Source organism: Arthrobacter melezitosi (assembly GCF_054511055.1).
On sequence record NZ_JBTNDJ010000016.1, the window covers coordinates 1 to 54656 of the forward strand.

The 54656-nt window shown below is 66.9% G+C and carries 62 protein-coding genes and 1 tRNA gene (1 of these 63 running past the window's edge); 35 read left to right on the forward strand and 28 right to left on the reverse strand.

All coding sequences use genetic code 11. From position 1 onward, the window contains the following. On the forward strand, nt 1-165 hold a 165-nt coding region (locus ACX80W_RS13955), incomplete at its 5' end, for an SDR family oxidoreductase (RefSeq protein WP_459284393.1). A 57-nt stretch (nt 166-222) separates the two neighbouring features. Here ACX80W_RS13955 and ACX80W_RS13960 read toward each other — a convergent pair. Further along, nucleotides 223-975, reverse strand: coding sequence for a ferritin-like domain-containing protein (locus tag ACX80W_RS13960; protein WP_459284269.1), 753 nt, complete (start codon nt 973-975; stop codon nt 223-225). A 129-nt stretch (nt 976-1104) separates the two neighbouring features. Between ACX80W_RS13960 and ACX80W_RS13965 the strand changes: the two genes are divergently transcribed. The 9 genes from ACX80W_RS13965 to ACX80W_RS14005 all read left to right on the forward strand — a co-directional run bounded on the left by ACX80W_RS13965 (nt 1105) and on the right by ACX80W_RS14005 (nt 6857). Next, nucleotides 1105-1737, forward strand: coding sequence for an HD domain-containing protein (locus tag ACX80W_RS13965; protein ID WP_459284271.1), 633 nt, complete (start codon nt 1105-1107; stop codon nt 1735-1737). Further along, nucleotides 1734-2219 carry a tetratricopeptide repeat protein gene (locus ACX80W_RS13970; RefSeq protein WP_459284273.1) on the forward strand — a complete coding sequence of 162 codons (486 nt, stop codon included), beginning with the start codon at nt 1734-1736 and terminating at the stop codon, nt 2217-2219. The genes ACX80W_RS13965 and ACX80W_RS13970 overlap by 4 nt, the downstream gene beginning before the upstream one ends. Nucleotides 2220-2350: 131 nt before the next feature. Further along, nucleotides 2351-3043, forward strand: coding sequence for an Rv2135c family putative phosphatase (locus ACX80W_RS13975; protein WP_459284274.1), 693 nt, complete (start codon nt 2351-2353; stop codon nt 3041-3043). A gap of 24 nt (nt 3044-3067) precedes the next feature. Next, nucleotides 3068-3619: an Rv2134c family protein gene (locus tag ACX80W_RS13980; protein ID WP_459284276.1), complete on the forward strand. Its 552-nt coding sequence runs from the start codon at nt 3068-3070 to the stop codon at nt 3617-3619. Further along, nucleotides 3619-4386 carry an Rv2133c family protein gene (locus tag ACX80W_RS13985; RefSeq protein ID WP_459284278.1) on the forward strand — a complete coding sequence of 256 codons (768 nt, stop codon included), beginning with the start codon at nt 3619-3621 and terminating at the stop codon, nt 4384-4386. The genes ACX80W_RS13980 and ACX80W_RS13985 overlap by 1 nt, the downstream gene beginning before the upstream one ends. 117 nt (nt 4387-4503) lie before the next feature. Further along, complete coding sequence (locus ACX80W_RS13990) at nt 4504-5031, forward strand: GNAT family N-acetyltransferase (RefSeq protein WP_459284279.1); 528 nt, start codon at nt 4504-4506, stop codon at nt 5029-5031. A 119-nt stretch (nt 5032-5150) separates the two neighbouring features. Beyond that, nucleotides 5151-5918 (forward strand): SDR family NAD(P)-dependent oxidoreductase, encoded by a 768-nt coding sequence (locus tag ACX80W_RS13995; protein WP_459284281.1) that lies wholly within the window; start codon nt 5151-5153, stop codon nt 5916-5918. A 443-nt stretch (nt 5919-6361) separates the two neighbouring features. Beyond that, entirely contained in the window at nt 6362-6490 is a 129-nt protein-coding gene (locus tag ACX80W_RS14000) for a hypothetical protein (RefSeq protein WP_459284283.1), read from the forward strand. Nucleotides 6491-6494: 4 nt separating this feature from the next. Continuing rightward, a complete protein-coding gene (locus tag ACX80W_RS14005) occupies nt 6495-6857 on the forward strand; it encodes a GNAT family N-acetyltransferase (protein WP_459284285.1) in 363 nt (120 codons plus the stop codon). A 30-nt stretch (nt 6858-6887) separates the two neighbouring features. Here the strand turns inward: ACX80W_RS14005 and ACX80W_RS14010 are convergent, their stop codons facing one another. Next, nucleotides 6888-7385 (reverse strand): hypothetical protein, encoded by a 498-nt coding sequence (locus ACX80W_RS14010; protein WP_459284287.1) that lies wholly within the window; start codon nt 7383-7385, stop codon nt 6888-6890. Between the two features lie 159 nt (nt 7386-7544). On the opposite strand from ACX80W_RS14010, the gene ACX80W_RS14015 reads away from it, so the two are divergent. Both ACX80W_RS14015 and rox read left to right on the forward strand, forming a co-directional pair. Beyond that, a complete protein-coding gene (locus ACX80W_RS14015; RefSeq protein WP_459284289.1) occupies nt 7545-7877 on the forward strand; it encodes a hypothetical protein in 333 nt (110 codons plus the stop codon). Between the two features lie 188 nt (nt 7878-8065). Continuing rightward, on the forward strand, nt 8066-9493 hold the full coding sequence (gene rox, locus ACX80W_RS14020; protein WP_459284291.1) for a rifampin monooxygenase: 1428 nt from the start codon (nt 8066-8068) through the stop codon (nt 9491-9493). A 92-nt stretch (nt 9494-9585) separates the two neighbouring features. Here rox and ACX80W_RS14025 read toward each other — a convergent pair whose 3' ends face one another. Further along, nucleotides 9586-10224 (reverse strand): LysE family translocator, encoded by a 639-nt coding sequence (locus ACX80W_RS14025; protein WP_459284293.1) that lies wholly within the window; start codon nt 10222-10224, stop codon nt 9586-9588. A gap of 185 nt (nt 10225-10409) precedes the next feature. Between ACX80W_RS14025 and ACX80W_RS14030 the strand changes: the two genes are divergently transcribed. Together ACX80W_RS14030 and ACX80W_RS14035 are read left to right on the forward strand one after the other, a co-directional pair. Then, the gene (locus ACX80W_RS14030; RefSeq protein WP_459284295.1) at nt 10410-10532 is read left to right on the forward strand and encodes an alpha/beta fold hydrolase; all 123 of its coding nucleotides are present in this window, start codon (nt 10410-10412) and stop codon (nt 10530-10532) included. Between the two features lie 123 nt (nt 10533-10655). Then, complete coding sequence (locus ACX80W_RS14035) at nt 10656-11312, forward strand: nucleoside/nucleotide kinase family protein (RefSeq protein WP_459284297.1); 657 nt, start codon at nt 10656-10658, stop codon at nt 11310-11312. 99 nt (nt 11313-11411) lie between these two features. Here ACX80W_RS14035 and ACX80W_RS14040 read toward each other — a convergent pair whose 3' ends face one another. The 4 genes from ACX80W_RS14040 to ACX80W_RS14055 form a co-directional block, all read right to left on the reverse strand. Then, on the reverse strand, nt 11412-11696 hold the full coding sequence (locus ACX80W_RS14040; RefSeq protein ID WP_459284299.1) for a putative antibiotic biosynthesis monooxygenase: 285 nt from the start codon (nt 11694-11696) through the stop codon (nt 11412-11414). Nucleotides 11697-11774: 78 nt separating this feature from the next. After that, the gene (locus ACX80W_RS14045) at nt 11775-12719 is read right to left on the reverse strand and encodes an NADP-dependent oxidoreductase (protein ID WP_459284301.1); all 945 of its coding nucleotides are present in this window, start codon (nt 12717-12719) and stop codon (nt 11775-11777) included. A gap of 244 nt (nt 12720-12963) precedes the next feature. Continuing rightward, the gene (locus tag ACX80W_RS14050; protein ID WP_459284303.1) at nt 12964-13518 is read right to left on the reverse strand and encodes a dihydrofolate reductase family protein; all 555 of its coding nucleotides are present in this window, start codon (nt 13516-13518) and stop codon (nt 12964-12966) included. A 107-nt stretch (nt 13519-13625) separates the two neighbouring features. Then, nucleotides 13626-14024 carry an MmcQ/YjbR family DNA-binding protein gene (locus tag ACX80W_RS14055; protein WP_459284305.1) on the reverse strand — a complete coding sequence of 133 codons (399 nt, stop codon included), beginning with the start codon at nt 14022-14024 and terminating at the stop codon, nt 13626-13628. A 102-nt stretch (nt 14025-14126) separates the two neighbouring features. Between ACX80W_RS14055 and ACX80W_RS14060 the strand changes: the two genes are divergently transcribed. The 4 genes from ACX80W_RS14060 (at nt 14127) to ACX80W_RS14075 (ending at nt 17531) form a co-directional block, all read left to right on the forward strand. Beyond that, nucleotides 14127-15410 (forward strand): class I SAM-dependent methyltransferase, encoded by a 1284-nt coding sequence (locus tag ACX80W_RS14060; RefSeq protein WP_459284307.1) that lies wholly within the window; start codon nt 14127-14129, stop codon nt 15408-15410. A 226-nt stretch (nt 15411-15636) separates the two neighbouring features. After that, nucleotides 15637-16377: an alpha/beta fold hydrolase gene (locus ACX80W_RS14065; protein WP_459284309.1), complete on the forward strand. Its 741-nt coding sequence runs from the start codon at nt 15637-15639 to the stop codon at nt 16375-16377. Between the two features lie 81 nt (nt 16378-16458). Further along, complete coding sequence (locus tag ACX80W_RS14070) at nt 16459-17151, forward strand: LmeA family phospholipid-binding protein (RefSeq protein WP_459284311.1); 693 nt, start codon at nt 16459-16461, stop codon at nt 17149-17151. A 191-nt stretch (nt 17152-17342) separates the two neighbouring features. Next, nucleotides 17343-17531, forward strand: coding sequence for a hypothetical protein (locus ACX80W_RS14075; protein ID WP_459284313.1), 189 nt, complete (start codon nt 17343-17345; stop codon nt 17529-17531). Between the two features lie 171 nt (nt 17532-17702). On the opposite strand, the gene ACX80W_RS14080 is transcribed toward ACX80W_RS14075, so the two are convergent. Beyond that, nucleotides 17703-18371, reverse strand: a complete 669-nt coding sequence (locus ACX80W_RS14080; protein WP_459284315.1) for a VOC family protein — start codon at nt 18369-18371, stop codon at nt 17703-17705. A gap of 404 nt (nt 18372-18775) precedes the next feature. Here ACX80W_RS14080 and ACX80W_RS14085 point away from each other — a divergent pair, with 404 nt between their 5' ends. Further along, nucleotides 18776-19378: a hypothetical protein gene (locus tag ACX80W_RS14085; RefSeq protein WP_459284317.1), complete on the forward strand. Its 603-nt coding sequence runs from the start codon at nt 18776-18778 to the stop codon at nt 19376-19378. 77 nt (nt 19379-19455) lie between these two features. Here ACX80W_RS14085 and ACX80W_RS14090 read toward each other — a convergent pair whose 3' ends face one another. Further along, entirely contained in the window at nt 19456-21000 is a 1545-nt protein-coding gene (locus tag ACX80W_RS14090; RefSeq protein ID WP_459284319.1) for a sulfatase-like hydrolase/transferase, read from the reverse strand. A gap of 282 nt (nt 21001-21282) precedes the next feature. Here ACX80W_RS14090 and ACX80W_RS14095 point away from each other — a divergent pair, with 282 nt between their 5' ends. From ACX80W_RS14095 to ACX80W_RS14115, 5 genes are all read left to right on the forward strand, one after another. Next, complete coding sequence (locus ACX80W_RS14095) at nt 21283-21756, forward strand: cupin domain-containing protein (RefSeq protein ID WP_459284321.1); 474 nt, start codon at nt 21283-21285, stop codon at nt 21754-21756. A 96-nt stretch (nt 21757-21852) separates the two neighbouring features. Next, nucleotides 21853-22296 carry a VOC family protein gene (locus ACX80W_RS14100; RefSeq protein WP_459284324.1) on the forward strand — a complete coding sequence of 148 codons (444 nt, stop codon included), beginning with the start codon at nt 21853-21855 and terminating at the stop codon, nt 22294-22296. A gap of 604 nt (nt 22297-22900) precedes the next feature. After that, nucleotides 22901-24211, forward strand: coding sequence for a glycosyltransferase family 2 protein (locus ACX80W_RS14105; protein WP_459284326.1), 1311 nt, complete (start codon nt 22901-22903; stop codon nt 24209-24211). 58 nt (nt 24212-24269) lie between these two features. Then, nucleotides 24270-24962 (forward strand): hypothetical protein, encoded by a 693-nt coding sequence (locus ACX80W_RS14110; RefSeq protein WP_459284328.1) that lies wholly within the window; start codon nt 24270-24272, stop codon nt 24960-24962. 5 nt (nt 24963-24967) lie between these two features. Beyond that, entirely contained in the window at nt 24968-25966 is a 999-nt protein-coding gene (locus tag ACX80W_RS14115) for an aminoglycoside phosphotransferase family protein (RefSeq protein ID WP_459284330.1), read from the forward strand. A gap of 31 nt (nt 25967-25997) precedes the next feature. Here the strand turns inward: ACX80W_RS14115 and ACX80W_RS14120 are convergent, their stop codons facing one another. The 4 genes from ACX80W_RS14120 to ACX80W_RS14135 all read right to left on the reverse strand — a co-directional run bounded on the left by ACX80W_RS14120 (nt 25998) and on the right by ACX80W_RS14135 (nt 30581). Continuing rightward, on the reverse strand, nt 25998-27452 hold the full coding sequence (locus tag ACX80W_RS14120) for a lipopolysaccharide biosynthesis protein (RefSeq protein ID WP_459284332.1): 1455 nt from the start codon (nt 27450-27452) through the stop codon (nt 25998-26000). A 117-nt stretch (nt 27453-27569) separates the two neighbouring features. Further along, a complete protein-coding gene (locus tag ACX80W_RS14125; protein WP_459284334.1) occupies nt 27570-28742 on the reverse strand; it encodes a glycosyltransferase in 1173 nt (390 codons plus the stop codon). Between the two features lie 116 nt (nt 28743-28858). After that, a complete protein-coding gene (gene ppk2 / locus ACX80W_RS14130; RefSeq protein ID WP_459284395.1) occupies nt 28859-29737 on the reverse strand; it encodes a polyphosphate kinase 2 in 879 nt (292 codons plus the stop codon). Between the two features lie 205 nt (nt 29738-29942). Beyond that, entirely contained in the window at nt 29943-30581 is a 639-nt protein-coding gene (locus ACX80W_RS14135; protein ID WP_459284336.1) for an HAD family hydrolase, read from the reverse strand. A 685-nt stretch (nt 30582-31266) separates the two neighbouring features. On the opposite strand from ACX80W_RS14135, the gene ACX80W_RS14140 reads away from it, so the two are divergent. The 3 genes from ACX80W_RS14140 (at nt 31267) to ACX80W_RS14150 (ending at nt 35428) form a co-directional block, all read left to right on the forward strand. Next, the gene (locus ACX80W_RS14140) at nt 31267-32391 is read left to right on the forward strand and encodes a sensor histidine kinase (RefSeq protein WP_459284338.1); all 1125 of its coding nucleotides are present in this window, start codon (nt 31267-31269) and stop codon (nt 32389-32391) included. Nucleotides 32392-32414: 23 nt separating this feature from the next. Then, nucleotides 32415-33029: a response regulator gene (locus tag ACX80W_RS14145; protein WP_459284340.1), complete on the forward strand. Its 615-nt coding sequence runs from the start codon at nt 32415-32417 to the stop codon at nt 33027-33029. 347 nt (nt 33030-33376) lie between these two features. Next, entirely contained in the window at nt 33377-35428 is a 2052-nt protein-coding gene (locus tag ACX80W_RS14150; protein WP_459284342.1) for a coiled-coil domain-containing protein, read from the forward strand. A 159-nt stretch (nt 35429-35587) separates the two neighbouring features. On the opposite strand, the gene nrdF is transcribed toward ACX80W_RS14150, so the two are convergent. From nrdF to nrdH, 4 genes are all read right to left on the reverse strand, one after another. Further along, nucleotides 35588-36562, reverse strand: a complete 975-nt coding sequence (gene nrdF, locus ACX80W_RS14155) for a class 1b ribonucleoside-diphosphate reductase subunit beta (protein ID WP_120168956.1) — start codon at nt 36560-36562, stop codon at nt 35588-35590. 143 nt (nt 36563-36705) lie between these two features. After that, nucleotides 36706-38871 carry a class 1b ribonucleoside-diphosphate reductase subunit alpha gene (gene nrdE, locus ACX80W_RS14160; RefSeq protein ID WP_459284344.1) on the reverse strand — a complete coding sequence of 722 codons (2166 nt, stop codon included), beginning with the start codon at nt 38869-38871 and terminating at the stop codon, nt 36706-36708. Continuing rightward, nucleotides 38868-39326 carry a class Ib ribonucleoside-diphosphate reductase assembly flavoprotein NrdI gene (gene nrdI, locus ACX80W_RS14165; protein ID WP_459284346.1) on the reverse strand — a complete coding sequence of 153 codons (459 nt, stop codon included), beginning with the start codon at nt 39324-39326 and terminating at the stop codon, nt 38868-38870. Before nrdI ends, nrdE begins: the two co-directional genes overlap by 4 nt. Nucleotides 39327-39369: 43 nt before the next feature. Next, complete coding sequence (gene nrdH / locus ACX80W_RS14170; protein WP_120168950.1) at nt 39370-39615, reverse strand: glutaredoxin-like protein NrdH; 246 nt, start codon at nt 39613-39615, stop codon at nt 39370-39372. A 510-nt stretch (nt 39616-40125) separates the two neighbouring features. On the opposite strand from nrdH, the gene ACX80W_RS14175 reads away from it, so the two are divergent. From ACX80W_RS14175 to ACX80W_RS14190, 4 genes are all read left to right on the forward strand, one after another. Then, nucleotides 40126-41052 carry a LysR family transcriptional regulator gene (locus ACX80W_RS14175; protein ID WP_459284348.1) on the forward strand — a complete coding sequence of 309 codons (927 nt, stop codon included), beginning with the start codon at nt 40126-40128 and terminating at the stop codon, nt 41050-41052. 154 nt (nt 41053-41206) lie between these two features. Further along, nucleotides 41207-42184: an SDR family oxidoreductase gene (locus ACX80W_RS14180; protein WP_459284350.1), complete on the forward strand. Its 978-nt coding sequence runs from the start codon at nt 41207-41209 to the stop codon at nt 42182-42184. 179 nt (nt 42185-42363) lie between these two features. Then, nucleotides 42364-42699 carry an ANTAR domain-containing protein gene (locus ACX80W_RS14185; protein ID WP_459284352.1) on the forward strand — a complete coding sequence of 112 codons (336 nt, stop codon included), beginning with the start codon at nt 42364-42366 and terminating at the stop codon, nt 42697-42699. Nucleotides 42700-42771: 72 nt separating this feature from the next. Continuing rightward, a complete protein-coding gene (locus tag ACX80W_RS14190) occupies nt 42772-43857 on the forward strand; it encodes an FUSC family protein (protein ID WP_459284354.1) in 1086 nt (361 codons plus the stop codon). Here ACX80W_RS14190 and ACX80W_RS14195 read toward each other — a convergent pair. Then, nucleotides 43854-45050, reverse strand: a complete 1197-nt coding sequence (locus ACX80W_RS14195; protein WP_459284356.1) for an App1 family protein phosphatidate phosphatase — start codon at nt 45048-45050, stop codon at nt 43854-43856. The two genes, ACX80W_RS14190 and ACX80W_RS14195, sit on opposite strands and share 4 nt — an antisense overlap. Nucleotides 45051-45178: 128 nt before the next feature. Between ACX80W_RS14195 and ACX80W_RS14200 the strand changes: the two genes are divergently transcribed. After that, nucleotides 45179-46702, forward strand: coding sequence for a CYTH and CHAD domain-containing protein (locus ACX80W_RS14200; RefSeq protein ID WP_459284358.1), 1524 nt, complete (start codon nt 45179-45181; stop codon nt 46700-46702). 3 nt (nt 46703-46705) lie between these two features. Here ACX80W_RS14200 and ACX80W_RS14205 read toward each other — a convergent pair whose 3' ends face one another. Beyond that, nucleotides 46706-47467, reverse strand: coding sequence for an NINE protein (locus tag ACX80W_RS14205; RefSeq protein WP_459284360.1), 762 nt, complete (start codon nt 47465-47467; stop codon nt 46706-46708). Between the two features lie 178 nt (nt 47468-47645). On the opposite strand from ACX80W_RS14205, the gene ACX80W_RS14210 reads away from it, so the two are divergent. Then, a complete protein-coding gene (locus ACX80W_RS14210) occupies nt 47646-48530 on the forward strand; it encodes a YsnF/AvaK domain-containing protein (RefSeq protein WP_459284362.1) in 885 nt (294 codons plus the stop codon). A gap of 67 nt (nt 48531-48597) precedes the next feature. Next, entirely contained in the window at nt 48598-49047 is a 450-nt protein-coding gene (locus ACX80W_RS14215; RefSeq protein ID WP_459284364.1) for a GNAT family N-acetyltransferase, read from the forward strand. 55 nt (nt 49048-49102) lie between these two features. On the opposite strand, the gene ACX80W_RS14220 is transcribed toward ACX80W_RS14215, so the two are convergent. After that, nucleotides 49103-49285 carry a PspC domain-containing protein gene (locus ACX80W_RS14220; protein ID WP_459284366.1) on the reverse strand — a complete coding sequence of 61 codons (183 nt, stop codon included), beginning with the start codon at nt 49283-49285 and terminating at the stop codon, nt 49103-49105. 132 nt (nt 49286-49417) lie between these two features. On the opposite strand from ACX80W_RS14220, the gene ACX80W_RS14225 reads away from it, so the two are divergent. Beyond that, nucleotides 49418-49678: a hypothetical protein gene (locus ACX80W_RS14225; RefSeq protein WP_459284368.1), complete on the forward strand. Its 261-nt coding sequence runs from the start codon at nt 49418-49420 to the stop codon at nt 49676-49678. Nucleotides 49679-49722: 44 nt separating this feature from the next. Here the strand turns inward: ACX80W_RS14225 and ACX80W_RS14230 are convergent, their stop codons facing one another. The 8 genes from ACX80W_RS14230 to ACX80W_RS14265 all read right to left on the reverse strand — a co-directional run. After that, nucleotides 49723-50460, reverse strand: coding sequence for a hypothetical protein (locus ACX80W_RS14230; RefSeq protein WP_459284370.1), 738 nt, complete (start codon nt 50458-50460; stop codon nt 49723-49725). A 233-nt stretch (nt 50461-50693) separates the two neighbouring features. Next, nucleotides 50694-50769: transfer RNA gene (locus ACX80W_RS14235), tRNA-Ala, on the reverse strand. 93 nt (nt 50770-50862) lie between these two features. Further along, nucleotides 50863-51543, reverse strand: coding sequence for a histidine phosphatase family protein (locus tag ACX80W_RS14240; protein WP_459284372.1), 681 nt, complete (start codon nt 51541-51543; stop codon nt 50863-50865). Then, nucleotides 51540-51962, reverse strand: coding sequence for a ribosome silencing factor (gene rsfS / locus ACX80W_RS14245; RefSeq protein WP_133404795.1), 423 nt, complete (start codon nt 51960-51962; stop codon nt 51540-51542). Before rsfS ends, ACX80W_RS14240 begins: the two co-directional genes overlap by 4 nt. An 18-nt stretch (nt 51963-51980) precedes the next feature. After that, entirely contained in the window at nt 51981-53123 is a 1143-nt protein-coding gene (locus tag ACX80W_RS14250; protein ID WP_459284375.1) for a hypothetical protein, read from the reverse strand. 166 nt (nt 53124-53289) lie between these two features. Beyond that, nucleotides 53290-53940, reverse strand: a complete 651-nt coding sequence (gene nadD, locus ACX80W_RS14255; RefSeq protein ID WP_459284397.1) for a nicotinate-nucleotide adenylyltransferase — start codon at nt 53938-53940, stop codon at nt 53290-53292. Between the two features lie 95 nt (nt 53941-54035). Then, complete coding sequence (locus tag ACX80W_RS14260) at nt 54036-54272, reverse strand: hypothetical protein (RefSeq protein WP_459284377.1); 237 nt, start codon at nt 54270-54272, stop codon at nt 54036-54038. Between the two features lie 103 nt (nt 54273-54375). Further along, nucleotides 54376-54656, reverse strand: partial view of a glutamate-5-semialdehyde dehydrogenase gene (locus ACX80W_RS14265; protein ID WP_459284379.1) — the final stretch only. Its footprint extends 1093 nt past the window's final position; the window shows 281 of its 1374 coding nt (coding positions 1094-1374); its start codon lies beyond the right edge, outside the window; its stop codon occupies nt 54376-54378.

Consider the following 54656-nt stretch of genomic DNA (forward strand, 5'->3'; position numbering starts at 1 on the left):
ATGAACGAGGACCTGCGCACCACCCTGGTGCCCCATCACCCCCTGGGGCGCCTCGGTACCCCCGCCGACATCGCCGGAGTCGTCTCCTTCCTCGTCTCCCCGGAAGGGCGCCGGATCACCGGGCAGCTTCTTTCTGCCGACGGGGGCTTCTCCGCCCGGTTCTGAACCGAGGCGTCCGCTTTCGGACGGCATCCCGGCGGCGCGGCACTCCCAACCGACCAATCAACGGACATCCGGAACGCCGCGGACTGCCCGCGGTGCGGGCCCGAGCAACGGCGCGTGAGGATGCACCAGAACGGATTGAGCTGCCGCCCGGAAGCTTCGCATCGCGCGTCCCCAGTAGGCCCGGCGCGACACACCGCATGCGCGCAAGGCAGCACCGTGGTCGATAACGAGCACGCTGGCAGCTCCTGCTGCAACCACACCCCAGACAACTCCCACGAGCGCCCGGACCGGCGCCGGAGTGTGGCGGAATCCCACCCGGAGCCGGTCAACCTGGAAACGGATATGGTCCCGTTCGTCCTCAGCAACGCGACCACCGACGGCGCGCAGAACCGGATCCGGAGCACGGTCGGCGAGAAGGAGGAAATATTCCATTGCGACACTCTCGGCGATGAGGAATAACCCAAGCTCGGTCCGCAGGCCCATCAGGCGGCGGAGTCGCGTGAATGCCGCATCACTCCAATGCGACTCAAGCGGCCGAGCATCCAGGCCCTTGAGCGCGCGCAGGAACAGGGCGGAGTGCTTCTGCTCCTCCCGCACAAGAAGTCCCAGTGCCTCCGTGTAGGTCGGATCGCCGGCCGCGGCCGCGAGGCTGAGAAGCCGAGCGCCGTCACCGCTCTCCCCGAGCTCGAACCGCTGAAGCGAGCGGACGAACGCGCGCCGGGTGCCTCCGCTCACCGTCGGGAACGCATCCCATTCGATACTGGCGTCCATCACGCGATGGCGCTCTGCGTTGGCCCGGAAATGTGCCACCCATTCACTAAACATTCCCAGCCAGTCCCCCGCCGTCGTTAGTCCCGCAGTTACCCATCTGTCGCCCGCACGCTATCACCCGGCCGGAAGTAACCGGATACCTGGACCTGATTCTTCAATGGGAAGGTTGTGTTCATCTGCGACGATAGCCAGATGCGCCTGCACGACTTCACCGCTCCGGATACCCAAGCTGCCCGTGCCGCTTTCGAATTGGCGGCTTCGCATCATTCTCCTGCGCTACTCAACCACGTGATCCGATCCTGGCTATGGGCAGAGGCATTTGCCCTGCTCGAGGCACGGCAGGATGTAGATCATGAGCTGCTGTATACCTCGGCCATGTTGCACGATATTGGGATCGTCCCTGCTTTCGACAACGTTGCGCTTTCCTACGAGGAAGCGGGTGGACACGTCGCGGTCGCGCTCACCGCTGGCGCCGGCTGGCCGCCTGACCGGCGACAGCGCGCACTTGAGGTGATCGTGCGGCACAACTGGCCGTCCGTGGATCCCGCAATGGATCGAGAGGGATACCTGCTCGAGGTCGCAACAGGCCTGGACATCAGTGGCTCCCGGGCGGACGCCCTGCCGCAAGACTTCATGCAAGAAGTTCTCGCCACCTATCCCCGCCTCACGCTCGCGGTTGAATTCACCGAGCGCGTGACGGACCAGGCCTTGCGGAAGCCCTCCACAGCAGCTCACCGGCTCGTCCATAGCGGGGTCGCCGCGAAGCTGGCGCACCATCCGCTGGAGCAAACCCAGAAATGACGATTGACGAGTGGGAATACCGAATCGCGGCCTTTTGGAGGGCCTTTGAGTCATCGCCCTCCGACGGGGACGAGGTCATTCAAGAACTGGACGGGCTTGCTCTCGCCTGTCCGGCCACCGACGGCCGCGCGCACTTTGAACGCGCATGCATCCGAGACTCCGCTGGACGAACCGAGGAGGCGGTCTCCTTCTACCAGGCAGGGCTTGCCGCCGGACTGGATCCCGTAAGACACACACGAACCCATGTACAAATGGCCAGCTCCCTCCGGGCCCTCGGACGGATCGACGACGCCTTGACCGTCCTCGCCCATGCCGACCCGCACGCGCTGGGCGGGGCGGCCAGCGCCGTTCGTGCGCTGGCCCTCCGGGACGCAGGGCGGAACGACGAAGCCCTCCGCGTCGCTCTCGAAGCCCTGATCCCGCACCTACCCCGCTATCAGCGTTCGATGGCGAACTACGCACGACGCCTGACCGAGACCTGACACCGAGGTGGGCCGATGGCTTCGAAGGGCACCTCACCCAAGTCATCCAACGCCAAGCTGAACTTCTCGGCCGACACATCCCTTTCAGTGTCGGTGAGCGCCGCCGTCGAACGAGTGGTTAGGCTGGGCGGATGGCGACAGTGATTCTCGTGCGGCACGGCCGCACCACAGCCAATGCCACCGGCCTGCTGGCCGGTCGCGCCGCCGGCGTCGGCCTGGACGAGGTCGGGCGCGACCAGGCGGCCCTGACCGGCGACCGGCTCGCGGCCGTGCCCGTCGTCGGGGTGGTGTCGAGCCCCCTCGAGCGGTGTCGGCAGACCGCCCAGTTCATCCTCGATCGCCAGCGCGGCACCCCGTACACCCCGGTCGATCCCGACCTTACCGAGTGCGACTACGGCCAGTGGCAGGGGCGAATGCTCAGCGATCTCGCCACCGAGCCGCTGTGGTCGCTTGTCCAGTTCCAACCATCCGCCGTCACCTTTCCCGGCGGCGAATCCATGGCCGCCATGCAGGCCCGGTCGGTGGCAGCGATCCGGCGCCACGATGCAGCATTCGAAGCTGAGCACGGGCCGGCAGCCGTGTGGGTGGCGGTGAGTCATGGAGACATCATCAAGTCGATCCTCGCCGACGCGCTCGGCATGCACCTCGACATGTTCCAGCGCATCGCCGTCGGGCCGGCCTCGGTGTCGATCGTGCGCTACGGCTCGAGTCGGCCGAGCGTCTACGCGACCAACACCGACGCCGGGGACCTGTCGTGGTTGGCGAACAGCGTCCCCACCGGCGATGCGCCGGTGGGTGGTGGTGCAGGGCACAAGGCGCCATGAACCCCAAGCGCCTAAAATGCTCCTATGCCTACAACTGTTCACGAGTTCTCCTGGCCTGACCGGGTCGTCATCGGCACCATCGGCCTTCCGGGGTCGCGAACGTTCTACCTGCAGGTACGCACGGGGAAGCAGATCGTGAGTATCGCCCTTGAAAAGCAGCAGTCGGCACAGCTCGCCGAGAAGATCGACGAGATCCTCGATCAGCTCATCACCCTTGAGGGCAACCCCTTCAGCGTTCCCACGGGCACGCCCATCGAACTTGTCGACAACGACCAACTGGAGGCCGTTGAGGAACAGTTCCGGACCGGCGCCATGAGCCTGGGGTGGGATCCAACGACGGCGCAGATCGTCATCGAGGCCTACCCTCTCGCCGATCTCGACGCCGATGACGACGACGAACCGCTCGATGACGACGACGAAGGCTCCGAAGTGCTGCGGGTTCGGATGCCGGTCGGCACCGCCCGCGCCTTCGCCAAGCGCACCCGTGAGGTCGTGGGTGCCGGGCGTCCGATCTGCACACTCTGCGGTTACCCCATCGACGCCGACGGGCATACCTGCACGGTTCCCGAGGCCTGATGCCGGCGCCCGACCTTGCGGCCGCCGAAATGACGCTCACCGGCCGCATCACGACGGCGTCGAACGCTACCTTCCTGGGAAGCATCGGCGGTGTGGCGGTCGTCTATAAGCCAATAGCGGGGGAAAGTCCGCTGTGGGATTTTCCCGACGGCACCCTGGCCCACCGGGAAGTGGCCGCCTACCTGGTCTCCGAGGTCCTCGGCTGGGACGTCGTACCCCACACCTGGCTGCGCGATGGTCCGCTCGGCGAAGGCATGGTGCAGCTCTGGCAGGAGCAGGATCCGGCCCAGAACGCCGTGGATCTGGTGGCGGCGGACGACGTGCCGGAGACCGGCTGGAAGCCCGTGCTCGAAGGACGGGACGAGAGCGGACGGAGGGTCACCCTCGTTCACGAAGACTCGCCGGCGCTGCGACGCATGGCCGTGTTCGACGTCGTCGTCAACAACGCCGACCGCAAGGGCGCCCACATCCTTGCCATGTCGGACGGCCGCCGGCACGGCGTGGACCATGGGCTCACCTTCCACAGAGACCACAAGCTGCGCACGGTGCTGTGGGGGTGGCTGGGAGACGCGCTCAGCGCCGAGGAACTCGACGGCATCGACCGTGTCATCGAAGCACTGCAGGGTGAGCTGGGCCGGGACCTGGCGGACCTGCTCAGCGCGGAAGAAATTGCTTTGCTCGCCGCGCGCTGCACCCGGTTGCGCTTGGCAGGGCGGTTCCCGGCTCCGAGCGGAGGGATGCCCGCGGTTCCCTGGCCCCTGTTCTAAGGGAATTGCGCGTGTGGGCCTCGCACGTTGTGTCCGGTGATGTTCATTCTGGTGAGGGTGCATTCATAGACACTCGGGTAGGACGAAAGCAGCGAGGTGATCTGCGAAAGTAGGGTCATGACTTCACGCATCCGACTTATCTCCTCTGGTGACGATGAAGCATTGACCCAGTTGCAGGTGCGCAACCGCGATTTCCTGGCACCATGGGACCCCGTTCGAAACGACGACTATTTCACTGTGGCCGGTCAGCGCGCCGACATCGAAGCAGCGCTCGCCCGTCATGAGCGTGGCGAGGCGATGCCGTGGGTTGTGCTGGACGACGACGGCACCATCGCGGGCCGGCTGACGCTCAGCGGCGTCGTTCGCGGTGCCCTCCAGTCGTGCAGCATAGGGTACTGGCTGGCGGAGGACCGGACAGGTAAGGGCCTAGCGACGCAGGCGGTCCGTGCAGCGGTCGCTTTCGCTTACGGGCGGCTGGGACTCCACCGCGTCCAAGCCGAAACATTGGTCGACAATGTCGCTTCTCAGAACGTCCTCGCCAGAACCGGCTTCGAACAATACGGTCTCGCTCCGAAATACCTGAAGATCGCAGGTACGTGGCGGGACCACCTCATGTACCAACGTCTGAACGACAGCGTGCCCTAAACGACGCCTGCGATGAGGCGGCCACGTGCGCAGGAGGGTTCCACTTTGCCACCGCGCCGCCGGCTTGGAGGCTCCCCGCGGCATAAACCGTGGTCGGCGCGTGTGGGTAAGCTCGTGCGATGGACCCGTCGACGTACCTGCGCGATCTGTTCGGCTTGAATGAGCGCGTAGCACTCGTGACAGGAGGAAGTTCCGGTATTGGCAAAGCGATCGCCCTGGCGCTCGGCGGTGCCGGGGCACATGTGCTCGTTGCGGCCCGGACCGCTGCGGCGATCGATTCCACGGTCCAGGAGGTACGCGCCGCCGGGGGCTCCGCTGACGGCATCGTCGCGGACCTCTCGACCCGCCAGGGGACGCACGCACTTGCCGATGCCGTCGGCGAAGTGGACATCCTGGTGAATTCGGCCGGTATCAACCTTCGCCCACCGATGCCCGACCTGGACGAGGCCACCTGGGACGCCACCATGCGGGTGAACCTCGAGGCGCCCTTCATCCTCGGCCAGCGCCTGGCCCCCGGCATGGCAGAACGCGACTTCGGCCGGGTCATTCACATCAGCTCCCAGCAGGCACACCGTCCGTTCGCCTCCAGTGGTGCCTACGGGGTGTCAAAGGCGGCAATCGAGGCCCTGGCCCGGTCGCAGTCCGAGGCATGGGCGCCCTTTGGTGTCACCGCGAACGTGTTGGTGCCGGGTTTCGTGCAGACCCCCCTAAATCATCGCCTCAGTTCAGACCCGGCGACCGTCCAGGCACTGGCCGCACGCACGCTCATCGGACGCAACGGCGTCCCGGAGGACTTCGCCGGAGCAGCCGTCTTCCTGGCCAGCACCGCATCGGGCTACGTCGTCGGACAGCTCCTCACCGTCGATGGCGGATTCTCCGTCCATTAGATTCGTCCGGTGAACCATGTCTCGGTACAGCCACAAAACCGTGCTGCCTCGGCTCAGGCGCTGGTCCGAACGACGATCGGACCATAGGTTCGAGGCAGCAGATTCAACATTCGACCGGAGGACGGTGATCGCTATATGACCAACCAGGAAGCTCTCCCCCTCCGTTTTGGCCCTCATCTTCGCGGGTGTTTGCGTGTACCTCGGGTCTGTTGCACACGTCGGCGGTCCAGCGATGCTCTTCGGGCTTCTCTTCTCCCTCGCCCTCGTCCCTGCCGCCTTCGCCCTCAGACGCTGGGTGATCGGCTGGCTCCAGAAAGATGATGCCCACGCCCGTGTACCGCGGTAAGTCACCGGCAACGTTGGTACGCCGGGCGAACCCAGACGACGTCGAAGGCGTGCATCAGATCAGTGCGGCCAGTGGCCGCAGTCGCTGGAGTGCGGACATGCTCGACACAACGCCTGAACGGCTGGTGGTTGTTGCCGAGGTCGAAGGCAGGCTTGTCGGCGTCGCAAAAACCCATTTCCACGCGACTCCCGACGGCGGTGCCCGCGGATGCGACGACCTACCCTGAGACGGTGAATGAGACCGTGAAGGTGAAGCGTCATCTGGATCTAGGCACCGCCGAACTGTACGAGCTCGGTAGGCTCTTCGACAGCGAATACCTCGGCGACTACGAGCGGTGGAACCCCGACGCGCCCTACGGCTACTCACCAGCGGACTTCCACGTCCTGGCCTTCCGGGGTTCCGTGGTGGTGGCGCATGTCGGCTTCCAGCGTCGCGTAATAGCAGTGGGCGCTTATGACGTCGTCGTCGCTGGTACGGGAGGCGTGTTGGTCGATCAGCAGGCACGCGGGGATGGCCTCGGCAGCCGCGTGATGCGGCACGCTCAACCTCATCTGCTCCGCAGTCCGCGACGTGAGCCAGTGGCCGCACGGTGACATTGACCTTCGGGGCACCCCCTCGTGACCTCAATCCCCCACGGTGACGGCCCAGACGTAGTCCACCGGAACATCGACCCGGGCATTGAAGCCGAGCAGCCCGCCGTCTGCCTGCACCGAGAGGGGCGTGGCCACCGGCAGTTCGGTGCACGGGACCGCAAGCAGTTCATTCGTGTCCTGCGCCCCCGTGAGGTCGATGGTAAGCGCCTCCGGTCCCCTGCACGCAGTACGCAGGGTGTACTCGCCGGCGGGAATGGTCGCCCCGGTGCCCTTCTGGCGGTCAGGGCTCGTTGCATCACCGGCGGCGCCTTGAAGCACGACGTCGGCTGGCTCGAGCCCGAGCGACAGTTCCGCGGGACGCTGCACGCTTGGGGCGCTCGATGGAGACTCCTTCCCGACGGCAATCAGGGGCGCCTCGCTGTGGTTCGACCCGCTCGACGCGGTGCAGGCGGCCAGGGCCACAACCAGCCCGGCCAGCGCCGTGAGGACGATGAATTGACGCCCGGCAGCCCCCGTGATTTCTCCCATGGGGACGAGCCTACGACAGACCGGCTTCATTGCTGGGCCGCAGTACGAATGTCGCCGTACAACCTGCCACAATGCGGCGTCGTCCCGTGTCTGGCATTCGCGGGCAATCTACCGTGATGGTGACCTGTTCGGGCTGGGCACACCGGATAGGCTGCGGAAATGCGAATAGCTCAAGCACAAGCCAATGACCCGGTGGGCAGCGATGACGCCCCGCCGGAATACCGGGTGCGGCTGTGGACTCCGCCTCCCACTGAGCGCTCCGCCTGGTTTGTCGATGAGTGGGACGTTGACAATGCAGAGCAAGTCACCGATGTCATCGAGTGGGCCAAGTCGGAAGCGGCCGGAAATCCTTTTGAAGTCTTCCTCCGCTGGTATGGCCACCACACCTCCAGAGATGGAGAGTGCGTTCCCTACGCGCGCTACACCCTGGTCTATGGAAAGCCAGCCGACGAAGAAACTGTCACGGAGAAAATAGTGTTCGATTCGAAGTAGGCGGCCGCAAAACGAAAGGCAGCGAGACCGTGATCTCCCTGCCATCTTCAGGATATAGCTCCGGGGGGCCCTTGCCGCAAGGCCCCCTTCCACGGGCAGAATAGCCTGCTGCGGCCGGAAGAGACACGGACTGCGCCGGTCGACGGTGCAGAAGCCCCGGCCGCGGTGACCTTCCTGAAGGGGATCTCATGATTGACGTAATTATTGCCGGCGGTGGACCTACCGGCATGATGCTGGCCGGCGAACTTCGACTTCACGATGTGGACGTCGTCGTGCTTGAGAAGGAGACAGAGCCGACCGCGCAGGTCCGATCCCTCGGTCTACATGCCCGCAGTATCGAGATCCTGGATCAGCGTGGACTGCTCGAGCGATTCCTCGAGCACGGCCGGCAGTATCCAGGGGCCGGTCACTTCGCGGGCATCGAGAAACCGTGGCCCGATCACCTCGACAGTGCCCACGCGTACGTTCTCGGTATTCCGCAGCCGGTCACCGACCGCCTGCTGGCCGAGCACGCGGCCGGCCTCGGCGCGGATATCCGCCGGGGTGTCGGGCTGGTCGACCTGCATCAGGACGCCGAGGGCGTGACCGTGAACTCCACCGACGGCATGCAGTTGCGTGCACGCTATCTCGTTGGCTGCGATGGCGGCCGCAGCATGGTGAGAAAGACGCTCGGTGTCGCTTTTCCCGGGGAACCGGCCAGACACGAATGGCTGCGCGGTGAAATGGAGCTGACTGCCCCACCGGAGGAAGTAAAAGCAATCGTGGAGGAGGTCCGCAAAACCCAGAAGGGATTCGGCGTCGGCCCGGCCGGGAACGGTCTGCACGGCGTCGTCGTACCGGCCGCTGGCGTCGCCGAGGACCGCGGGATACCGCCAACGCTCGAGGAGGTGAAGCGCCAGCTGCGCGAATTCGCCGGCACCGACTTCGGTGTCCATTCGCCCCGCTGGCTGTCCCGGTTCGGTGACGCCACCCGTCAAGCCGAGCGCTACCGGGTTGGACGGGTATTCCTGGCGGGCGACGCCGCGCACGTCCATCCTCCGCTCGGCGGGCAGGGGCTGAACCTCGGCATCCAGGACGCGTTCAACCTCGGCTGGAAACTGGCTGCGGCGATCGACGGCTGGGCACCGGCCGGCCAGCTGGACAGCTACCACGACGAACGGCACCCCGTCGGCGCCGACGTGCTAAACAACACCCTCGCGCAGAGCGAGCTGATGTCCGCCGGGCCGGGCGCGCAGGCCGTCCGCCGGCTCATGGCGGAACTGATTGACTTCGAGGTCGTGAGCCGCTTCCTGGTCGAGAAGATCACCGCTCTCGGGGTGCGTTACGACTTCGGTCCGGGACCGGACCTGCTCGGCCGGCGGCTCCGGGATCTGCCGTTGACGCGGGGGCGCCTGTACGGGTTGATGCACCACGGCCGCGGACTGCTGCTCGACCGGACCGGCAGGCTCTCCGTGCAGGGCTGGGCGGATCGGGTGGACGGCGTCGTGGATGGCAGCGACGCCTTGGACGCAGCGGCCGTGTTGGTTCGACCGGACGGGCATGTGGCGTGGGCCGGCGATGACCAAGCGGACCTCGACGAGCAGTTGCTTCGCTGGTTCGGCCCGCCGTTGCACTGACGCGCCGGGCGTCCACCGCCACGTGCAGCAGGCGACAAAATGGCGACGACCGAGATGCTCCCCGGCGCTCCCCCGGCGACACCACCAACGCGTCAGGTCTGGGTGCCGGTGAGGGCGAGGGTACCGCCGAGCCCGACCATCATGACGCCACCCGTTGCGGAGAGGACGGAGATCCGCCGAGGTGACCGGGCGAACCAGGCGCGGGCCGTGCCTGACGCCACGGCCCAGGCACTGTCGCAGACCAGCGCAAGAGCCTGGAAGGTGAAACCGAGCAGGAGCATCTGCGCCCAGACGGCTCCAGCCGCCGGGTCGACGAACTGAGGGAGGACGGCGACGAAGAAGGCGAGCGTCTTCGGATTGGTTACCCCGACGACGGCGCCCTGACCCACCAGCTTCAGCGCGGAGGCCGGGCCCCTTCTGGTATCGCGTACGGGGGCATGGCGGTGGCGGTGGCGGATGGCCTGGACTCCCAGCCAGGCCAGATATGCGCCGCCGGCGATCTTGATGGCCGTGAAGGCAACGACGGAGGAGGCAACAACGGCGCCCACACCGAATGCAACGGCCAGAATCACCGGCACTGTGCCCAGCGAGTTGCCAAGGACGCTCAACACGCCGGCTCGACGCCCGAGCGCAATGGATCGTCCGATGACGAACAGGACGCTGGGACCGGGAATGACGATAAGGACCACCGAGGCGATCGCGAAGGCCAGCAGATTGTCCATCGGGACCATGGGCCCACTCTAGTCCGGCGGTCACTCGTCTCGCCTGTGTCGCTGCTGATGTGCGTCGCTCTGGGAGACTGGGCCATGCAGGGACTCCGCGTATCTCGGCGACCTCGCCGGGCTGCCCCGATGCAGGCGCCCCGATCAGGTCAGCGGGCTGATCCTCATTACACCGAGCGTCGCCGCTTCCGGCAGTGCGGCGGCTCGCCGCGTACTTCCCCTCCGCCCGTTTCATTGAACTTCCCAACGCAGCCCACTTCCCCTGGCTCGACACCCGGCAGGAGTTCGTGGACGCCCTGGCGGCACCCATCCGCTGACCAGTGAGGCTCGACTTTCTCCCTTCGGTGCCTCCCACGGACCGACCAGTTTAGGCTCGGTGTGTGACGGATAGCTGTGAGAGCACCTCGGGACGCGCAGCGGTATGCGCCGGGATCGGCCAGGTGCTGGGTGGGCGGCAGGATGGTGTCGGGCGTCTGCTGGTTGGAGTGGACGGGGTCGATGGTGCCGGGAAAACCATTTTCGCGGACGCACTGGCCGCTTTTTTGACAGGCCAGGGATTGCCGGTGGTGCGGGTCAGTCTTGACGATTTCCACCACACTCGGGGCATCCGGCACCGGCGCGGGCGGACATCACCCGAGGGGTTTTGGCTTGATTCCTACAACTACCGGCGCCTCCGCGAGGATGTGTTCGATCCGCTTGGCCCCGGTGGCACCGGCTGGTTCCGCCCGGCGTGCCACGACCTGGAATCCGATGAGCCAGTCCGGCCGCCTGCCCGGTTTGCCCCGTCCGGAACCATCGTCGTCATCGACGGCATGTTCCTGCACCGCGAGGAAATCCGAAGCAGGTGGAACTGCTCGGTGTTCCTGGACGTGCCGTTCGCGGTCACAGCGCACCGCATGTCCCTGCGGGATGGATCCCCCGCCGACCCTGACGATCCGGCAATGCGCCGCTACGTGGAAGGCCAGAAACTCTACTTGAAGTCCTGCGACCCTGCCGCCGAGGCGGATTTCGTCCTTGACAACTCCCGGCCCGGGTCTCCGGCCCTCATACCGGCGGAGGCGGTGTCGTACCGGTCCCTGACACCGGGGCAGGAATAGGGCGCCTCAGGGCCGGGGTTCGGCGTCATGCCGACGGGACCCGTGGAAATCCCACGGGTCCCGTCGAAATCGGACATCAACCGCCCTCAGGCACCTGACTCAGCCGCGCGCCCTGCGGTTTGCGCGGCGGGTCATGATGCGTGCGCGGAGGCGCAGCAGCCGGGGCACGATCCCGTAGATGACGATGGGAACCGCAACCGTGGCGAGGACCAAGGGGCGCAGCGCAGGGTGCAGCAGCTCCAGCCACTGGCCGAAGACCAGGTTGATGACGGTCAGGGTCGGGAAGACCGACAGCCAGATGATCAGCGCCATCTGGTGGGTGTTCGGCGGTGCTGGGCGGTACTGGGTGGTCGTGGCGCTCGAGGCCGGGGCGGAGCCAGGCATTGTTTCTCCTAGGGCGTGTTCAGGTCGGTGAGAATGATGGGCTGAGTCCGCGTGGGGGCTCGAGGGGAATCGCGGCAATCAGTCCCGGACGACCAGGACCGTCTTGCCGGGCCGCCTCAGGGCCGGTGATTCCTCGTACGCCCGCCGTCCCTGCTCGAGCGGGTAGGTCGCCGCAATGACCGGCCGCAGCTCACCGCGGCTGAGGAGGTTTGCGATGCGGTCGAGCTGTTCCCGGTTGGAGTCTACGATGAAGAAGGTGGCCTCGATGTTCCTGCCTTCGGTCAGTCCGGCCGGAATGGGTTCCCCCAGGGTGATGAGCCTGGCGCCGTCGTGCATGAGCGCGGCGACGTCGTGAAGGATGGGCCCACCGATGGTGTCGATGACGACGTCGGCTTCGGCGGTGGCCCGCTCAAAGTCGGGCGATCCCACGACAACCAGTTCGTCCGCACCCAGCGTGGCGGCGAAGGTGTTCGAGGCCGAACGGGTGGATCCGGCCACCGTGGCACCGAGTGCCTTGGCGAGCTGGACCGTGTAGGAGCCGACCCCGCCTGCGGCGCCGAGGACGAGGACCTTCTCGCCGGCACGGAGCCTGGCGTGCTCGACCAGGGCCTGCCAGGCGGTCAGCGCCGCCAGCGGGGCGGCTGCCGTTTCGGCGTGCGGAATCGTGGGGGCGAGTGCCAGGTCGGTCTGACTGACGGCGACGTATTCCGCGGCTGCCCCATCGCGGGTGAAGCTCAGGCGCCCAAAGACGCGGTCTCCGACCTTGAACGAGTCAACGTCCTCCGCGAGCGCGGCAACAATCCCGGAGACCTCGTGGGAGGGAATGATGGGCGTGCGGTCCCTGCCGTCCTCGTCGACCCAGGTTTCGGGCCAATGGAACTCGTCGAACGTGATGGCAGCCGCGTGGACCTCAACCAAAACGTCACCGGCCTGCAGGGTCGGCAGCGGCGCGTCTTCATAGACGAGCGTTTCGCTTCCGCCCCGGCGGTGGGAGCGCAAGGCCTTCATGGTGGTGGTGTTCATCATTCTCCTTGGCACCAAGCCAAGGGCGTTCACGGTGAGGTGGCGCAGGCGCGGTGCGTGATGGTTGATTGTGAATCCCGGACCTGAGCGGTGCCGCGGCCCCGGATCCCGGGTGGGTGATGGCCGATTCAACGCGGGCAGTGACACCGATATTCCGGGCAGGTGGATTGCCTTCCCTCAGGTGCGGACAGCGGGAACGACGCTCCCACCCTGCAGTTTCGAAGCCGTCACCGACCGGGGCGGCTCAGCGGGTCCGGTAGCGCGCGTAGATCAGTCCGCTGTCGAAGGCACGTTCCTCGACCAGCTCGAGATCCAGGCGCACGCCGTCGGGGAAGAACCGCTTGCCGCCGCCGACCACGGTCGTGGTCATGAACAGGTGGTACTCATCCACCAGACCGGCTGAGATCGCCTGCGCCGCGAGGGTCGGCCCGTCAACGGTGAGGTCGGAATCAGCCTCGGCCTTGAGCCGGCGCACCGCGTCCGGGTCGAAGGTCCGCTCGATCCTGGTCTTCGCACTCGACACCGCCTCCAGCGTCGTGGAGTACACGATCTTCTGCGCGGCCTGCCAGTCGCGGGCGTACTGCAGGATGTGCGGCGGCACGTCGGGCTCGGTGTGCGCGGTCTCCCAAAAGACCATGGTCTCGTACATCCGCCGGCCGTAGAGGTAGGTGCCGACCGGGCGGAAAAGGTCACCGATGAAGGTGTGGACCTCCTCGACGTCGGCCCCGGCGCCAAGGCCGCCCTCCGCCTCGGCATAGCCGTCGAGCGAGGTGATCATGGAGTAGATGAGCTTTCCCATGCGTCTCCTTCGACCGCCGGATTTGCACGAAGCGTACCCCGGGCCGCCCGTCCCGCTCCACCAATCCGGCCAACCCCACGGCGGGGCAGCCGGCGTCCGGGCGTCCGTCAGGGCCCGCCCGCCGACCAGCCAAGGGTTTCCCGGTCGGGCGCCGGCAGGGAGGCGAGGATCAGGTCGTAGGAGTCCTCGATCATGTCGTGCACGGTCTGATCGGGCAGGCCGCCGTCGAGCCTCACGCCATTCCAGTGCCTCTTGTTCAGATGCCAGGCGCCCGTGATCTCGGGGTGCGCGGCGCGAAGCTGGACGGCGAGCGCCGGGTCGCACTTCAGGGAGATGGACAACGGCACGGCGTCGAGGCCGACGAGGGCGAAGATCTTGTCCGGTTTCGGCGTCCCGCCCCGCCGCCTCACCCGGACGCGGAACACCGCCGTTTCGGGGCCGAAGGGGTAGTCCTCGTAGGCCCCGGGAAAGGACAGGCACGCCCGCCGGAGCCAGTCGAAGTCCATCCGGTAACCCTAGCCGTTCCCTTGCGGCGGAACCGGCTGCGGGGTCGTCCGATGCCGAACTTCCTCTGGCTCCTCCGCAAAAGTCGTAGTAGACAAGGAGGCATGGCGAAACGAACCGGAGTGGCACCACGCTTGGCAGAAGCCCTGGGGATCGTCCTGGGGACCCCGGAGATCCCGCTCAGGCTGCGGGCATGGGACGGATCCGAAGCGGGGCCGGCGGCCGCCCCCGAGATCGAGTTCCGTTCCCGGCAGGGCCTGCGGCGGATGCTGTGGTCTCCGAATCAGCTCGGGCTGAGCCGTGCGTATGTGGCCGGGGACATCGACGGGCCCGGCGATCTCTTCGAAACCTTCGCGGCGCTCAGCTCCGTGGGCAAATTCGCCGAACGGAAGGCATTCCGCCCGCCAACCCTCGGCGAGCGCGCGAAGCTGCTCCGGACCGCCCTCCGGGTGGGTGCGCTGGGACTACCGCCTGCGCCACCGCCGGAGGAGGTGGACGTCAGCCGGTCGGGACGGAAGCACTCCAAGAAGCGCGACGCCGCGGCCATCTCCCACCATTACGACGTCGGCAACGACTTCTATGCGCTCGTCCTCGGTCCGTCGATGGTCTACTCCTGCGCGGTCTGGGAAAACGAAGAGACCGGTGTGGACGCGGCCCAGGAGGCAAAGCTCGACCTGGTCTGCCGCAAGCTCGGCCTGAGGCCGGGCATGCGGGTGCTGGACGTCGGTTGCGGCTGGGGCAGCTTTGCCCTGCACGCCGCGAAAAACTACGGAGTCGACGTCGTTGGGGTCACCCTCTCCAAGGAGCAGGCGACCCTCGCGCGGAAGCGGGTGGCCGACGGAGGCCTGACGGACCTCGTGGAGATCCGGGTCCAGGACTACCGCGACGTCGACGACGGGCCGTTCGACGCGATCAGCTCGATCGGCATGGCCGAACACGTCGGCCGGGAACAGATCGGCAACTACGCATCCCACCTGTACGGGCTGCTGCGGCCGGGCGGGCGGCTGCTCAACCACGCGATCTCGTGGAATGCCGGTGAGATGCCGCCGGATCCGGACTCCTTCATCCCCCGCTACGTCTTTCCCGACGGCGAGATGCTGAGCCTGACCGTCATGATGGGGGCCCTCGAAGCGGCCGGGCTCGAAGTGCTCGACGTCGAAGCGCTGCGCCGACACTACGGGCTGACCCTGCGGGCGTGGGTGCGCAACCTTGAGGAGAACTGGGACGAGGCGGTCCGCCTCACCAGCGAGGGACGGGCCCGGGTGTGGCGGTTGTACATGGCGGCGAGCGCACTTGGATTCGAGCGGGGACTCAACGGCGTCAATCAGGTGCTGGTGCAGCGTCCGGGCGGGGAAGAGCCCCCGCTGCGGCGCCGGGAATGGATGTAGGGCTACGCCGCTGACGGCGCCACCGCCCGGGTGGGCACACGCGGGCGGACCGGCCGGCCTGCCCTGCGACGTTGAGGGTTCATCCGAAACCCCCACAAAGTTGACGCCCGCGTGAGGTCACCTTGAGGGTCGCTGGCCAGAATTGACTGCGGGGGACGATCAGTTCCAGGGACGGTTTCGGCGAACGCAGGCACGAGATCGCCCATCCACCTCCACAGGAGACGAAATGACCCAGTCCACCCCTGATTCAGCCGCCGGACCCACCGTGGTCCTCGTCCATGGCGCGTTTGCCGACAGCTCCAGCTGGAACGGCGTCGTCGAGCGCCTCCTGGCAGCCGGCGTCTCCGTGCTCGCCGTCAGCAATCCGCTGCGCGGCATCTCCCATGATTCGGCGTACGTCGCCAGCGCCATCGGGCAGGTTCCCGGGCCGGTGCTCGCCGTCGGGCACTCCTATGGTGGAGCGGTCATCACGAACGCATCCCCCGCAACGGATAACGTCGTCGGTCTGGTCTTTATCGCGGCCTTCGCCCCCGACGAGGGAGAGACCCTTGAGGGCATCGAAAACGGATCAACCGACAGCGTCCTCAACACCGCGCTGATCCCCTACCAGTACCCCACCGGGCAGGGCTCCGAGACGGCGGTGGAACTGGTGGTCGACCCTGCCAAGTTCCATGACGCGTTCGCCGCGGATGTGTCCGAGAAGGAGGCCGCGGTGATGGCCGCCACGCAGCGCCCCGTCGCCGCCGCGGCCTTCGGCGAGCCGACCGGAACTCCTGCCTGGAAGACCCTGCCCTCCTGGGCGGTCGTACCGACCGGGGACAGGGCCGCCGGCAGCGACGTGCTGCGTTCCATGGCGCAGCGGGCGAAGGCCACGATCACCGAGATCGAGGGCTCCCACGTCATCATGGTGTCCCAGCCCCAGCCTGTTACCGATGTCATCCTGCAGGCGCTCGAGGCCGTGCGGTAGGTAGGACGCCGACAGGAGCACCAGTGTGTGGAGCCGTCGCAGGGTGTCGCGCCCCCGGCGGCGAGCCATCAGACTGTCCTCATGGAGTGGACGCGCGCGAAGGACTGGCTGATCGGTGCTGTTGGGATGGTCCTCGTCTTAGGGGTTGCGGTCGTCATCTTCTGGTGGGTCGTGAGCGAACCGGCAGGCCGCCGCGAAGCGGGTCCCGGGCCGTCGCCGACTGAGGGCGCGGACCAACTGCCGGGCGCAGGGCCTCCCGCCGACCTCCGCGGGGACGAGGTCTGGCTTGGGGACCTTGAACTGGATGCCGGGACCGTGGCGACCGGGGGTTCGCTGCTCCGCGACGTCCGGGCCGTCGGGCAGGACGTGGTCACCGGGCCCGATGGGACCGTCGCTGCACGGCTGGCCGTGGACGCGACCGTCCCGTTCGAGGTCATCGCGGACGAGCTCGGCGGCGGGTCCGTGGTCCGTGCCGCCGACAACGGCCAGGCCACGGTGGTCCGCACCGTCGAGGTCCTTGGGCGGGAACTTCGCGTCACCGCCACCGGCTCCGTCGAGGCCCAGGACGGCAGGCTCGTTGTCGAGCCCCGCTCGATCGACATTGGCGGGCCGGACTTCCTCTCCGACGCCACCGCCGCCGTCGTGCGCGGGTTCGTGACCATTGAGCACGACATCGAGGGCCTGCCCGAGGGTCTCCTCCTTCAAGACGTCGCCGTCCAGGGCGACGGCTTCCGTGCCAACCTCCGGGGCGACGACGTCGAGCTCGCCCGCTGATGAGCGCCGGGCACGGAGGTCACCCCGGGTCGGGTTGGCTGGTGCTCGGTGAAGGCCGCGGTCAGGCGCAGCGGACGCATCTGGTGGGTGGGCCCGAAATATTCTTTCCAGATGCCGTGCGATTGGGAAAAATGGTCCCTCAGGCCAGATCCCCGAAGACACCAGCAACCAACGTTTGGAAAGGATCACCGATGGATGTGTCGACACTGACCTCACTTCTCCGCGAGGCGGAGGAACACCACGGCAAATACGAGGAGAACTCGGCTCCACATCACTGGTCAGGCTGGTATGCGGCGTTCGTCCTGTCGCGGGAGCAGGGCCGCACCCCGGAAGAGTCGTATGACGACGCGACCCGGCACCTCGAGGGGGAAGCGCAGTAAGGAACCACGGGGGGCCGCGCCGAGCACCTGCGCGGCCCACCCGGGTGCCGTCATCACGCCCTCCGCTGCCGCCGGGCCATCTTCAAGAGCCCGAGGGGCGCAGATCCTCGGCCGACCAGGGAGCCGGAGGGTGACTGTCCGGGCCGCTGCTGCCCCGGACAGTCACCGGGATCACGACGGCGGCGCCTCGCCGCTCTGTTCCTGAACCAGGTAGGAGGCGTACCACTGCGCCCAGTTCGGGGCTTCCTGCGTGCTCCGCTTCTCCTGATCCTCGTACGCCGCGGCGGCGCGCTCAAGCGCCTGTGCGAGGTCGTTGGGCGAGCCAAACGCGGTCCCGCCTTCAACCCGTCCCGGGAACCTCTGGGTCACTTCCTGAAGGACCCAACTGTTCCCGTCCGGATCACTGAACGAGACGAACGACCCATAGGTCCCGCGGTCCGGGTGGGGGCCGGGAACAGGGGCGTCGTTGCCAGGGAACCTGCACGCATAGCCGGACTCGCAGTGGAAGACCTCACTGGCATCCACACCGCGGGTGACGAGGTCCTGGCGCGCTGCTTCGATGTCCGTGACGATCAGGTGCATCCCCTGGGCGGAGCCAGGCTCGGCGAGGGTGACCTGCCTGCCGAATTGGACCGAGCACCCGGAGCCGGGCGGCGTGTATTGAAGTCCGCGGAAGTTCCCGTCGATGAATTCGCCGTCGAGCCTCCACCCAAGGCTGTCGTAGAACTCCTTGGCGCGGTCGACGTCCGAAACCGGAAGGATAATCACCTCCAGCTTCATATCCACCACAGCGCTCGACGCCGCGCTGCCGGTGCTGGTGTCAGGTTGTGTCGGGTTCATCCTGGCCTCCCTTGTTGTACCCTCGGGTCAGCTTTAGGGTTCCACCGTGGGGCACCCGACGCAAGGGTGCACCGCTGGTGTTACTTGCCGGCAGGATCCCTCGCACCGGGCCGGTCAACCGGTGCGTCGGCCGGGTTGCGCTTCCGCGGCTGGCCCAGGTGACGACGGCGGTGGAGCCGGTGGGGCGCTGGCTTCCTGACGGGCGTCCTTTATTACATCGTGCGGGTGGAGGTCCCGGCGGTCGGCGCGGTGGTGCACCGGCCGGGACCGGTTCCTGTTCTTGGAGCAGGGCTCAATGCGCGCCTCCGCCGCGTGCGCCCGGGAATTCCACGGCGGATGATTGGGATAGGCTCGCTTCGGACTGGAACGATGATTGATTTTTACTTTAAGGGGCGGGGAATTCCTTGGATCTACTGGGCGGCTTAGGCCTCGACGAACTGCGCGTTTTTTCCTGGGCTGTGCCCGCCGTCGTCGCACTGGTGGCAGGGATCTGGCGTTGGCGCATTCTTCATTGGACTGTGCTTGGTGCCGTCCTGCTCTTCGCGGCCCTCAGCGCGGGTGCCGGGATTTATGTCCTGAACCATTTTGATGATCCGCGCTGGTCGGAAGGGGCCGAACCGCCGCTGACCGCTCCGTCGCTTTCCGGCACGCCCGTCGTGGGTGACTTCCTGGCCCGCCTGGATCCCGTTCTGGACGGAGTGGTCGGCGGGGTCAATGATTTCATGGCGTTCCAGCAGGCACTTCCCATCGCGCTGGGCTTCCTTGGCGCGTCCGGCTGGGCCCTGCTGGCGTCATTCCCGCTCGCCCTTCTCGCCGCCGTCATCCGTTTCGCCGCGGTCCGTCGCCGCAAGGCGGATTTCCAGAAATACCGTGCCACGGTCGATCAGCTCAAGGAGGAGCTCGAGCAGGTCAAGCGGCAGATCTCCTCCGGGCATTACGGTGCCACGGCCCTGCCTGCCGCGAACGAGGTCCCGGTGGTACGGTCCAGGCCCACGGGCAGAGGATGATTCGTGCAGGAGCGCGAATCGGGATAGCGTGACCGCCCGGATCGGCTGAGGCGGCGTGGCGCCGGGCGTGGACGGCGCTACTGGAGGGCGGAGTCCCTGCCGGTCCAGGCCTTCTCATAGAACTGCTGGGAACGGGATTCCAGCAGTTCGCCATAGGAAGCCGGTTCCAGTGCCTGCGCCGAGTCCCCCGGCACCTCCGAGGCGAACGCGGACACGCCCAGCCCGGCCTCATGATCCTTCAGGCTCAGCCCGGCGGCTTCCAGGATTGTCGGGTACATGTTCAGCTGGTCAATGCCGGAACGCAGCTTGCCGTCGCTGTCCCCACCGGGAACCCAGATCCGATTGAAGATGCTTCGGTCGGGGTTGTTGTCCAGCTGCTCGTGAAAGGCGTCGCCGGCGCCCAGGAACTTGAGGTGGTCCCCCATGATCACCACGGCGGTGTCGTCGAGGTAGCCCTTTTCCTTCATATGGTCCACGAATCCGGCCACCTGGGTCATGGAGCAGAAGAAGACCGAGGTGACTTCATCCTGGGTGTCCACGGTGCAGTAATCGAAGACATACTCCCGCTTGTGCGTGTCCAGCGTCAGCATGGAGAGGTTGAACGGCTGACCGGTCCTTGCCGCCTCGGCGTGCAACTGGTCAATTTCCTCCTTGGCGTTGGCCATGAGGCGTTCGTCGCTCAGGCCCCAGTCGCTGCGGAAGCTCCTCTCGGCCTCGCCGGCGGCGCGCCACTCCGCGAGGCCCTTCTGCTTGGAGTAACCGTGCGTCCTCAAGAAGGTGTCTTTCGCGGCGAAGGAGGCGTTGGCACCGCCCAGGAAGACGTTTTTATAGCCGTGCTCGTCCAGGACGTCGCCCACGCAGGTGGCCCCACCCAGGTAGGTGGCAAGGCCGCCGCCGATATCATTGCCGGCGGCGGGGCCGGTGCCTTTCAGCGGGATGCCGCACTGCGTGCCGACGAGACCCCCCATCGTCCAGCCTCCGCCCGTGTACTGCTGGAGATCGTCCACGCTCCGCCAGCCTTCGGAGGCCGGTGTGGCTTCCTTCAAAGGAGCGAAGGCGTCCTTTTCGAAGAGCCGGTCGTTCGCGAGAGTGGCCTCGCCCGACTCGAGGTAGATCACCACCAGGTTGCGCTTTTCCTCGTCGCTGGTGATAGTCGGCTCCACATAATAGTCGCCGATGTCGTAATTCGAGTTCGCTGCCTTGATGTAGTCGCCCACGCTCACTGTGGCGGCGAAGGCCGTGATGCCGCCAACGACCACCGCGGCCACCAGCGCCGTGGAAACCGTGTGCATAATCCACTGTGAACGGCGCGAACGCACTCCATCGCCATTACGGCGCTTACGGCGCCGGAGATACTGCCACAGGGCAATCCCACCGGTAATGAGCAGGGGCACGACACCGACGCCCAGGATGCCGATCCAGACGATGGCCCCGCCCCCGCCATCGGTTTCCACCGAGACGAGGTTCATGAGCATCTGACCCACTGAGATTCTGCCCCAGTAGGAATAGATGCCTGCGGCCGCGATGAGCAACACGAGTCCCGCCCAGATCAGGACGTAGACCAGGATGCGTCCCACGACGAGGACAACCCGGCGCATCCCGTGAAGGATCCGGTCGAACATGGTGCCCCCTTGCGTTTCAGATGCCCATATGTTCGTCGAACACCCTTGACACCCGGCCCGACTCCGGGCCGATCGAAGCCTATTACCGATACACGCTCCGTTCAACAGCGGTTCACCTGATCGAAACGTGTCGTACACCGCAGTACGGACCGCGTAGCCGTCCGCGGAACCCGCCCGGTCCCGTGTCTTGGACCAGCCCTTTCACCCTTCCACGGCCCGCGGACCGACATCGTTCCCTCCGCGGTCCTTGGTCATCCCCGTGGCATGCGACAGAATGCGATTATGGACATCACCGACAACGGACCACAGCCGAACGCGTTCAACATCGAGAGCGCCACGACCGAGAATGCCAACTACCGCCGCGTTGCCTGGACCGGGAAGCACCTGCAGGTGACCCTTATGTCGATCGAGCCCGGCGGGGCCATTGGCCTCGAGGTGCATCACGGCACCGACCAGTTCCTGCGCATCGACGCCGGGAAGGGCCGCGTGAAGATGGGGCCTGCGAAGGATGACCTGTCGTTCCAGCAGGACGTTGGGGACGGCTGGAGCATCCAGGTGCCCGCCGGCACCTGGCACGACGTCGAGAACACCGGGGACGAACCGCTGCGCCTCTACACGATCTACGCGCCCACCCACCACGCGCAGGGCATCGTGCAGGCGACGCCGGAGGACGCCGAGAAGGACGAGGAGCAGGGCCGCGACGAGCCGCCGGCCTGGGTCGAGGAAGTCGACGACAAGGGCGAAGAAACCGCCTGAGGCGCTGGATTGCGCTGGAGCCGGCCGAACGCTCGGCCGGCTCCAGCGGGTGCACCACCATGGAGCCATCCGCCGCGGCTTGGTAGCGTGTGCCCCATGCCCATCAGACTCGAGAATGTCGGCATCGCGGTCCGTGACCTCGAAGCGGCGATCGCCTTTTTCACCGACCTCGGGCTCACGGTGCTCGGCCGCGACACGGTCAGTGGAGAGTGGGCCGACACCGCCGTAGGCCTCGACGGCAACCATGCCAGGATCGCCCTGCTGCAGACGCCGGACGGCAACGGCCGCCTCGAGCTCTTTGAATATCTCTACCCCGAGGCAATCGAGACGGACCCGACGAGGCCCAACGAGATCGGCATGCACCGCGTCGCCTTCTCGGTCGACGACATCGACGAGGCCCTGGAGATCGCCGCGAGGCACGGCTGCCACCCGCTCCGCGGCGTCGCGACCTACGGGGACCTCTACAAGCTCTCCTATCTCCGTGGCCCCAGCGGCATTCTCGTGATGCTCGCCGAGGAACTGGACAAACCCAGACCCTAGGTCGATCCTGCACGTGCTGAGCCGACGCACGTCATTGTTCCCGGCAGGCACCAGCGCAGAAGCCGGTTGGAAGTCCTGCTCGCTGCGCTGCATGAACCGGGCGCAGTATTTCTGGGAGAAGATTCGGCGGGCCAGTCCGCCAGTCCAACCTGAATTTGCCCGATTGATGCTTTGTCCAAGTATCGAAAAAAAATTACGGGTAGCACCCCCAAAAGAACTTAGGTAGCCGGTTTAGGCGAAACTACAAAGTTCAAGACCTAGTGTGGGCTTAAGAAATTAGTACCGCCGGTTGTGATGGGAGTTGTCCCCCGACACGGACCAGCCACAATCGTACCCATTCGAAGTGGTGAAATTTTGTCCATCCCGTACGCAGGCTTCAATTCGCTTTCCGTTCTCAACGCCCCGTCCCCGGCCGCCTCGGTAAGCGTTGTGGTTCCCACCCTGAGCGGGGCAATGAACCTGCCGCGGGTGCTCCGTCGCATGCTTCGCAGGTGGATGAGGTGGTGATTGTGGACGGATACCTCCGGGGACGCCGGCTTGCCCATCCCGCCCAGTCGCGCCCGTCCGAGGCAGCCCCTGCGGCTTCGGAATGGAGAACCGTCCGATGACGGAGGACCTACGCCCGATTTCATCGGGCAGCAGGAAGATCGTCCTCGATCTGGCGCCCGCCATGGAGAGCACCCTACCGCCGGACTGGTCAGGCGCGCGATGGATCGGCCTGGTCGACCTGACCGTACTCGCCGGTGTAAGCAGCCTCCGGCTGAAGAACGCCGATGGGTACCAACGGGCGCGGTTGCTCATACGGCAGGGGCGTTCGGTGCGCGGGTTCGTGGACGTGGAGACCCTGGGCGGCGTCCTCGATCGAAGCGTGCTTGACGAGGCGCTCGACTCCCTACCGTCTGCAGAGCCGTCCGCGCCCGGATCGTCCGCACGGTCCATCACCGTCGTTATCTGCACGCGGGACCGGGCTTCCATGCTGCGTCCCGCCCTTCGTGCGATCCTTGCGCTCGATTATCCAAATTTCGATGTGATCGTCGTCGACAACGCCGCACGGACCGATGAGACCCGCGAACTGGTGCGCTTGGAGTTCGACGACCCGCGCCTGCAACTTGTCTCCGAACCGATTCCGGGTCTCTCAAATGCCCGCAACACGGGGCTTCGCCACGCCGGAGGGGACATCGTCGCCTTTACAGATGATGATGTTGTGGTGGATCGGCATTGGTTGTCCGAAATCGCTAAAGGCTTCGAACGATCACCGCATGTCGCCTGCGTTACGGGACTGGTTGCTTCCGGTGAGGCCCGTTCCCCGACGCAGGCATATTTCGAGAACCGGGTCAGCTGGTCCAAGAACGTGGTTCCGAGGATGTTTTCCCTGGCTGAACCACCAAAGGACCTTCCGACGTTCCCTTTCTGCATCGGGCGTTTTGGCACAGGGGCAAATTTCGCCCTCGATCGACGGCGCGCCGTGGCCCTCGGGGGGTTCGACACTGCATTGGGCGCTGGCACGCGGACGTGCGGTGGCGAAGATGTCGACATGTTCACCAGGGTAATTTTCCGAGGCTATTCACTTGTAGTGCAGCCTTCGGCAATCGTCTGGCACCGCCACCGGGACGGTCTTGAGGACCTGCAGGCGCAGGCACGCGGTTACGGCATCGGCCTCGGCGCATGGATAACGAAAATCGTCCTGAACCCCCGCACGGCCTGGTGGGCCCTCAGAAAGAGCCCACGGGCCATTCGGAATCTCCTGAGAAATTCACGGCCACTTCCCAATGGCGCGGGCGCTCCTGGCGGAATGATCGCCGACCAGTGGGATGTGGAGATGGCAAAAATGGGCCGCTTGGAACTGTATTCGGTGGCCCGGGGGCCCTTCAACTACCTGGTCCAGTCCTGGACGGACAGGAGGCGGGCACCGTGAACCTTCTGAGGAGCCCGATCTGCCCCCAAGCACCTCTTCCACCCCTGGAATGGCCCCTGTGAACCGATCACCGACTGATACTCCGCGCCATCGCGTCGAGCCTGGCCGTAACGAGTATGCCGGTCCCCTCCACCAACCCGCGTGTTATGAGAAGGATGATCAGGAGCGCCAGTCGCCGCTGAACCTTCAGCTCTGGAGGCTGCTTGACTGGCGGTTCCTGCTGCCGGTCCTTGAACCGCGCAGCATTGGCTATGCCGGTGCCATCGGTGAGGACACCGAGGCGGCGCTCCGGCTGCTCAATGCCCAGGCTTCACACATCTCGAGGTGCGGGGAAGACGCCATGGGAAGGAGTTTCCACATTGTCCTGGTCTCCTCCCCGGACCGGCAGTTGCTCAAGGCGGCGGCTGCAGCCGTGGAACCTGGGGGGTGGATCTGTGTGCAGGCCCGGCGGTCTCTCCCCACCCGCTCGCGCCCCGCAACACTGGAGGGTATCGGCCGTGCCTTGGCTCGCCAGGGATTCCGGGAGGTGAAGATCCATTGGCACGCCCCCAGCCTCACGCGGCCGTCCCGCATTGTTGATGTCGCCTCACCAACCGCGATCCGCAACACCCTTTCCCGCCACTCCACGGTCCGCTTCGGCCGGGTAAGGGCACTCATCGGCGGGCTCGCGCTGTCCTTGGGCTTGTTCGGCGCCGTGATTCCCGAAGGAACCGTCACCGGCTTCCGCCCAGAGACCGGAGACGCGCCATGACATTTATGGATACGATCCTGCGCGAACACCTTGAGGTCAGCGATCGTGAGCTTTATGGCATTGGGCACAAGTGGGCTACGGTGCTGCTCACCCCTCAATTTGTCACCTCCCGGCACGTGGTGGCATTGGTTTTCGCCGTCGGATCAACCCGACCCGTGCTGGTCGTGAAGGTTCCGCGGCGTCCCGGCGACAATGAGGGTGTGCTCCGCGAAACGGACATGCTGCGCCGACTTGGGGCAGCGGATGCGGCCACAGGGATTCCCGAGGTGGTCGCAGCATTTGAGGTGGGTTCCCACGCCGTGCTCATTGAGACGGCTATGACCGGTGCGCCGCTGGAACCCGAACGCGTGGTCGCTGATCCAACCCGGGCGGTACGCGCCGGGGAGCGCTTCATGGCCCGGCTGCCCGTCACCCGTCCGGCAGCGGAGAACGCCGGCTGGTACGAGCGGACGATCGAAAGCCCGATGCGCCGCCTGGCGCGCCTACTGCCGGAAGACGACGAACTGGCCCTGCTCGTCGAGCGCACCCATGCGCTGCTGAGACCCCTGGCCGATGCTGACCTTCCCGCCGTTTTCGAACACGGGGACCTCAGCCACCCGAACCTCTTTCTGCAGGCCGACGGCTCGCTTCAGGTCGTTGACTGGGAACGGTCTTCACCCGACGGCCTGCCCGGGCACGATCTCGTATTCTTCCTGCAGTATCTCAGCGAATCCGTGGCTGGAGCCTACACGCGGCAGCGCCAGACGGCGGCCTTCGATGCAGCTTTCGGACCCGGCGGGTGGGCACTGGACCACCTGCGGCGTCATCTAGGTGCACGAGGCGTTGACCCGGACCTGGCTACCTCGCTGACGCTCGCGACGTGGGCCCGGTCCGCCGCCACCCTCGCGTACCGGCTGGAAGGCGATAACCGGCGGCACCAGGGAGCAGACTCGATCCGGGCCGCGATCACCGGGGACCGGGATTTTTGGTTGTGGCGCCACCTGGTCGATTCCAGTTGGTCCTAGCGGGACGGCCCGGCCGTGCCCGCTGTCCCGGTCAGCGCCGCAGGACGAGCCGTACGAGCTCGTCGTGCAGGGAGGTGAAGGCCATTCGGAGTATCAGGTAGACCGTCCCCAGACCGGCCGCAATGACGACAGCCAGGTGGGATATGCCGTCTCCGAGCGGCAGTGCAGACACCGAGAGGCCCACCACGGAGACCGCCAGGCCGCAGACCACGCCGGGGGTAACGGCCCGCAGCAACAACTGTGCCCGCAGCCGCATCACCCGTGCGGCCACCATCTGCATTCCGAGGGTGAACAGCAGCGCGGCGGCACACTGCGCGACGGCCACACCCGCGATTCCCCAGCCGGTCGCATACATCAGGAGCGGCACCAGCAGGACAAGCCGGATCAGGGAAATGCCGACCGACAGTCCGGGCCGCCCGAGCGCCTTGTAGATATCGTTTGCACCCGCACCCAGGGAACGGGCCGCGGCGTACACCGAGAGGAAGACCAGCGGCAGCACTGCCTGGCCCCATTGATCCCCGAACAGCACCGGAACCAGCAAGGGAGCGACAACCGCCAGGCCGGCGCCTGCGGTGACACCGTAGAGGGACTGGAGCTGGACAATCTTGAGGTAACCGCCCCGGAGCCGCTCGTCATCATCGCGCGCCCGGGTATAGAGCGGAAAGGTCACCGTCGACAGCAGGAAGAACACATTGATGATCAGCAGCTCGGGCAGGCGGAAGGCGAGGGTGTAGTGGCCAAGTGCCTGGGCGCCCAGCAGCAGGGCGATGATGACGTAGTCGATGTCGAAGATCAGCCGGGCCAGCAGGTTGCCTCCGGCGACCGGGGCGCCGTACGCGAGGTTTGCGTGGAGGGCATCCCTGCGTGCCCGCCAGATCCTCCACGGGACGACGCCCGGCAGCAGGAGCCAGCAGCAGACGGCGTACGCGACGGTCCCGGCCGCGGTTCCCGCAGCGAGGGAGAGCGCCCCAAAGTCAGCGACGGCAAGGCCCAGCGTGAGCGACGCCGTGACCACCGAACGAAGAATCGCCGCCAGGGTCAGGCGGGGGAACAGCAGGTCCCGGCGCAGGAGCGCCTCGGGGACCGCAGCCAGGGCGGAGCCGAGCAGGGAGACGGCCAGCACCTGGACCAGGGTCTCCACTTCCGGCCGGTCGAAGATGGCGGCGATCTCCGGGGCGGCGATGACAGCGCCGACTGTGAGCGAGCCCCCCACCACGACGGTGATCAGCAGGGCCGCCCGCGAGTTCTCCTGTGAAGGCTTCAGGTAGATCAGCGCCTGTGTGACACCGGCATCTGCGATCGTCTCCGCGTACGCCATCAGGACCAGGGCCAACGCGACGAGTCCGTACTCTTCGGGGGTCAGCAGCCGCGTCAGCACGACGATCGTGACGAGCAGGATCACGCGCCCAAGGAAGTGCGCCAGCGCCTGCCACATGGCACCCTTCGCGCCGGCCCGTGCCAGCGCTCCAGGGCTATCCTGCGCCAAAGAAGCAGCTTAGGGGCTTGAGGCAGCCTGAGCAATCCATCGGCAGGTAGTCCCCGGTGGGCTCGTGGGCCGGCGCGGTCCTGTCATTGGTCGGTACGCGCCGCAATGTTCCGGCCGTCATCTCGACCGTGGCTCCTGTTGCAGCCTGCCGGAGGTTCCGTGAAGCGCGGTGGTGAGTTCCTCAAGATAGTCCTGGGCGACATCGCTCCAGCTCCGGGCTGGGGTGACACTCCCCCCGGGCACGCGCGTTCCCCGGTTTCCTGTCAGCCGGGTCACCACCTCCGCCACGAAACGTCCGGCGTCCTCCTCGACCGTGAGCAGAGGGTGGACATCCTGGCCCCGCGCGGCGATAGGGGTTGCCACCACGGGCAGGCCCGCCGCGAGCGCTTCATGCACTGAATTTCGAATGCCGACCCCGTATTCGTCAGGGAACACGGCGACGTCGGCTTCCCTGAAGACATCGACCAGATCGGGCACGTTGGCGCGCACCTCGACGCGCGGACCGGCCAGCGCAAGCACCGCGGGGACCGGGCGGCGCCCGGCGATGAGGAACGTGGCCTCCGGAACCTCCCTCCAGACCATCGGGGCGATCCTTCGAATCAGGATCTCCACGCTCGAGATGTTGGGGCCGTAGTTGAGGCTGCCGGCGAAACAGACGACAGGACGCTCCCGTTGCTGGAGGGTCCTGGTACGGGCGAGGACGCCATTGGTGATGCTGTGCACCTCCCGACCAAGGCGCTCCTCCCAATGCGCCGCATCCTGCGGTGCCACGGTGAGGAGCCGGGCCCGTGGGGGGATCCGGCGCTCTGCCTGGAACAGCAAGCGGCTCTTCACCGCCCGGTACCAGCTCCTCCAGCCCCGGGTCATTCCGCTTTCCATCCCTATCCGAACCGACCACGGGTCGACGGCCTGAAGGACCAACGGCCCCCGCAGCTGCCCGGCGAGGAACACCACGTGGGGCCCGTGGACGAGCGACACGTCGCTACGCGAGGAGAGTCGGGCTGCTGTGGCAGCCGCAGCCCGGGTGGACCGTTCCAGCGTCCCGACGTCGTACAGACTGAGAACGGATAGGATCGCCGCCGGCAGGTGCCCCCGGGTGGGCAGGACGTGCACGGCTTCACAGCGCTGCCGCAACTCATCGGCCACCTCGACCGGACCCTCGAAGGTGAGGAGCGTCACTGAAATCTCAGCGGGCAGGTTTCGGATAACTTCCCATGAAATCATCGAACTGCCGTCGCCGTGTTCAGGATCCCGGGTGGGTACGCTCTCCGTCACGTACAGAAGCCTCATTGGACGAGTGTAGGGCTCCGCCCCGCCGGCAGATAGGCCCGCATGAATCCGGGAGAACCTCCGGTACCTCCGCCGGGACAATGAGTCCCCGTCGCAGCAGTCGGCAAGTGATCCACTCACCGGGACTTATGCTTTGCGGAATCCTTTTTCTTGCCCTTGGGCGCTTTTTCCGGCTTTTCGATCTCATAGCGCTGGGGCACGAACCGCTGGCGGTCCAACGGCGGCCGCTCGTAGATCCGGTTCTGGCGATCGGGCAACTCGATGTCGGGCAACTCCGGCTGCTCGTAGGGCAACATCGACAGCAGGTGCGCCATCAGGTTGAGCCGGGCTTCCTTCTTGTTGTCGGCGTCCACCACCCACCACGGGCTGCGCTCGGTGTCACTGAACTCAAACATCTTGTCCTTGGCCTCGGCGTAGTCGACCCAGCGGGCCTGCGCCTCAAGGTCCATGGGGCTCAGCTTCCAGCGCTTGGCCGGGTTATCGATGCGGCTCTGGAATCGACGGCGCTGCTCGGAGTCGGAAAGGCTCAACCAGTACTTCACCAGGACGATCCCATCGGAGATCAGTGCCTCCTCGAGCATGGGCACCGTGTCGACGAAGTGGGCATATTGTTCGTCGGTGCAGAAGCCCATCACCCGCTCCACCCCGGCCCGGTTGTACCAGGACCGGTCGAACAGCACCATTTCCCCGGCCGCCGGCAGATGGGCAATGTAGCGCTGAAAGTACCACTGCGAGCGCTCGCGTTCCGTCGGCGCCGGAAGCGCAACGACCCGGCAGGAGCGCGGGTTGAGCGCACCGCTGATGCGTTGGATCGTTCCGCCCTTACCGGCCGTGTCGCGTCCTTCGAAAATAACAACCAGCCGCGTCCCGGTTTTGCGCACCCACTCCTGGAACGCGACAAGTTCCTCCTGCAAACGGAGGAGTTCCTTTTCGTAGTCCTTCTTGGATAGGACCTGGGAGCTTGCCTCAGCGGGCTTTTTCTTGACCACACCCATATCCTGCCCCGGACCGGAGCGTTCAGGGAGGTGCTTCCGCTGTTCGGGCCGAAGAACCACGAGGATTGACATTCCCCGCAATCCCTCCGCAGATTCTCAAGGCCTTTTACGGTGACCGTGATCGTCGATCCAACCGTGACAGAAGCCGAGCAACCAACTGTAGGGGAATGTCAGCGTTTCCGTGGCAGATACGAATTGAGAGGACTCACAAGTGGATGGTCAGATCTGCCTCAAGGGTTGCCCGCGGATTGTGGGAGTGCCGCACGCCGACCGTGAACGCGCCAAGCTTCTGCCCCAGCGCCAGGTAGGTGTCGCTGTCTTCCAGGACAACGCAGGGGGGAACGCAGAGCTCGCGGAAGATCGCTTCCTTGTCGCGCCCCGGAGCCCGGCGGGCTACCGTGACGAATGGCTGAAGGTTCCAGCCGGCAAGCAGTGCGGCGATCAGGTCCGGGTCGCCATTGGAAACGACGACCTGTTCGTCGGCGACTCCATCGAGCTCGGGCATCAACCGCGAAGCGAGCCACGAGGGTTCCAAGCTACGTAGGGCGACCGCAGCGACAACTTCTCCCCGCTCGCGGTGTAGGTCCGGGACTTCGGATACCGCAGCTGGGAAGCCCTGCGAAATGAGGCGCTCCCATATCCACTGCTCGGTGTGCCCCACAAGTTCAGCGAAGAAGTCCGGGGCGAACCCGTACCTTCGGCGCTCCGCCAATTCGCGGTAACTGGCTTCATGCAGGGGCTCGGTGTGACCGACCACGCCGTCGAAATCCCAAATAACCCGCGATCCGGCCGCTTTCTGCAGCAACGCTGATATCAAGGATGCTGCTTCTTCCTCGTCCAGCATGTTCCGACCTCCACTGCCATCATGATTCTCAACCTACGAACCAGCCGGTCCATCCACATTAGATGGTGAATCTGCCAATCCAATGGTGCGTCCGAATAGTTGGCGTCGAGCGGTCCTCGTCCGCCCGCTGGTGCTTCCCGCTTGCCCGTAATCCTGCGGCGGGGCCCGTCGGGAGGACAGCGAAATCCCTGAGCATGGCTCGCGTGGCCCGCATTGTCGCCGGCCTGGTGGCCGCTTGGAACGACTGCGCTTTGACTGTCAGGTGCAGGGCCGAAAAATACCTGGGGTCCACGTGCCTGCAGGCCTATAAAATGAGTTCCAAGACTGCCTGAAAATGGGACGAAGTGAGTTCGGAAAAGTAGACTCCTCGTCCCTTGGTGTGGGGGGGCCGAGGCCGGTGGGCGACCGCATCGATGCGGGAAGTCATAGGGGCGCTGTTTGGCTGACGACGGCCGGATGGGCGGCGGGGCTCGCTGTGACCGGACTCGTTCTGTGGAGTCCCGCCGTGGTTTTCGGGTACCGCAGTCCTTCCCTGCATCTGGTAGTGGACTCGGTTGATTCCTGCGCGGCCCTGCTGGTGGCGTATCTCCTATCCGGTCGGTTCGTGCGACGCGGTAGATTGCAGGACTTGTTACTCGCCCAGAGCCTCGTGCTCCTGGCTGTCGCTGGGGCTGGTCTGTCATGGATGAGCGAGTCCTTGAGCGAGGGTCGCGGCGACACCTTCGATGTCTGGCTACCACTGACGCTGAGGCTTATTGGCGCGCTCTTCATCGTGTCCGCCGCGTTGGTGAGCCCGGCCCGTCAGGTGGTCTTCAAATCGGGCTGGTGGGTGCTGGTCGTGCCCATGCTGACCGTTGTCGTGATGTCCTCGGCCATGTGGGAAGGGCGGTCCCTGCTGCCCCCGGCTCTCGAGCAGTCTGTGGACGCGGTCACTCAACCTACGCTGCTTGCAGTCCACCCTCTGTTCCTGATCGCCCAAGGGGTCGCGGCGGCGTGCTTTATGGTGGCGTCGATCGTCTTCACCAAGCGTGCGGTGGACCACCCCGACCCGCTGCTGTGTTGGATCGGCCCGGCTTGTGCCCTGGGTGCCTTCGCCCGCGTCAACTACGCTCTGTTTCCCTCGCAGTATACGGACTGGTTCTACACCGGAGACATGTTGCGAACCGGCTTCTACCTCCTGCTCCTGGTCGGGGCCAGCCGTGAGATAAAGCAGTACTGGGACGCCTACTCCCGGGTGGCCGTCTTCGAGGATCGGCGGCGGTTCGCGCGGGAGTTACACGATGGGGTCATCCAGGAGATCGCACTGTTGCGGATGGAAGGCTCGTCCCTTCCGCCCGGGCTACAGGCGAGGGACCGCATTCTCACAGGCTGCGATCGGGCGCTGGATGAGGCTCGTGCCGCGGTTCATGCCTTCGGTCATGGCGGGGATGAAGCTTTGGGGCTTGTCCTGCATCGGACGGCGCGGGAGCTGTCCCAGAGGTACCGGGTCCGTTTGGAGGTTGACCTAGATGACTCCATCGCAGCCAGCGCCGAGCAGCAGCACGCACTGGTCCGCATCACCCGCGAAGCGGTGGCCAACGCGGTTCGCCATGGTCGGGCTGGGCATCTGCGTATTCGCCTGAGCGCGGACGGTGACCAGCAGTGCCTGGTTGTTCAGGACGACGGAACGGGTTTCGATGTCCCCGGTGCCGCGGTCCTCGGCGCGGGTTACGGTTTGACCAGCATGCAGGAAAGGGCACGAGCCTTGCCCGGGTCCCTCGATATAACATCGCGGCCGGGAGAGGGAAGCGCGGTGACGGTGACATGGTAGACGGGCCCCGGCTACGGGTTGTGATGGCCGATGACCATGCCCGTATCCGCGCGAAGGTTCGCCAGACGCTGGAAGCAGATGGCTGGGAAGTGTGCGGGGAGGGAGGGTCCGCCGAGGAAGCAATCCAACTCGCCCTGGAGCATCATCCCGACGTAGTTTTGCTCGACATCAACATGCCCGGCAACGGAATCTACGCCGCTCAGCAAATCAGCAGGACGTTGCCCGAAACCGCCGTCGTGATGCTCACCCAGTCTGCTGACGATGAGGATCTCTTCGACTCCCTGCGGGCGGGAGCCTCCGGGTACCTGCTGAAGAGTACGGAACCCGCAACCCTCCCCGATGTGCTGCGCGGGGCACTGTCAGGCGAGGCGGCGATGTCCCCCGCGCTCGTCATTCGCATCCTGCAGGAGTTCAGAGCGCCTGGCCGGAGCATCCTGCCCCGTAGATCCGCGGCCGCCGCCAAGTTGAGTCTGCGCGAGCGGGAGGTCATGGAACTCCTCGCCCAGGGGTTGTCCACCGAGGATGTCGCCCACAAGCTCTTCGTCTCCCCAACCACGGTCCGTGTCCATGTCTCGACGGTCCTGCGCAAACTGCGCGTCAAGGACAGGAAGAGTGCTTTCCACCTGCTGAAGGGGTAGTGGGGGTCCCACCGGCATTGTGAGGTTCCAGGGACTGGCGTAGGAGTCCAGCCCAGTCATACGGAGACTTACTGTCTACTCCTGACCGCAATCAGCGTTTAGGCATTTGAACGCAGGCAAACGGTTCTCCTGTCCCGTTTCGCCGTAGCTTTAATTCATCAGGGCGGGCCGGCTGGCACACCAAGGGATTAGAACCCAGATTGCCGACACGCCTGCAGGAATGCTTCCGCCACTGCCGACCCGCATGAACGGCAGCGTTATTCGCGCCCAATGGAAACCGTTGCGCGGACTCTCCAATCCTCTACTCCAAAACAGCCTGCCCCAACGGGTCTGAACGAGGGAACGCCATGAGCAAGGAAACTTCGGCCCGCGTCGCGACCGGGCCCACCGCGAAATCACCAGGAGTAACTGTGCGCGCCACCAGTGCGAAATCCGTCCTTGTCCGACGCGTTACAAGCGCTGTCATCCTGCCGGGAGTCCTGACCAGCATGCTGGTTCTCGTGCCGCAGGCGTCGGCCCAGACCGCTCCTTCGGGCATCTGCAACGGTGTAACGAACCAGCTCGCGCACCGCGGGATGGTGCAGCCGAACCTGCTCAAGGCTGCAGCGCGTCAGAACGCGGAGCAGATCGCGACGCTGACCGGCGAGCGGGCCGCGCTGGTCACCACGCAGAACACCCTGACGGCGCAGATCACCGGGGCCGAAAAGGAGATCGCGGTGCTGGACGCCGAGTACGCCACGCTCGTCGGGAAGTTCGACGCCGCTACGATGTCGTTGGCCAAGCTGGAGTCGGACAAGGCGACGCTGGACGCCGCAATCAAGGCCGCGAACACCGAGCTGACCACGCTGCAGGGCCAGAAGACGACGCTGGTGAACCAGATCACCCCGCTGCAGACCCAGCTCACCACCGCGCAGAGCGACCTCGCCAAGTTGACGACCCAGAAGGCCGGCGTCGTCAGCAGCCTCGCCACCAAGGAGGCCGAGCTGGCCGCCGCGAAGCTCAAGCTGGACAACCTGACCGCGACCGCGACGACTGCTCAGAACGCCGTGAACACCCAGCTGAAGGCGATCGAGACAGCAAGCGGGGAGCTGGCCGCAGTCGTCGCTCAGGGCGACGCCGCGCAAGCGGTTGTGGACGCTGCCGAGAAGAAGGTGGCGGACGCCCGCACTGAGCTGGTGAGGCTTGAGGGTGTCGCCAAGACCGCGGACACCAACGCCGCTGCCGCGACCGCTGCGGTCGTCACGGCCGAGGAGAACCTCCGCCTGGCCCAGCAGAGCGTGACCACGCTCACGCAGCAGATCGGCGCGATCGACGCCAAGCTGCCGACGCTGCAGTCCGAGATCGCCGGCCTGCAGGGCGACATCGCCACCAAGAACGCCGAGATCGCCGCGAAGCAGAAGGAGATCGCCGCTGCTACCGCGACCCCGGTCGCCGACGCGGCCGCGCTGCGGACCCAGCTCGCCGCGCTCGAGAAGGAACTCGCCGACCTCAAGGGCAACTCGGACAAGAAGAAGCAGGAGCTGAACGCCGCGATCGCCGCCAAGAAGGTGGAGATCGCCGCCGCGGAGAAGCAGGCGGCGGACAAGACCGCGCTGATCACCGCCCTGAACGGTGACTTGACCAAGCTGCAGGCCTCGCTCGCCACGCTGAACTCGCAGCTGTCGGCCAAGCAGCAGGAGTCCAGCAACCTGCAGCAGCAGCTTCCTGGGCTGCAGACCAGCCTGGCCGGCGCCAACCTGCAGCTCACCAGCGCCACCACGGACCTGGCCGACGCCAAGACGGCGCAGACCGCCGCGAACACCGCGCTGACCAACGCCAACAACGCGGTGACCGCGCAGAAGGCCGAGATCAAGAGGCTGGAGGACCTGCTGGCGGCTGGAGAGGGCGATCTCGAGGCGATCAAGGCGGACATCCTCCGCGAGCAGGGCGAGCTCAAGGCTCTTGAGGACGCTCTGCCGGGGCTGCAGGCGACTCTCACTGCGGCGAACAACGCGGTGACCGCGCAGACCACGGAGGTCGCCAGGGTTGACGGTGAGGTCAACAAGCTGGTCGCCAGCCTCGGAACGGTCAACACCGCGATCACCGCGGCGGAGAACAGCATCCTGTCGCTGCAGAATCAGCTCACCCCGCTGCAGACCTCGCTGAACACGCTCACTCAGCAGATCAGTGAGAAGGAGGCGGCCCTGACCACCGCCAAGGCCGACCTGAACGCTCTCGACGCCAAGATCGTCACCGCGTACGCAAGCCTGCGGACCTTGGAGAGTGCCAAGAAGGTAAACCGCGACGCCGTCGCCGCCCAGAAGACCGTCGTCGCCGGCCTGCAGACCCAGTACGCCGCAGTTCTCGACAAGATCGCCGTCATCGATGGGACGATCGCGCTCGGGGGGTGCCTCGCCTGATTGACCGCAACACCCCGAAGCGCCCCAGGAGCCGACTCTCCTGGGGCGCTCGGCCAACCCACTTGTCTACTCACAGGTTGGAGGAAAAAGAGCACCTGGTTGGAAGACTTCCAACCAGGTGCGCCAAGTCTTCCAACTAGGTCTGCATCTCACACAGAACTAGAAGTCCCAGTCATCGTCCTCGGTGTTGACTGCCTTGCCGATAACGTACGACGAGCCCGAGCCCGAGAAGAAGTCGTGGTTCTCGTCCGCGTTCGGTGAGAGCGCCGACAGGATCGCCGGGTTCACATCGGTCACGGTGGACGGGAACATCGCCTCGTAGCCCAGGTTCATCAGGGCCTTGTTGGCGTTGTAGTGAAGGAACTTCTTGACGTCCTCGGCCAGGCCGACGGAGTCGTACAGGTCATGCGTGTACTGGACCTCGTTTTCGTACAGCTCGAACAGCAGCTCGTAGGTGTAGTCCTTGATCTCCTGCTTGCGCTCCTCCGACTGGCCCTCAAGGCCCTTCTGGAACTTGTACCCGATGTAGTAGCCGTGCACGGCCTCGTCGCGGATGATCAGGCGGATCAGGTCTGCCGTGTTCGTCAGCTTGGCCCGTGAGGACCAGTACATCGGCAGGTAGAACCCTGAGTAGAACAGGAAGCTCTCCAGCAGCGTGGAGGCCACCTTGCGCTTCAGCGGATCGTCGCCCTGGTAGTAGTCCATGACGATCTGCGCCTTCTTCTGAAGGTTCACGTTCTCGGTGGACCAGCGGAAGGCCTCGTCGATCTCCTTGGTGGAGGCCAGCGTGGAGAAGATCGAGGAGTAGCTCTTGGCGTGCACCGACTCCATGAACGCGATGTTCGTGTACACCGCCTCTTCCTGCTGCGTGATGGCGTCGGGGATCAGGCTGACGGCGCCCACGGTGGCCTGCACCGTGTCGAGCAGGGTGAGGCCGGTGAACACGCGCATGGTGAGCTGCTGCTCGTCCGGGGTCAGGGTTGCCCAGGACTGGACGTCGTTGGACAGGGGCACCTTCTCCGGCAGCCAGAAGTTGTTGACGAGGCGGTTCCAGACCTCAACGTCCTTTTCGTCCCGGATGCGGTTCCAGTTGATCGCCTCAACATGGCTGAGAAGCTTCAGTTTTTCGGTCATGACTCCGACTCGCTTTCTGAGGTAAAACTTGGTTCGGCTGAGTCTTCGATGCAATACCTGCAGTCGGCTTTCTCAATGCCTTCGTTGTGGGATGTCTGGTGGGTGGGTCATTCCTTGCGGAACGACCCACCCATTTTAGGTGCCTAGAGCATGCAGCTGACGCAGCCGTCAACCTCCGTCCCTTCCAGCGCGAGCTGGCGGAGACGGATGTAGTAGATGGTCTTGATGCCCTTGCGCCACGCGTAGATCTGCGCCTTGTTGATGTCGCGGGTGGTGGCGGTGTCCTTGAAGAACAGCGTCAGGGACAGGCCCTGGTCCACGTGCTGCGTCGCCGCGGCGTACGTGTCGATGATCTTCTCGTAGCCGATCTCGTACGCGTCCTGGTAGTACTCAAGGTTGTCGTTCGTCAGGTACGGCGCCGGGTAGTACACGCGGCCCAGCTTGCCTTCCTTGCGGATCTCGATCTTCGAGGCCACCGGGTGGATCGAGGAGGTCGAGTTGTTGATGTAGCTGATCGATCCGGTCGGCGGCACGGCCTGCAGGTTCTGGTTGAAGATGCCGTGCTCCATGACGGAGGCCTTCAGCGCACGCCAGTCCTCCTGCGTGGGGATGTGCACGTCCTTGAACAGCTCCGCCACGCGCGGGGTCTGCGGAACCCACGTCTGGTCGGTGTACTTGTCGAAGAACTCGCCCGAGGCGTACTTGGACTTCTCGAAGCCGCCGAAGGTCCGGCCGGTCTCGATCGCCAGCAGGTTCGAGGCCCGGATGGCGTGGTAGACCACGGTGTAGAAGTAGATGTTCGTGAAGTCCAGGCCCTCTTCGGAGCCGTAGTGGACCCGCTCGCGGGCCAGGTAGCCGTGCAGGTTCATCTGCCCCAGGCCGATGGCGTGCGACTGCTCGTTGCCCTTGGCGATCGAGGGAACCGAGGTGATGTTGGACATCACCGAGACGGCCGAGAGGGCGCGGATCGCCGTCTCGATGGTCCGCCCGAAGTCCGGGGAGTCCATCGTCTTGGCGATGTTCAGCGAGCCCAGGTTGCACGAGATGTCCTTGCCGGTCTCGGCGTAGGACAGGTCGTCGTGGTACGTGGTGGGCTCCGAAACCTGCAGGATCTCCGAGCACAGGTTGCTCATGATGATCTTGCCCTCGATCGGGTTCGCCCGGTTCACGGTGTCCTCGAACATGATGTACGGGTAGCCGGACTCGAACTGGATCTCGGCGAGGGTCTGGAAGAACTCGCGCGCCTTGATCTTGGTCTTCTTGATCCGCGCGTCGTCGACCATCTCGTAGTACTTCTCGGTGACGTTCACGTCGGAGAACGGCATGCCGTAGACCTTCTCGACGTCGTACGGGGAGAACAGGTACATGTCCTCGTCGCGCTTGGCCAGCTCGAAGGTGATGTCGGGGACGACGACGCCAAGGGACAGGGTCTTGATGCGGATCTTCTCGTCGGCGTTCTCGCGCTTGGTGTCGAGGAACCGGTTGATGTCCGGGTGGTGGGCGTGAAGGTACACCGCGCCGGCTCCCTGGCGGGCGCCGAGCTGGTTGGCGTAGGAGAAGCTGTCTTCGAGGAGCTTCATCACGGGGATGACGCCGGAGGACTGGTTCTCGATCTGCTTGATCGGCGCGCCGACCTCGCGGATGTTGGTCAGGGCGAAGGCGACGCCGCCGCCGCGCTTGGACAGCTGCAGCGCGGAGTTGATGGAGCGCCCGATGGACTCCATGTTGTCCTCGATGCGCAGCAGGAAGCAGGAGACGAGCTCGCCGCGCTGGGCCTTGCCGGCGTTGAGGAAGGTGGGGGTGGCCGGCTGGAAGCGGCCCTCGATGATCTCGTCGACGAGCTGCGTCGCGAGGGTCTCGTCGCCGGCGGCCAGGTGCAGGGCCACCATGCAGACGCGGTCCTCGTAGCGCTCAAGGAAGCGCTTGCCGTCGAACGTCTTGAGCGTGTACGAGGTGTAGAACTTGAAGGCGCCGAGGAAGGTCTCGAAGCGGAACTTCTTGCTGTAGGCGCGCTTGTAGAGGTCCCGGATGAAGTTCATCGTGTACTGGTCGAGGGTTTCCCGCTCGTAGTACTCGTTCTTCACCAGGTAGTCGAGCTTCTCCTCGAGGTCGTGGAAGAAGACGGTGTTGTTGTTGACGTGCTGCAGGAAGTACTGGTGCGCGGCTTCCTTGTCGGCCTCGAACTGGATCTCTCCGTCCGGCCCGTACAGATTAAGCATCGCGTTGAGCTCGTGGTAGCCCAGGTCCTTGTAGCGGGCATCGACGCTGTGCTTTGTCGCTCCAGCGGTGTCCGTCTCAGCAACACTCATGTCCAAAACTCTTCCAATCCTTGATGTACCCGGTCTACGTCCTCGGACGTCCCCATGAGTTCAAACCGATATAGGACGGGGACCCCACACTTGGCGGCGACGACGTCGGCCGCCAGGCAGTAGGTTTCCCCGAAATTCGTATTACCCGCTCCAATGACTCCCCGGAGGAGCGAGCGGTTTCCTTCATTGTTCAAAAACTTGATGACCTGCCGCGGCACCGCTCCCCTGCCGGACTCTCCCCCGTAGGTGGGCAGGACCAGCACGTAGGGCTTCAGCGCCTGGAGGGTTGGGTCCTTTGTGAGCAGCGGGAGCCGGGCCGAGTGCATGCCCAGCTTGGTGACGAACCGGTGCGTGTTGTCCGAGACCGACGAAAAGTAGATCAGCGGCGCATCGGTAACCCCGCCCGGAGCGGTCTGCTCCAGGCGGGGTGTCTCGGTATCCACGGTGGTTGTCATGATCGGCGGTGACAGCCGGCCCGGTCCTGCGAAGGCAGGAAAATCAGGCGACGGAGGTGACGGACAGCTCGGCCAGCTCGTTGATCTTGTCGGGGCGGAAACCGGACCAGTGGTCCTTGTCCGTGATGACGACCGGTGCCTGCATGTAGCCCATCGAGCGGAGGCGTTCCAGTGCGGCCGGATCCTGTGAAATATCGACGCTCTGGTAGGTGATTCCCTTCTTGTCCAGAGCCCGGTAGGTGGCGTTGCACTGTACGCATGCTGGCTTGGTGTAAACCGTTACGGTCATGTCCCTGTCCCCTTCTTGATCCTGCTGTGTTGCCGTGTCCGTGGGTGGTGGTGGAGCGTCCCGAGAAGGGGGAAATTCCGGGGAATTTCCGGCCCTGCGGTTCCTGCCCGGCCAGCGGTTGATTCGATATCTAGATACTACATCTAGTGCGGGCTGCCGATACAGACCCCAACATGATGTATTACAAGTATGTCATTTGGGGGCCTCTGAGTCCACATGAAATCCACAGGCGGGGCCCTCCCGGACCCGCGGATTTGCGCCGATCCGAACCCCTGGGTGCACACCCTGTGGAGTACTTGCACACAGCAAAAATTGATCTGTGTCGCAGCTTTCTCGGCGTGTCGCGGTGGACGTCCCCTGCCGGCTGCGGCGACACATTCCCGTCCGGGTACCACGGGCGTGACAGCGGGAGCACCGGCTCGGCTAAAGTTCGGAGTCCCCCCACCCGGAGCCCGGCCCGCGGCCCCCGCACCGGAGCACCGCCCCGACCCTTGCCCGAAAGGACCGCACATGGTCAACCCCGTCCACCTGAGGACGCTGCTCGAAGTGATCCGCCACGGATCCTTCGCCGGAGCCGCGGCGACCCTCGGCTACACCGCCTCCGCGGTGTCCCAGCAGATGTCAGCGCTGGAGAAGGACACGGGAGCCACCCTGTTCGAACGAAGTGCCCGCAGTGCCGTCCCCACGGAGGCGGCGGTGGTGATGTCCCGGCACGCGGCGAAGGTCCTCACCGATATCGACGCGCTGCTCGCCTCGACGGCCCGCGCCCAGGCCGAGACGTCCCAGGAACTGCGGCTGGGCCTGTTTCCGAGCCTTGCGACCTACGCCCTGCCCCGCCTGCTCAGCACGCCGCAGTGGAAGTCGCTCGGGATTCACCTCAAGGTGTACGTCGGGGAGCCCTCCCACACCATCCAGGGCCTGCGCACCGGCGGCGAGCTCGACCTGGCCCTGGTGTACCAGGTGGGCCAGGCCGGGCTCGCCTGGCCCTCCAGTGTCAGCCGGCAGTGGATCGGCGACGACGACTTCCGGGTGGTCCTGCCCGAGGCCTGGGGCATCCGGGCCGGCTCGACGATGAGCGCCGACCAGCTGGCCGACATGCCCTGGATCATGCACCATCCCGGGACGGCCGACGCCACGGTGATCGAACGGTTGTTCGCCGGCTGCAACCTCCACCCGCGCGTTGTGGCGTACTGCGACGACTTCAACGCGAGCCTTGAGCTGGCCGCAGCGGGGCTTGGGGCGGCCCTGGTGCCCGACCTGGCGATGCTGAACCGGCCCCCGGGGCTCGTCGCCCTCGACGTGCCCGAGATCCGGCTCGCCCGCAGCATCTTCGCGCTGCAAACCGGTGACCGCCAGAGCGTCCGGGTGCGCCTGTTCATGGACCAGCTCGCCGACATCCTCAAGCAGCGCAGCATCGGACCCAAACACACTTCCTGACGATCCGCACGCCCTCCCCCGGGGACCAATATCGATTGTCCGGCCGCACCCTCCTCGGTAACCTCGGGAGCGGGTGGGCCGGACATGCCGCCCACCCGCCCCGCCGGCCATGCCGGGAGCCACGCCAGAGTCCATGCGAAGGTAGGGAAACTAAGTGAGCAAAGAGCAGCCAGCCGTCGTGATCACCGGAGCATCGAGCGGAATCGGGCGGGCGACGGCCCTCCACTTCGCCCGTAAGGGCGCGTCCCTCGTCCTGGCGGCCCGCCGGGAGGAGGCCCTCCAGGGCCTGATCGAGGAATGCGAGGCCTACGGGGCGCGGGCCTTCTCGGTGCCCACCGATACGAGCGACCCGGAGGCGGTCCAGGAGCTGGCCGGGCGGGCCGTGGAGGCCTACGACCGGATCGACGTGTGGATCAACAACGCCGCGGTCTCCTTCTTCTCCCCTTTCCTGGAGGTGCCGCTGAAGGACTTCAACCGGGTCCTCGACGTCAACATCATGGGCTATGTGCACGGGGCCCGGGTGGCACTGCAGCACATGAAGAGCCAAGGCTCCGGGGTGCTCATCAACGTGTCCTCCATCGTGGGCGTTGTCCCCCAGCCCTACACCTCGGCCTACTCGATGTCCAAGGCCGCCGTCCGCGCGCTCGGAGTGAGCCTGCGTTCGGAGCTGCTGCTGGAAAAGACCCGCAGGATCCATGTCTGCACCGTGCTCCCGGCGACGATCGACACACCGTTCTTCAACCAGGCGGCGAACTACACCGGCCGGAAGGCGCTGGCGATGCCGCCGGTGTACAGCCCGCAGAAGGTGGCCGCCGCCATCTACAAACTCACCACCTCGCCGCGCGATGAGGTGGTCGTGGGCCGGATCGGCCGCTCGATGGTGCGCCAGCACCGGTTCGCCCCGGCGAAGGTCGAAGCGGCGATGGCCCATCAGGTGGAGAGGACCCACCTCTCCCGCAAGCAGCAGGCCGAACCCACCAGCGGCAACCTGTACGAGCCCTCGCAGGACAGGCGGAACGCGGCGGTGACCGGCGGGTGGAGCGGCAGGCGCCGCTCGGTGCAGCGCACCCTGCTCGGCACCGCCGCGCTGGCGACCGCGGGCACCGTCGTCGTGCGCCGGATGTTCCGCTGACTTATCCGCCCGGAACACCACCGGCCCCTCCACCGAGGGCTCCGGAGGCCGTATTCGCACACCGTCCACGTTCCGGACCTCCAGCAGGAACACCGCTGGCCGGAGGACGTGGCGGCGGCGGCCGCCCAGAACCTCCGCTCGGTGGTCGCCGTGCCCATTCCGGTCGACGGGGAAGCCCGGTGCGGGCTGAACCTCTACGCGGCCGCGCCCCTGGCCTTCGACCAGGACGCCATCCACACGGCCGAGGTCTTCGCCAGGGAGGCCTCCCGCGCGCTCCGCTCCGCCTCGCCGTCCGGATCGCGCGACTCTCAGACACCGACGAGAACCTGCGGGCCGCCATGCAGGCGCGCACGACGATCGACCTGGCGGTGGGCATCATCATGGCGCAGAACAGGTGCAGCCAGGACTCGGCCATGACCATTCTGAAGGCGGCTTCGAGCGCCCGGAACGTCAAGCTGCGCGAGGTCGCAGCGGCGGTTGTGGCATCGGCCGGGCACAGCGCGAGGCAGGGCTGAACCGGCCGCCGGGTATCACCGACGGAACCCCGCCGGCAGGAGCGGGCGGCCAGATATTGCAATACTGAAGGGATGGCTTCATCGATTTCCCCTGTCCGCCGGCCACTTCCCCAACGCCTCGGTGCCTACCTGAGGCACGGGCGCCTCCTGCTCGCCCTGAAGGCGGCCCTCGCCGCCGGCATCGCCTGGTGGGTGGCCCAGCTGGTCCCCGGCGTGGCCTCCGCATACCCCTACTACGCCCCGCTCGGCGCGCTCGTGTGCATGTACCCGACAGTGGCCGGGTCGGTCCGCACGGGGCTCCAGACACTTCTCGGACTCGGCGCCGGGATCCTGCTGGCCTTCCCGGTGATCCTGCTCGGCAATCCCACGAGCGTGACCGTTGGCCTGGTGGTCGGGCTCGGTGTACTCCTCGCCGCGCTGCCGCGGCTGGGCGCCGGCCGGGACTGGATCCCAATGGCGGCGCTGTTCGTCCTGCTGCTGGGCGGGGACAACGCGGACAGCTACTCGCTGGGCTACTCGATCCAGATGCTGGTCGGGGTGGGCGTGGGCCTGGCGGTCAACGCCCTGGTCTTTCCGCCGCTGCACCTCAACGGCGTCGTCCAGAGCCTTGAGGAACTCCGCTCCGCCCTGGCGCTCCAGCTCAGCGACATGGGGGCGGCCCTCGAGGAGAAGTGGCCGCCGGAGCACGAGGAGTGGGCCTCCCGCCAGGACCGGCTCAGCCAGCTGGGGCGGGACGCCCGCTCCGCGGTGCAGCTGGCCGACACGAGCCGCCGCGGGAACCTCCGCCGGCACCGCAACGGCCGGAACCTCGAGGCCGACTACCACGCCCTCGGGTCGCTGGAGCGGATCACCTTCTACGTCGAAGACATCACCGAGGTGCTCTCCGGCGCCATCTGGCGCACGGACACCGCCGCGCCGCTGCCCGCCGGCTTGGGCGCACCCCTGGCCGAAGCCAGCCGGCTGACGTCGGAGGCCATCGACGCCTGGGATCCCGCAGCGGATGCCCAGGACTCGGCGGAGGCGGCCGTCGAGGCGCTCATGGACCACGTGCACCGCACCGCCGCCCGCAACGAGCGCATCGACGCGGCGGCGACCTTCGGCCTGGGCCTGCGGCGGATCCTGCTCACCATCCGCCTCGACTCCGCTCCGGCGGATTAGTCCTCGCCGCGGTGCGGAAAGGGCTCGGGAACCGGGTCCGGATCGGGATCCGGCGCGATGATGCCCAGCTTCTCGAGCTGCTTGGACATCCCGGCGCCGTCCGGGGCGTAGATCCAGTCGATGTCCGGGGTCAGCGCGGACGCGTTCGTCTTGGACCGCCCGCCGGCGAGGACCGCCTCGCTGGCCGAGAGCTGGCGGATCGCGATCGCCCGCACCCGGTCGGGGTGGCGCTGGGCGAATTCGGCGTAGATCGCCTCATCGTGCTGGCCGTCATCGCCCACGAGGAGCCACTTCACCGACGGGAACTCCGCGGCCAGGCGCTCGAGGGAGCTGCGCTTGTGGTCCTGGCCGCTGCGGAACCAGCGGTCGCGGGTCGGCCCCCAGTCGGTGAGCAGCTTGGGCCCGGCCGGGTAGAGGTTGCGGGAGAGGAACCGGGTCAGCGCGGGCGCGACGTTCCAGGCCCCCGTCGAGAGGTACAGGACCGGCGCCGACGGCATGCTGCGGGTGATCCGCTCGTACAGCACCGCCATGCCGGGGGTCGGGGTGCGGGCGTGCTCATCGACCACGAAGGTGTTCCAGGCGGCGAGGAATGGACGCGGAAGGGCGGTGACCATGACGGTGTCGTCGATGTCGGAGACCACTCCGAAGTCGACCGAGTCATCGACCACCCGCATCGGGGCGTCGGCGAGCCGTGAATCACCCGACTTCAGCCGCACGGTGTGCCAGCCGGGGGTGAGCTCGACGTCGATGCGGGCATCGATCACGCCGCCGTGGTCGGCCTTGACGGTGTGGGTGCTCCCGTTGATCTGGACCTGGACGACGGCGTCGCGCACGGGGGCGCTGGTGAAGTTCCGCCACCCGCGGATCCCCTCCTTGAGGGGCTTGAGCGGCCCGCTGTCCTCGACGGGGCCGCTGTCACGCGGATCGGTCAGGACCACCCGGGCCAGCACCCTCACCCATTTGGTCGTTCCATAGCCGGTGTACGGGATGACGGTCTGCACGTGCCCGCGGCGGACGGCGAGCCGCCGCTGGAAGCCGAGCCAGGCATCGTCGAGTTTCATCCCGAGGTGCGTGCGTTCCTTCACCTCCACACCGGGCACGTCGGCCCCCGGAGCCTTGGTGGCCGGGGTCGACTCGATGATTTCGGCGTTGTCGGCCGGACGGTCTGTTGGCTGTTCAGCAGGTGTCGTCATGGGTTCAGTGTGCCACGAGTGCGCACCGGAGACTCCCCCCTATCCCCTCTTGCGCCGCGTCCGCGCAAGGCCCAACCGGGGGTGGAAAGCCCGTGGCCCTCCGCCGCGGGGCGGCACCATAATGGCACATGACCCCGAGGGAGAACGCGCCGGGAGCCCGCCGGTACACCGCCGATGCCGACGCCGTGCTGCCGGAGCTGCCCGGTGCCGGCGGGCCCCCGCCGGAGGGCACCTCCCCGCTTTCCCGAACCCACTATGACCTTCCGGACCTGGCGCTGCTGCGCCACGGCATCACCGTATCGCTCACCGGCGGGGCGGACGCCGCCTCCTGGGACCTCGCGTTCCCCGCGGAGCTGCGCCACCTCGACCTCACCATCGCGTCGCGCCGGAACGGTGGCGTCCCTCCGAAGCTGCTTGAGCGGGTGAGGGTCCACGTCCGCGACCGGGAACTCCGGCCGGTCGCCAGGCTGGATATCCACCGGCGGGAGATTACCGTTCCGGGGCCTGGCGGCGGCGCCGTGCTGCGGGTGAGGGACGACGCCGTCGCGCCCGCGGACGGTGGCCCGGGTTGGCGGGAATGGACGGTCGGGGCACCCCCGACCGGCGCACCGGCCCGCGACGGCCGCACCGCCGCGGACGACGCAGGCCGCTCCGGGGAGCTGCCCGAGACGGTGGAGGCCCTCCTGGTCGCGGCGGGCGCCTCCCCCGGCGGACCCGCCAAACGGCTCGCACTGCGGGTGGAAGGGCCGGGCACGGTTCGGGAACTCCCGGCGAGCGCCGGCACACCGGTGGGTGCGGTCCTCGCTCCGGTGTTCACGGCGCTCGCGGCCGAGCTCAAGTCCTGGGACCCCCGCGTCCGGGTGGACGAGGAGGACGCCGTCCACCAGCTCAGGGTGAAGGCCCGCACCCTCAGGAGTGTGCTCAGGACCTACGGGAAGCTGCTGGATGAGGACGCTGCCCGGGACCTTGAGGCCCGCCTGCAGCGCCTTGGGCGCGCGCTCAGTGCCGCCCGCGACGCCGAGGTGATCCGCGGCCGTGTCCCGGAGAGCACTAGGGCCTACCCGGACAGGACGATTCCGGGCCATGTGGTCCGCCTGCTCGGGAAGACGGCCGCCACGAATTACCGCCAGGCGTACCAGGCCCTGCTGGCCGAGCTGGACTCCCCCAGGTATTTCCGGCTCCTCGCGGCGCTTGACGATTTCACCGCCAGGGTGCCGCTGCGTGCCGGGGCGGACGCGGAAGACGCGCGGAAGGCACTCCGACGGGCCGCCCGGCGCCAGCAACGCCGGGTGGTGAAGCTCATCGACGCCGCCGCCGTGGAGGAGGACCCGGCGGCGCGGATCTCCCTGCTCCACGAGGTGCGGAAGCGGTCCAAGCGGCTGCGGTACGCCATCCGGTCCGTCTCCGCTGCCGCCGGATTCGACTTCGGGAAGAAGCTCGAAGCCGCCCTGGTGACCGCCGAGGAGGTCCAGGATGCCCTCGGCGTCCACCGTGACAGCGTCCTGTTCCAGGAGCATGTCGCCCGGACCGCGCGGGAGGCCCACCGATCCGGCTCCAATACCTTCGCCTACGGCGTGTTGCACCAGGCGGAGGTTCCCCGCCAGGAGGCGGCGTCTGCGGCCTACCGGGAGGCGGCGGAGCGCCTGCGGTAGGGCCTAGCCTGCGCTGCCGCCGGTGAACCGCTCCACGGTGGCCGACCAGCGCGTCTCCGGCGGCAGGACCGTGAGGATCCACTCCCCCGGGTCCACCCGCAGGGTGCGCCTGCCGGAGCCCGCCTCGAGCATCGAGATGACCGGCTCCTCGCCCTCGGGCACCGTCTGGGTCCCGGCCGCCAGCAGGTAGACAAAGCCCGGCCCCTCGAGGGTGTAGCTGATCCGTGCCGCACCGCCGCCGAGCGTGAACGGGTCGGGCGCCGGCCGTCCGGGGCCGCCGGCGAGCGCCGCCACTTCGGTCCACGCCGGCGGTGGCTCCCGGGTCGGAATGACCGAAGCCAGTGCGACCATGGCGGACGCTGCACCGGCACGCAGTGCGGTCAATGCCGGGCCGGAGGCAAGGGTGAAGACGGTGGCGATGGTGAGGAGCGAGACCGTCGCTGCCGCCGCGCGGTGGCCGCGGCGCCCCGACAGGGGGTGGCCGCCGCCGTCGACGGCCGATCCGAGGGCGAGCGCCAGGACATCGGCGGCCCACCAGAAGCCTCCGCCGCCCAGCGTGAGCAGCTTGAGGACCCCGGAGACCGGCCGCCGGAGGTAGAACCGGTCGGTGCCGAAGAACCCGAGCAGCAGGGACAGTGCCCAGGGTCTGCGGAAGTCGATCAGGCGCACGTCCGGGACGGGGTCGGCGGGCCCGCCCGCGCGCGTGCGGGTGGCGGTCAGCCGGTTGGACCACCGCTTCGGTGCAGGACCCGCCTCGGCGTCCATGCCAGAACCCTATGCCGGTGGAGGCGGCCGGGATAGGACGGGTATCCCCTTGCGTATTGCGCCGGGCCCGGTCCGGCGTGGCCCGCCGTGTACTAAGCATGCTTGCTATATGGTGGGGAGCCTCATAACGTGAAGGACAACAGGCATCCTGATCGCCCCCACTTCGGAAAGAGACCCCATGATCACCCAGGAACAGATGAAGGACCTCATCAGCGCCGGCGGCAGCGTCCTCAGCTCGGATGGGCAGGTCCTCGGCCCGTTGGGGCGGCTGTACGTCGACGATGCCACCGGCCGGCCTACGTGGGTCACCGTGGACACGGGGACATCGGGCGCCGCGGAGTCCTTCGTGCCGCTCGACGGCGCCACCGCGGCGGGTGGGGACGTGCAGGTCGCCTATCCCCGCGAATCGGTGCTCGCCTCTCCGGGGATGTCCCAGGACGGACACCTGAGCGCGGCGGAGGAGAAGCACCTGCTGCGCCATTACGGGCTCCTCCCCGGTGTCGATGAAACGACGGCCGGGACGGACGGCGATTATGCGACGTCCCGGCTGGAAAGCGACCACGTGATGATCCGCTCCGAGGAGCAGCTCCGGGCGGGCACCGAGATCCGGGAGACCGAGCGGGTGCGCCTCGTGAAGAGGATCGTCACCGAGGAGGTTACGATCACGGTTCCGGTCCGGCGGGAGGAGCTCCACATCGAACGCATCCCCGTGGACGACGTGCCGGGCCACCGGAACGGCAACGGCCACGGCAACGGGGCGGCCTCCTCCGCCAACGGCGGGTCCTACACCTATGTGGAACGCGAAGGCGATACCGGGGTGGACCACGATGACCTGTACGCCGCCGTCGGCTCGGCCTTCAGCGGGGACGCATACGACATCGTCCTGTACCAGGAGCGCCCGGTGGTGCAGACCGAGATCGTCGCCGTCGAACGGATCCACGTGCTCAAGGAAATCATCACCCACGAGGAAACCCTCAGCGGGGAGGTCCGCAAGGAGGTCATCGAGGCCGAATCGATCGACGCTCCCGGCCGGACCACCGCTGCGCGAAGGACCGACGGCTGATCCACGGGGTCGGCCGGCCGCGTGCGGTTCGCGCAGGGATGCGGGAGGAGAGGGAAAGGGGCGGACCATGCTGATCCGCAGGGCGGAGCCGGCGGATGCTCCCAGGGCCATCCGCGTCTTCCGCGATTCCCGCACAGCCGCCGCCGCGTACCTGCCCCCGTCCGTCCATACCGCAGCGGAGGACGAAGAGTTCGTCCGCGATGTCCTTATCGCGGCCGGGGAGACCTGGCTCGCCGTCGACGGCGGCGGCCGGGCGGCAGGCCTGCTCAGCCTGAGCCCGGGCTGGATCGACCAGCTCTATGTGGCTCCGGAGTTCTGGCGGCGCGGCGTGGGCACCCTACTCGTCGACCATGCCAAAGCGCGGCAGCCGGCCGGGCTCCAGCTGTGGACCTTCGAGTCGAACCTCGGCGCCCGGCGGTTCTACGAGCGGCACGGATTCGCGGCCGTCGAACGCACCGACGGCGCAGGGAACGAGGAGCGGGCACCGGACGTCCGGTATGCCTGGAAGGGCAATTGACCCCAGGGCGCCCCGGAGCGGGCGGCGTCCTGTGGTGCCGCCCGTGCCGCTGGGGTCAGGACGACTTCGGGATCACGATCCAGAGGATGATGTAGGCGATCTCCCCTGCCCCGACCAATCCGAAAATAACGAACAGCAGTCGGACGAGCGTCCTGGAGATGCCGAAGCGGGCGGCGAGGGCCGCACAGACCCCCGCGATCACCTTGCCGTTGCGCGGGCGTACCAGTTGAGAAGTCATGCCCGTACCCTACCAATCGGGATTTCCGGTGGACAGGACGAAAATGCCGTGGGCTGCCGGGAAAAACGCTTGTGCGCCGCGGCCCCAGCGCGCACCATTGCTGCATCAGCTGAAATCACCCGAGGAGCTGATGTGTTTGGCAACGCGGACAAGCCGCAGCAGGTTGACTTCCACCCCTGGCCCAGTGGCCTCACGTCCCGTCACCTTGCCCTCCTGCGCAGGAGCGCGGTCGTCGTCCTGGTCACGGTCCTGATTTTCGGCGCGTACAGCACCGAACTCACCCTCATGCGCGTGATCACGAACTGCCTGGTCGTGTACGTGGTGGTGATCTGGTCGCGGCGCTGGCTGTCCGAGAACCGGGACGGACCGGGACGGCCGGGGCCGGCCCGCTAGGAGGCCGGGCCGCACGGCGCTTGACCGCTGGTGCACCGGAGGGTTCACCCCGCGGGGCGCAGCGAGGTGATCATGGTGCGGATGTCCCCGAACTCCTCCGTCTCGGCGTACACCTGCGGCGTGTCGGCGTGCGGCGGGTTGCCGGGCGTCGTGTCGAACGGGTCGTAGACGCCGCCGAACGCCGCGCCGCTGGGCGGCCAGGTGAAGAAATGCGCGATGGGGCACGCGGTGGGCCCGGTCGGTTCCGGCCCCGAGGTGATTCCGTAGGCCCCGCTGAAGCCCTTCTGCGGGTCGGCCTGCAGGGGATCGCTGCGGATTTCGAAGACGAACCGGGGAACAGTGCCGGCCTGGGCCAGGGCGGGCAGCGGCTGCGACTCGATCAGCCCGTATGGAGACTTCTCCGCGCACTCGGCCCCGGTGACGAGATTGGTCCGCAGTGCCGCCACCGACTTGCCGGTGTCGCTGACGACCTCGACCGAGACCCCGCCGGGCGCCGCGCCGTCGGCCGCGCGGATCGTCCAGTTTTCGGGATAGTCGAAGGCGAGGTCGCCGTCGAGGGTTTGGTAGGTGTTCCAGCCCGGGCCGGTCGGCGGGTCCGTCGCCGGTGCCGTCCCGGAAGGTGGCGCGGTGTGGGTGGCCGTCGGTGCCGCGGCGGCGGACGCCGGGGGTGGGGAACTGCTGGAGGGCGACGGGCCGGAGACGGCCGGAGCGCAGGCTCCCAGCAGGACGGCGAGGCCGGCAGCCCCGCCGTAGGACAGTAGCGTCGTATGCGTCCTGCGCATAGGTTCCTCCCCCGGGCCGCGTCCGATCCGTCCATTGTGGGACCCTGCGGGGCATCCGGGGAGCGGCCCGGCGGAATTGTCACCGAACCGTTGCAGTGCCTATAGCGGGGTGGGTGCCGCCCGTGCCGGGACCGCTGCGCTGCCGGCGGCCACGGGGCCGGGCAGGTCCACCCGCAGCCGGGCACAAAAAAACCGCCAGGTCCCGGGAGGTGTCCCGGATCCTGGCGGCGGATTGGTGGAGCTGAGGGGACTCGAACCCCTGACCCCCTGCATGCCATGCAGGTGCGCTACCAGCTGCGCCACAGCCCCAATCCGTTTCTCCTTCCGGCGAACCGGCCGAAGCAACTTGTTCAGTTTAGTAAATTTTTCCGCTACTGCAAAATCGGCCGGATCGGGCCCCCGTTACCCCTCGATCGGCTCCGCCGGGAAGGAGCCGAGGCCCACATTGTGCTCCCGCAGCTGCCACGAATAGAGCGCCTCCGGTGTACGCACCTGCTCGTCCACAAGGGACCAGTGGCAGTTGGAAACTCCCGCCAGGGCACCCCAGGTGGTCGAGGGAAGGCCCATCAGGGCGGCGAGCCCGGCGCGGATCGCTCCGCCGTGGCTGACCACCACAAGGGTCTGTCCGGGGGCGAGATGCTCAACCGCCTCAAGCGTCGCCTCATACATGCGGCGGCCCACCTCTTCACGGTTCTCTGCGCCGCCGGCCCGCGCGAGGGGGTCGCCCCCGCGCCAGGCCGCATTGTCCTTGGGGAACCGCTCCTGGATCTCGTCGAAGGTCAGGCCCTGCCACGCACCGGCGGCGGTTTCGCGGAACCGCTTGTCCGAGGCCACCTTGAGTCCGGTGATCGAGGCCAGGGCGTGGGCGGTGTCCGCGGCGCGGCTGAGGTCGGAGGATACGATGCGCACCGGGTGGCGCTGGGCCAGCAGCCCGGCGGCCCGCGAGGCCTGGCGGCGGCCCGTCGCGTCGAGCGGGATGTCCTCCTGGCCCTGGAACATCCCGCCGTGGTTCCAGGCCGTCCTGCCGTGCCGCCAGAAGATCACCCTGCGGGCGGCAGGGTCATTGTGCCGGTGTCCCGTCACTCCGCTTCGGTGCCGACGGCGCTGGGTGCATCCGGGTTCTGCGGCGAGCTCTGCAGGGAACCCTCGAGCTGCAGGTCGACGGACGGGCAGTCGTTCCAGAGCCGCTCCAGGGCGTAGAACACGCGGTCTTCCTCGTGCTGGACGTGGATGACCACCTCGGCGTAGTCGAGCAGGACCCAGCGGCCCTCGCTGCGGCCCTCACGCCGGACGGGCTTCAGCCCCTGCTTGGACAGTTCCTCCTCGATGCCGTCGACGATGGCGTTGACCTGGCGTTCGCTCGGTGCCGAGGCGATGAGGAAAACATCGGTGATCGCCAGGCGCTCGCTTACATCGATGGCAACAATGTCCTGGGCAATCTTGTCCACTGCGGCGTGCGCCGCGGTGCGTGCAATGCCGATGGACGATTCGGTAGCGCTCACTGATCTCCTTGTGTGTGGTCAGCCGCCGAAGCCGCTGACAATCATTAGAATTCCGGCCAGGAGTGCAAGCACGCCCAACCCGAGTGTTGAAAACTGCAGGTACCTCATGCGCCGGACCCGGGCCAGGCCCGCGGTCATCGCATCGAGGGGGTCGAGTCCGTGGGCGCTCTGGGCGCGAACCGGGGTGGCACCGTCGTCGGTCGCCCGGCCGTGGTTCCGGGCGATGGTTTCGGCCTGCGCCAGGACCTGCGACCGCCGTTCGGGGCCCCGGCCGGCGGGCGTCCGGCCCGAAGGAGCCTGCGGGGCAGATGCCTTGGCGGACGGGGTCGGCGGGACGGGACGGCGGACGACCGGAACGTGGGAGGTGGTCGGGGCCTTCAGGACGGGCCCGCCCACCCCCGGCACGGTGACGTATTCCGGGGGCGCGACGATCGAGAGGTTGTGCGCGGTGGTCGGGTCGCTCGACTGCGGCCGCCGCTGGGCGTTTTCCTCCGAGAGCTGCTGGATCTTCTGCGCCCTGCTGTTGAGGACGGCGGCGCGTTCGGCAAGGGCCTTCTGCTTCGCCAGGATGTCCGGATCGACAGCGAACGGGTCGGTGCCCTGCGCCGACTCGATCATGGCGACCTGGTCCCGCGCCTGCGCCATGATGGCCTCGCGGGCCGCCAGTGCCTGTTCGACGCTGAGGTCCTGGTCCGGCGCACCCTCCGCGGCTGGGGAGGACGCCCCGGACGCCGGGGCGGTACCGGCCGGGACCGCCCCGTCCGGGCCCGAAAGCCGCCGGCGCCGGTCGCGCCGGCCCTCGAGCGGCACCTGCGCGGTCCGCCGCTCGACCGGGGTGCCGTCGGGGTGCAGGGGGCGCCCTTCGCGCTGGCGTCCGGCCGCCGGTGCGTCCCCGGTGCCCTCCACGGTTCCTGGAGTTTCCGCCGCACCGGCGGTTCCCTGCGCCGCGCCGCCCGGGAGGGACCTGCCGGGAGCCGTCACCGGGGACTCCGCCCGCGCCGCCTGCGCCTCCTGCTGCTGCAGCCTCAACTGGCGCCGGGTGGGCATCGCGTCGTATGAGGTGGTGATCGTCGGCACCGAATGCTCGGCCAGCGCACGGTAGGTGCGCAGCGCCTCGCGGTCCCGGGCCCGCGCCAGGGAGACGCGCTCAGTGGTGCTCACCTCGGCATCCACCGGGGCGTCGGCGGCCCGCCGGCTCCGCCGCGGCACACCGGACGCCCGGGGGCCCGTCTGCTCTCCGCTCCCGGTTCCGGACACAACGGAAGACCCGCGGCCGGAAGCGGCGGGTCGTGGGTGCAGCTCGTCGTTAGCCTTGCTCATTGCTTTCTCATCCGGTCTTCTGGGGCAGCGCGTTGGAATTGACGCCGCGGGGCGGCGTCCCGGGCCCGGCGCCGTTCCCGGTCCCCCGCCCGGCGGGGGTGTCGGTCCGTGCATAGAGCCCGTACTTGGCGATGTACTGCACAACGCCGTCGGGCACCAGGTACCACACCGGGTTGCCCGATTCGACCCGGCGGCGGCAGTCCGTCGAGGAGATGGCCATCGCCGGAACCTCGAGCAGGCTCACGTCGTGGCCACCGTCGTCAAGCTCGTGGCCGGGGCGGGTCACCCCGATGAAGTGGGCGAGGGTCCACAGTTCGTCGACGTCCTTCCACGACAGGATCTGGGCCATGGCGTCCGCACCGGTGATGAAGAAGAGCTCGGCCTCGGGCCGGGCGGCCCTGAGGTCACGCAGTGTGTCGATGGTGAAGGTCGGGCCCGGGCGGTCGATGTCGACCCTGCTGACGGTGAAGTCCGGGTTGGAAGCCGTCGCGATCACTGTCATCAGGTACCGGTGCTCGGCCGGCGACACATCCGTCTCGGCCTTCTGCCACGGTTGCCCGGTGGGCACGAAGACCACCTCGTCGAGGCCGAAGACGGCGGCGACTTCACTCGCCGCCACGAGGTGCCCGTGGTGGATGGGGTCGAACGTGCCGCCCATGACGCCGAGCCGCCACGGCCCGCCGTCGGGCCGCTGGTGCCGCCAAGTGTCCCGGGCGCCCGGGCCGCCGGCCTTCGTCGAATCGCCCAAGATGCTTAGCGCCGGGTGGCTTCGCCGTGGTCGTGCTTGTTGGGGTGCTGCTTGTGCGGGTCGAGGTGTTCCTGGGTGGCTTCGTGCCGGTGGCCGAGGTTGGTGAACGAGACGGTGACCAGCATGAGCACCAGCAGGAGGCCTCCGATGACCAGCGGGTAGACGATCGCCGGGAACGGAAGCTCGGTGTGCTCCGCCACCTCGCCTGCAAGCACCGCTGCGTCGGCGTAGAAATTCAGCATGTAGTTCCCCTTGGAATTGATTGGCGGACCGCCGGAGCGCCCGGGCCGGCGTGGAGGTTCGGTACCATATTACGCGCTGCGGGTTCCACCCCGCACACGTCCCTCACTGCCGGACCTGTCCTTCGCCCTGGATGATCCACTTCGTCGTGGTCAGTTCGGCGAGGCCCATGGGACCCCTGGCATGCATCTTCTGGGTGGAGATTCCCACCTCCGCGCCGAGGCCGAGCTCGCCGCCGTCGACGAACCGGGTTGAGGCGTTGACGAGGACCGCCGCGGAATCGACGCCGGCGATGAAGCGCTCCGAGTTGGCGAGGTCGTTGGTGAGGATGGCCTCGCTGTGGCCGGTGCTCCAGCGCCGGATGTGCGCCAGCGCCTCCTCAACCG

Excerpts from the sequence above, each read along its gene's own strand:
- ACX80W_RS13970 (WP_459284273.1), top strand. The coding sequence starts at position 1,734 with ATGACGATTGACGAGTGGGAATACCGAATCGCGGCCTTTTGGAGGGCC.
- ACX80W_RS13975 (WP_459284274.1), top strand. The coding sequence starts at position 2,351 with ATGGCGACAGTGATTCTCGTGCGGCACGGCCGCACCACAGCCAATGCC.
- ACX80W_RS13980 (WP_459284276.1), top strand. The coding sequence starts at position 3,068 with ATGCCTACAACTGTTCACGAGTTCTCCTGGCCTGACCGGGTCGTCATC.
- ACX80W_RS13985 (WP_459284278.1), top strand. The coding sequence starts at position 3,619 with ATGCCGGCGCCCGACCTTGCGGCCGCCGAAATGACGCTCACCGGCCGC.
- ACX80W_RS13990 (WP_459284279.1), top strand. The coding sequence starts at position 4,504 with ATGACTTCACGCATCCGACTTATCTCCTCTGGTGACGATGAAGCATTG.
- ACX80W_RS13995 (WP_459284281.1), top strand. The coding sequence starts at position 5,151 with ATGGACCCGTCGACGTACCTGCGCGATCTGTTCGGCTTGAATGAGCGC.
- ACX80W_RS14000 (WP_459284283.1), top strand. The coding sequence starts at position 6,362 with ATGCTCGACACAACGCCTGAACGGCTGGTGGTTGTTGCCGAGGTCGAA.
- ACX80W_RS14010 (WP_459284287.1), bottom strand. The coding sequence starts at position 7,385 with ATGGGAGAAATCACGGGGGCTGCCGGGCGTCAATTCATCGTCCTCACG.
- ACX80W_RS14015 (WP_459284289.1), top strand. The coding sequence starts at position 7,545 with ATGCGAATAGCTCAAGCACAAGCCAATGACCCGGTGGGCAGCGATGAC.
- rox (WP_459284291.1), top strand. The coding sequence starts at position 8,066 with ATGATTGACGTAATTATTGCCGGCGGTGGACCTACCGGCATGATGCTG.
- ACX80W_RS14025 (WP_459284293.1), bottom strand. The coding sequence starts at position 10,224 with ATGGTCCCGATGGACAATCTGCTGGCCTTCGCGATCGCCTCGGTGGTC.
- ACX80W_RS14040 (WP_459284299.1), bottom strand. The coding sequence starts at position 11,696 with ATGCCTGGCTCCGCCCCGGCCTCGAGCGCCACGACCACCCAGTACCGC.
- ACX80W_RS14045 (WP_459284301.1), bottom strand. The coding sequence starts at position 12,719 with ATGAACACCACCACCATGAAGGCCTTGCGCTCCCACCGCCGGGGCGGA.
- ACX80W_RS14050 (WP_459284303.1), bottom strand. The coding sequence starts at position 13,518 with ATGGGAAAGCTCATCTACTCCATGATCACCTCGCTCGACGGCTATGCC.
- ACX80W_RS14055 (WP_459284305.1), bottom strand. The coding sequence starts at position 14,024 with ATGGACTTCGACTGGCTCCGGCGGGCGTGCCTGTCCTTTCCCGGGGCC.
- ACX80W_RS14060 (WP_459284307.1), top strand. The coding sequence starts at position 14,127 with ATGGCGAAACGAACCGGAGTGGCACCACGCTTGGCAGAAGCCCTGGGG.
- ACX80W_RS14065 (WP_459284309.1), top strand. The coding sequence starts at position 15,637 with ATGACCCAGTCCACCCCTGATTCAGCCGCCGGACCCACCGTGGTCCTC.
- ACX80W_RS14070 (WP_459284311.1), top strand. The coding sequence starts at position 16,459 with ATGGAGTGGACGCGCGCGAAGGACTGGCTGATCGGTGCTGTTGGGATG.
- ACX80W_RS14075 (WP_459284313.1), top strand. The coding sequence starts at position 17,343 with ATGGATGTGTCGACACTGACCTCACTTCTCCGCGAGGCGGAGGAACAC.
- ACX80W_RS14080 (WP_459284315.1), bottom strand. The coding sequence starts at position 18,371 with ATGAACCCGACACAACCTGACACCAGCACCGGCAGCGCGGCGTCGAGC.
- ACX80W_RS14090 (WP_459284319.1), bottom strand. The coding sequence starts at position 21,000 with ATGTTCGACCGGATCCTTCACGGGATGCGCCGGGTTGTCCTCGTCGTG.
- ACX80W_RS14095 (WP_459284321.1), top strand. The coding sequence starts at position 21,283 with ATGGACATCACCGACAACGGACCACAGCCGAACGCGTTCAACATCGAG.
- ACX80W_RS14100 (WP_459284324.1), top strand. The coding sequence starts at position 21,853 with ATGCCCATCAGACTCGAGAATGTCGGCATCGCGGTCCGTGACCTCGAA.
- ACX80W_RS14105 (WP_459284326.1), top strand. The coding sequence starts at position 22,901 with ATGACGGAGGACCTACGCCCGATTTCATCGGGCAGCAGGAAGATCGTC.
- ACX80W_RS14115 (WP_459284330.1), top strand. The coding sequence starts at position 24,968 with ATGGATACGATCCTGCGCGAACACCTTGAGGTCAGCGATCGTGAGCTT.
- ACX80W_RS14125 (WP_459284334.1), bottom strand. The coding sequence starts at position 28,742 with ATGAGGCTTCTGTACGTGACGGAGAGCGTACCCACCCGGGATCCTGAA.
- ppk2 (WP_459284395.1), bottom strand. The coding sequence starts at position 29,737 with ATGGGTGTGGTCAAGAAAAAGCCCGCTGAGGCAAGCTCCCAGGTCCTA.
- ACX80W_RS14135 (WP_459284336.1), bottom strand. The coding sequence starts at position 30,581 with ATGCTGGACGAGGAAGAAGCAGCATCCTTGATATCAGCGTTGCTGCAG.
- ACX80W_RS14140 (WP_459284338.1), top strand. The coding sequence starts at position 31,267 with ATGAGCGAGTCCTTGAGCGAGGGTCGCGGCGACACCTTCGATGTCTGG.
- ACX80W_RS14145 (WP_459284340.1), top strand. The coding sequence starts at position 32,415 with ATGGCCGATGACCATGCCCGTATCCGCGCGAAGGTTCGCCAGACGCTG.
- ACX80W_RS14150 (WP_459284342.1), top strand. The coding sequence starts at position 33,377 with ATGAGCAAGGAAACTTCGGCCCGCGTCGCGACCGGGCCCACCGCGAAA.
- nrdF (WP_120168956.1), bottom strand. The coding sequence starts at position 36,562 with ATGACCGAAAAACTGAAGCTTCTCAGCCATGTTGAGGCGATCAACTGG.
- nrdE (WP_459284344.1), bottom strand. The coding sequence starts at position 38,871 with ATGAGTGTTGCTGAGACGGACACCGCTGGAGCGACAAAGCACAGCGTC.
- nrdI (WP_459284346.1), bottom strand. The coding sequence starts at position 39,326 with ATGACAACCACCGTGGATACCGAGACACCCCGCCTGGAGCAGACCGCT.
- nrdH (WP_120168950.1), bottom strand. The coding sequence starts at position 39,615 with ATGACCGTAACGGTTTACACCAAGCCAGCATGCGTACAGTGCAACGCC.
- ACX80W_RS14175 (WP_459284348.1), top strand. The coding sequence starts at position 40,126 with ATGGTCAACCCCGTCCACCTGAGGACGCTGCTCGAAGTGATCCGCCAC.
- ACX80W_RS14190 (WP_459284354.1), top strand. The coding sequence starts at position 42,772 with ATGGCTTCATCGATTTCCCCTGTCCGCCGGCCACTTCCCCAACGCCTC.
- ACX80W_RS14195 (WP_459284356.1), bottom strand. The coding sequence starts at position 45,050 with ATGACGACACCTGCTGAACAGCCAACAGACCGTCCGGCCGACAACGCC.
- ACX80W_RS14200 (WP_459284358.1), top strand. The coding sequence starts at position 45,179 with ATGACCCCGAGGGAGAACGCGCCGGGAGCCCGCCGGTACACCGCCGAT.
- ACX80W_RS14205 (WP_459284360.1), bottom strand. The coding sequence starts at position 47,467 with ATGGACGCCGAGGCGGGTCCTGCACCGAAGCGGTGGTCCAACCGGCTG.
- ACX80W_RS14210 (WP_459284362.1), top strand. The coding sequence starts at position 47,646 with ATGATCACCCAGGAACAGATGAAGGACCTCATCAGCGCCGGCGGCAGC.
- ACX80W_RS14215 (WP_459284364.1), top strand. The coding sequence starts at position 48,598 with ATGCTGATCCGCAGGGCGGAGCCGGCGGATGCTCCCAGGGCCATCCGC.
- ACX80W_RS14220 (WP_459284366.1), bottom strand. The coding sequence starts at position 49,285 with ATGACTTCTCAACTGGTACGCCCGCGCAACGGCAAGGTGATCGCGGGG.
- ACX80W_RS14230 (WP_459284370.1), bottom strand. The coding sequence starts at position 50,460 with ATGCGCAGGACGCATACGACGCTACTGTCCTACGGCGGGGCTGCCGGC.
- nadD (WP_459284397.1), bottom strand. The coding sequence starts at position 53,940 with ATGGGCGGCACGTTCGACCCCATCCACCACGGGCACCTCGTGGCGGCG.
- ACX80W_RS14260 (WP_459284377.1), bottom strand. The coding sequence starts at position 54,272 with ATGCTGAATTTCTACGCCGACGCAGCGGTGCTTGCAGGCGAGGTGGCG.